At 63.6% G+C, this 57,671-nt stretch carries 50 protein-coding genes, 1 tRNA gene and 3 pseudogenes (2 of these 54 running past the window's edge); 31 read left to right on the top strand and 23 right to left on the bottom strand.

The genetic code is table 11. From position 1 onward, the window contains the following. The 3 genes from DLM46_RS03575 to DLM46_RS03565 form a co-directional block, all read left to right on the top strand. A protein-coding gene (locus tag DLM46_RS03575) for an MBL fold metallo-hydrolase (RefSeq protein ID WP_115099405.1) crosses the window boundary here: on the top strand, positions 1–429 show its 3' portion. 216 nt of this gene lie to the left of the window's left edge; 429 of the gene's 645 nt are visible here — the last part of the coding sequence; its start codon lies off the left edge, out of view; its stop codon occupies positions 427–429. Then, positions 426–1,052 carry a 3'-5' exonuclease family protein gene (locus tag DLM46_RS03570; RefSeq protein WP_115099404.1) on the top strand — a complete coding sequence of 209 codons (627 nt, stop codon included), beginning with the start codon at positions 426–428 and terminating at the stop codon, positions 1,050–1,052. Before DLM46_RS03575 ends, DLM46_RS03570 begins: the two co-directional genes overlap by 4 nt. A gap of 90 nt (positions 1,053–1,142) precedes the next feature. Continuing rightward, positions 1,143–1,601 (top strand): Lrp/AsnC family transcriptional regulator, encoded by a 459-nt coding sequence (locus DLM46_RS03565; protein WP_012431468.1) that lies wholly within the window; start codon positions 1,143–1,145, stop codon positions 1,599–1,601. Positions 1,602–1,670: 69 nt separating this feature from the next. On the opposite strand, the gene DLM46_RS03560 is transcribed toward DLM46_RS03565, so the two are convergent. The 3 genes from DLM46_RS03560 to DLM46_RS03550 all read right to left on the bottom strand — a co-directional run bounded on the left by DLM46_RS03560 (position 1,671) and on the right by DLM46_RS03550 (position 4,532). Beyond that, a complete protein-coding gene (locus DLM46_RS03560) occupies positions 1,671–2,915 on the bottom strand; it encodes a cation diffusion facilitator family transporter (protein ID WP_115099629.1) in 1,245 nt (414 codons plus the stop codon). Positions 2,916–3,174: 259 nt separating this feature from the next. Continuing rightward, entirely contained in the window at positions 3,175–3,477 is a 303-nt protein-coding gene (locus tag DLM46_RS03555; protein WP_115099403.1) for an H-NS histone family protein, read from the bottom strand. Between the two features lie 392 nt (positions 3,478–3,869). Further along, positions 3,870–4,532 carry a HugZ family pyridoxamine 5'-phosphate oxidase gene (locus DLM46_RS03550; protein ID WP_115099402.1) on the bottom strand — a complete coding sequence of 221 codons (663 nt, stop codon included), beginning with the start codon at positions 4,530–4,532 and terminating at the stop codon, positions 3,870–3,872. A gap of 197 nt (positions 4,533–4,729) precedes the next feature. Here DLM46_RS03550 and DLM46_RS03545 point away from each other — a divergent pair, with 197 nt between their 5' ends. The 3 genes and pseudogenes from DLM46_RS03545 to DLM46_RS03535 all read left to right on the top strand — a co-directional run. Beyond that, a complete protein-coding gene (locus DLM46_RS03545; RefSeq protein ID WP_115099401.1) occupies positions 4,730–5,941 on the top strand; it encodes an MFS transporter in 1,212 nt (403 codons plus the stop codon). Positions 5,942–6,200: 259 nt separating this feature from the next. After that, positions 6,201–6,395: pseudogene (locus tag DLM46_RS41420) on the top strand (hypothetical protein); the annotation flags it as partial. A gap of 114 nt (positions 6,396–6,509) precedes the next feature. After that, positions 6,510–7,850: pseudogene (locus DLM46_RS03535) on the top strand (collagen-like triple helix repeat-containing protein); the annotation flags it as partial. 166 nt (positions 7,851–8,016) lie between these two features. Here DLM46_RS03535 and DLM46_RS03530 read toward each other — a convergent pair. The 3 genes and pseudogenes from DLM46_RS03530 to DLM46_RS03520 form a co-directional block, all read right to left on the bottom strand. After that, on the bottom strand, positions 8,017–9,063 hold the full coding sequence (locus tag DLM46_RS03530; RefSeq protein ID WP_115099400.1) for a cupin-like domain-containing protein: 1,047 nt from the start codon (positions 9,061–9,063) through the stop codon (positions 8,017–8,019). A gap of 120 nt (positions 9,064–9,183) precedes the next feature. Continuing rightward, positions 9,184–10,329, bottom strand: a complete 1,146-nt coding sequence (locus tag DLM46_RS03525; RefSeq protein ID WP_115099399.1) for a branched-chain amino acid ABC transporter substrate-binding protein — start codon at positions 10,327–10,329, stop codon at positions 9,184–9,186. Positions 10,330–10,786: 457 nt separating this feature from the next. Next, a pseudogene (locus DLM46_RS03520) lies at positions 10,787–11,512 on the bottom strand (NAD(P)H-dependent flavin oxidoreductase); the annotation flags it as partial. A 211-nt stretch (positions 11,513–11,723) separates the two neighbouring features. Here DLM46_RS03520 and DLM46_RS03515 point away from each other — a divergent pair. Together DLM46_RS03515 and DLM46_RS03510 are read left to right on the top strand one after the other, a co-directional pair. Then, positions 11,724–12,422 (top strand): dienelactone hydrolase family protein, encoded by a 699-nt coding sequence (locus DLM46_RS03515; RefSeq protein WP_115099398.1) that lies wholly within the window; start codon positions 11,724–11,726, stop codon positions 12,420–12,422. Positions 12,423–12,565: 143 nt separating this feature from the next. Next, positions 12,566–14,095: an amidase gene (locus DLM46_RS03510; RefSeq protein ID WP_115099397.1), complete on the top strand. Its 1,530-nt coding sequence runs from the start codon at positions 12,566–12,568 to the stop codon at positions 14,093–14,095. A gap of 24 nt (positions 14,096–14,119) precedes the next feature. Here DLM46_RS03510 and DLM46_RS03505 read toward each other — a convergent pair whose 3' ends face one another. From DLM46_RS03505 to DLM46_RS03495, 3 genes are all read right to left on the bottom strand, one after another. After that, on the bottom strand, positions 14,120–15,412 hold the full coding sequence (locus DLM46_RS03505) for an MFS transporter (protein ID WP_115099396.1): 1,293 nt from the start codon (positions 15,410–15,412) through the stop codon (positions 14,120–14,122). Between the two features lie 250 nt (positions 15,413–15,662). Continuing rightward, a complete protein-coding gene (locus tag DLM46_RS03500) occupies positions 15,663–15,974 on the bottom strand; it encodes a high-potential iron-sulfur protein (protein ID WP_115099395.1) in 312 nt (103 codons plus the stop codon). 291 nt (positions 15,975–16,265) lie between these two features. Beyond that, positions 16,266–17,372 carry an NAD(P)/FAD-dependent oxidoreductase gene (locus tag DLM46_RS03495; RefSeq protein ID WP_115099394.1) on the bottom strand — a complete coding sequence of 369 codons (1,107 nt, stop codon included), beginning with the start codon at positions 17,370–17,372 and terminating at the stop codon, positions 16,266–16,268. A 259-nt stretch (positions 17,373–17,631) separates the two neighbouring features. Between DLM46_RS03495 and DLM46_RS39270 the strand changes: the two genes are divergently transcribed. After that, positions 17,632–17,796, top strand: coding sequence for a hypothetical protein (locus DLM46_RS39270; RefSeq protein ID WP_165847904.1), 165 nt, complete (start codon positions 17,632–17,634; stop codon positions 17,794–17,796). A gap of 70 nt (positions 17,797–17,866) precedes the next feature. Here DLM46_RS39270 and DLM46_RS03490 read toward each other — a convergent pair whose 3' ends face one another. Further along, complete coding sequence (locus DLM46_RS03490; protein ID WP_115099393.1) at positions 17,867–18,844, bottom strand: AAA family ATPase; 978 nt, start codon at positions 18,842–18,844, stop codon at positions 17,867–17,869. 307 nt (positions 18,845–19,151) lie between these two features. Here DLM46_RS03490 and DLM46_RS03485 point away from each other — a divergent pair, with 307 nt between their 5' ends. The 13 genes from DLM46_RS03485 (at position 19,152) to DLM46_RS03420 (ending at position 33,558) form a co-directional block, all read left to right on the top strand. After that, positions 19,152–19,646, top strand: coding sequence for a hypothetical protein (locus DLM46_RS03485; RefSeq protein ID WP_115099392.1), 495 nt, complete (start codon positions 19,152–19,154; stop codon positions 19,644–19,646). 58 nt (positions 19,647–19,704) lie between these two features. Next, positions 19,705–20,505 (top strand): endonuclease/exonuclease/phosphatase family protein, encoded by an 801-nt coding sequence (locus DLM46_RS03480; protein ID WP_115099391.1) that lies wholly within the window; start codon positions 19,705–19,707, stop codon positions 20,503–20,505. A 631-nt stretch (positions 20,506–21,136) separates the two neighbouring features. Continuing rightward, a complete protein-coding gene (locus tag DLM46_RS03470) occupies positions 21,137–21,907 on the top strand; it encodes a ferredoxin--NADP reductase (RefSeq protein ID WP_115099390.1) in 771 nt (256 codons plus the stop codon). Positions 21,908–22,522: 615 nt separating this feature from the next. Beyond that, entirely contained in the window at positions 22,523–23,476 is a 954-nt protein-coding gene (locus DLM46_RS03465; RefSeq protein ID WP_115099389.1) for a sensor histidine kinase, read from the top strand. A gap of 10 nt (positions 23,477–23,486) precedes the next feature. After that, positions 23,487–24,143, top strand: a complete 657-nt coding sequence (gene rqpR, locus DLM46_RS03460) for a response regulator transcription factor RqpR (protein WP_115099388.1) — start codon at positions 23,487–23,489, stop codon at positions 24,141–24,143. Between the two features lie 136 nt (positions 24,144–24,279). Continuing rightward, a complete protein-coding gene (gene bcaP / locus DLM46_RS03455; RefSeq protein WP_115099387.1) occupies positions 24,280–25,677 on the top strand; it encodes a branched-chain amino acid transporter BcaP in 1,398 nt (465 codons plus the stop codon). 218 nt (positions 25,678–25,895) lie between these two features. Beyond that, on the top strand, positions 25,896–26,414 hold the full coding sequence (locus DLM46_RS03450; RefSeq protein WP_115099386.1) for a (2Fe-2S)-binding protein: 519 nt from the start codon (positions 25,896–25,898) through the stop codon (positions 26,412–26,414). Positions 26,415–26,424: 10 nt separating this feature from the next. After that, positions 26,425–28,809: a xanthine dehydrogenase family protein molybdopterin-binding subunit gene (locus DLM46_RS03445; RefSeq protein ID WP_115099385.1), complete on the top strand. Its 2,385-nt coding sequence runs from the start codon at positions 26,425–26,427 to the stop codon at positions 28,807–28,809. Between the two features lie 23 nt (positions 28,810–28,832). Continuing rightward, positions 28,833–29,630 (top strand): FAD binding domain-containing protein, encoded by a 798-nt coding sequence (locus DLM46_RS03440; RefSeq protein ID WP_115099384.1) that lies wholly within the window; start codon positions 28,833–28,835, stop codon positions 29,628–29,630. A 118-nt stretch (positions 29,631–29,748) separates the two neighbouring features. Next, positions 29,749–30,636, top strand: coding sequence for an AAA family ATPase (locus DLM46_RS03435; RefSeq protein WP_115099383.1), 888 nt, complete (start codon positions 29,749–29,751; stop codon positions 30,634–30,636). A gap of 5 nt (positions 30,637–30,641) precedes the next feature. Next, a complete protein-coding gene (locus DLM46_RS03430) occupies positions 30,642–31,970 on the top strand; it encodes a vWA domain-containing protein (RefSeq protein ID WP_244305809.1) in 1,329 nt (442 codons plus the stop codon). Then, positions 31,961–32,563, top strand: coding sequence for an SRPBCC family protein (locus DLM46_RS03425; protein WP_115099382.1), 603 nt, complete (start codon positions 31,961–31,963; stop codon positions 32,561–32,563). Before DLM46_RS03430 ends, DLM46_RS03425 begins: the two co-directional genes overlap by 10 nt. Next, positions 32,536–33,558 (top strand): XdhC family protein, encoded by a 1,023-nt coding sequence (locus DLM46_RS03420; RefSeq protein ID WP_115099381.1) that lies wholly within the window; start codon positions 32,536–32,538, stop codon positions 33,556–33,558. The genes DLM46_RS03425 and DLM46_RS03420 overlap by 28 nt, the downstream gene beginning before the upstream one ends. An 85-nt stretch (positions 33,559–33,643) precedes the next feature. Here DLM46_RS03420 and DLM46_RS03415 read toward each other — a convergent pair whose 3' ends face one another. Further along, positions 33,644–34,387: a PepSY-associated TM helix domain-containing protein gene (locus DLM46_RS03415; protein WP_115099380.1), complete on the bottom strand. Its 744-nt coding sequence runs from the start codon at positions 34,385–34,387 to the stop codon at positions 33,644–33,646. Positions 34,388–34,716: 329 nt separating this feature from the next. On the opposite strand from DLM46_RS03415, the gene DLM46_RS03410 reads away from it, so the two are divergent. Next, positions 34,717–36,642: a DUF3857 domain-containing transglutaminase family protein gene (locus DLM46_RS03410; RefSeq protein WP_115099379.1), complete on the top strand. Its 1,926-nt coding sequence runs from the start codon at positions 34,717–34,719 to the stop codon at positions 36,640–36,642. A 12-nt stretch (positions 36,643–36,654) separates the two neighbouring features. Here DLM46_RS03410 and DLM46_RS03405 read toward each other — a convergent pair whose 3' ends face one another. Next, a complete protein-coding gene (locus DLM46_RS03405) occupies positions 36,655–37,680 on the bottom strand; it encodes a serine/threonine protein kinase (RefSeq protein WP_115099378.1) in 1,026 nt (341 codons plus the stop codon). 100 nt (positions 37,681–37,780) lie between these two features. Then, positions 37,781–37,993 (bottom strand): hypothetical protein, encoded by a 213-nt coding sequence (locus DLM46_RS03400; RefSeq protein ID WP_006050502.1) that lies wholly within the window; start codon positions 37,991–37,993, stop codon positions 37,781–37,783. Positions 37,994–38,640: 647 nt separating this feature from the next. Between DLM46_RS03400 and DLM46_RS03395 the strand changes: the two genes are divergently transcribed. Continuing rightward, a complete protein-coding gene (locus tag DLM46_RS03395) occupies positions 38,641–38,826 on the top strand; it encodes a hypothetical protein (protein ID WP_007179669.1) in 186 nt (61 codons plus the stop codon). Positions 38,827–38,982: 156 nt separating this feature from the next. Here DLM46_RS03395 and mgrA read toward each other — a convergent pair whose 3' ends face one another. After that, on the bottom strand, positions 38,983–40,026 hold the full coding sequence (gene mgrA, locus DLM46_RS03390; RefSeq protein WP_115099377.1) for an L-glyceraldehyde 3-phosphate reductase: 1,044 nt from the start codon (positions 40,024–40,026) through the stop codon (positions 38,983–38,985). A gap of 206 nt (positions 40,027–40,232) precedes the next feature. Between mgrA and DLM46_RS03385 the strand changes: the two genes are divergently transcribed. Next, positions 40,233–40,439: a DUF3185 family protein gene (locus tag DLM46_RS03385; protein ID WP_115099627.1), complete on the top strand. Its 207-nt coding sequence runs from the start codon at positions 40,233–40,235 to the stop codon at positions 40,437–40,439. Between the two features lie 137 nt (positions 40,440–40,576). On the opposite strand, the gene DLM46_RS03380 is transcribed toward DLM46_RS03385, so the two are convergent. Then, positions 40,577–41,338, bottom strand: a complete 762-nt coding sequence (locus DLM46_RS03380) for a phytanoyl-CoA dioxygenase family protein (RefSeq protein ID WP_115099376.1) — start codon at positions 41,336–41,338, stop codon at positions 40,577–40,579. A gap of 461 nt (positions 41,339–41,799) precedes the next feature. Here DLM46_RS03380 and DLM46_RS03375 point away from each other — a divergent pair, with 461 nt between their 5' ends. After that, the gene (locus DLM46_RS03375) at positions 41,800–42,171 is read left to right on the top strand and encodes a hypothetical protein (RefSeq protein ID WP_115099626.1); all 372 of its coding nucleotides are present in this window, start codon (positions 41,800–41,802) and stop codon (positions 42,169–42,171) included. Positions 42,172–42,337: 166 nt separating this feature from the next. Here the strand turns inward: DLM46_RS03375 and DLM46_RS03370 are convergent. The 8 genes from DLM46_RS03370 to metK all read right to left on the bottom strand — a co-directional run bounded on the left by DLM46_RS03370 (position 42,338) and on the right by metK (position 53,086). Next, positions 42,338–42,430: transfer RNA gene (locus DLM46_RS03370), tRNA-Sec, on the bottom strand. 21 nt (positions 42,431–42,451) lie between these two features. Further along, positions 42,452–44,374 carry a selenocysteine-specific translation elongation factor gene (gene selB / locus DLM46_RS03365; RefSeq protein WP_115099375.1) on the bottom strand — a complete coding sequence of 641 codons (1,923 nt, stop codon included), beginning with the start codon at positions 44,372–44,374 and terminating at the stop codon, positions 42,452–42,454. After that, on the bottom strand, positions 44,371–45,810 hold the full coding sequence (gene selA, locus DLM46_RS03360) for an L-seryl-tRNA(Sec) selenium transferase (protein ID WP_115099374.1): 1,440 nt from the start codon (positions 45,808–45,810) through the stop codon (positions 44,371–44,373). Before selA ends, selB begins: the two co-directional genes overlap by 4 nt. Positions 45,811–45,826: 16 nt before the next feature. Continuing rightward, a complete protein-coding gene (gene fdhE / locus DLM46_RS03355) occupies positions 45,827–46,753 on the bottom strand; it encodes a formate dehydrogenase accessory protein FdhE (RefSeq protein WP_115099373.1) in 927 nt (308 codons plus the stop codon). A gap of 151 nt (positions 46,754–46,904) precedes the next feature. Beyond that, entirely contained in the window at positions 46,905–47,531 is a 627-nt protein-coding gene (locus DLM46_RS03350) for a formate dehydrogenase subunit gamma (protein WP_115099372.1), read from the bottom strand. Then, complete coding sequence (gene fdxH, locus DLM46_RS03345; protein WP_115099371.1) at positions 47,528–48,454, bottom strand: formate dehydrogenase subunit beta; 927 nt, start codon at positions 48,452–48,454, stop codon at positions 47,528–47,530. Before fdxH ends, DLM46_RS03350 begins: the two co-directional genes overlap by 4 nt. Before the next feature lie 10 nt (positions 48,455–48,464). Beyond that, positions 48,465–51,536, bottom strand: a complete 3,072-nt coding sequence (fdnG, locus tag DLM46_RS03340; protein WP_165847903.1) for a formate dehydrogenase-N subunit alpha — start codon at positions 51,534–51,536, stop codon at positions 48,465–48,467. A 359-nt stretch (positions 51,537–51,895) separates the two neighbouring features. Then, on the bottom strand, positions 51,896–53,086 hold the full coding sequence (gene metK, locus DLM46_RS03330) for a methionine adenosyltransferase (protein WP_115099368.1): 1,191 nt from the start codon (positions 53,084–53,086) through the stop codon (positions 51,896–51,898). A 279-nt stretch (positions 53,087–53,365) separates the two neighbouring features. Between metK and DLM46_RS03325 the strand changes: the two genes are divergently transcribed. The 5 genes from DLM46_RS03325 to DLM46_RS03305 all read left to right on the top strand — a co-directional run. Further along, positions 53,366–54,250, top strand: coding sequence for a lipid A biosynthesis lauroyl acyltransferase (locus DLM46_RS03325; RefSeq protein WP_115099367.1), 885 nt, complete (start codon positions 53,366–53,368; stop codon positions 54,248–54,250). A gap of 83 nt (positions 54,251–54,333) precedes the next feature. After that, a complete protein-coding gene (gene dapF, locus DLM46_RS03320; RefSeq protein ID WP_115099366.1) occupies positions 54,334–55,197 on the top strand; it encodes a diaminopimelate epimerase in 864 nt (287 codons plus the stop codon). A gap of 100 nt (positions 55,198–55,297) precedes the next feature. Next, positions 55,298–56,023, top strand: a complete 726-nt coding sequence (locus DLM46_RS03315; protein ID WP_115099365.1) for a DUF484 family protein — start codon at positions 55,298–55,300, stop codon at positions 56,021–56,023. A 54-nt stretch (positions 56,024–56,077) separates the two neighbouring features. After that, complete coding sequence (xerC, locus tag DLM46_RS03310; RefSeq protein WP_115099364.1) at positions 56,078–57,001, top strand: tyrosine recombinase XerC; 924 nt, start codon at positions 56,078–56,080, stop codon at positions 56,999–57,001. Positions 57,002–57,093: 92 nt separating this feature from the next. Then, on the top strand, positions 57,094–57,671 hold the 5' portion of the coding sequence (locus DLM46_RS03305) for a class I SAM-dependent rRNA methyltransferase (protein WP_115099363.1). 625 nt of this gene lie beyond the right edge of the window; only the first 578 of its 1,203 coding nucleotides appear in the window; it begins with the start codon at positions 57,094–57,096; its stop codon lies beyond the right edge, outside the window.

Below are 57,671 nucleotides of genomic sequence, written 5' to 3'. Positions count from 1 at the left end.
GGCGTGCCGATCGAAGGTCCGCATCCCGACGAGCGCTTCTGGCTCGACAAGCTGCCGGATCAAAGTACGCGCTTCGGCTTTCCGGCCGCAGAGGCGTTCGAGCCGGACCGTTGGCTGCAAGATGGCGACACCGTGCAATTCGGCGACGAAACCCTCGAGGTCTATCACTGCCCGGGCCACACGCCGGGACACGTGGTGTTCTTCAGCCGCAAGCATCGGCTCGCGCTGGTGGGCGACGTGCTGTTCGCCGGGTCGATCGGCCGCACGGATTTTCCGCGCGGCAATCACGCCGATCTGGTGCGCTCGATCCGCGAGAAACTCTGGCCGCTCGGCGACGACGTCACCTTCGTGCCGGGTCATGGCCCCACCTCGACGTTTGGCGCCGAGCGCCGCTCCAATCCATACGTCGCGGACGGAGTAGAAGCATGAGCAGCGAAATCTATGTGAGCACCGACGTCGAAGCGGACGGCCCGATTCCCGGCCCGCATTCGATGCTCAGTTTCGCCTCCGCGGCCTATACCGAAGACAAGCGGCTGATCGCCACTTTCTCGGCGAATCTCGAATTGCTCGAAGGGGCCGCGCCGCATCCGGTGCAAGCCGCATGGTGGAAGACCCAGCCCGACGCGTGGGAAGCCTGCCGCAAGGACTTGCAGCAGCCGCAAGCCGCACTGAACGCCTACGTCGAATGGGTTGAAGCGTTGCCGGGCAAGCCGGTGTTCGTCGCGATGCCGGCGGGTTTCGACTTCACCTATATGTTCTGGTACATGATGCGCTTTGCCGGCCGTTGCCCGTTTTCCTGGTCGGCGCTCGACATCAAGACGCTAGCTTTCGCGATGACCGGCTTGCCGTATCGCAAGAGCATCAAACCGCGCTTTCCAAAACACTGGTTCGACGATCACCCGCACACGCACGTCGCGCTCGACGACGCGATCGAACAGGGCGCACTCTTCTGCAACATGCTCAAGGAGTTGCGAGCCACTCAGGCGAGTGTCGCAGCCGGTAAAGATGGGGACGGCTCAGGGCAAAACGCCGCTGAGGAACCGGCAAATTAGGTAATCTCCCTCGCCGAAGCCGTTTTACATTGCGTTTCGTTTTCGAGCCCTCTACCATGCGTTGATACGGCGACGCAAACGGAGGCGCAGTTGACACTCGATACGTTCTCTCAAAAAATCCTGCGCCTGCTGCAGCTCGACGCACGCCGCTCCGTGCAAGAGATTTCCGACCAGGTCGGCCTGTCGAGCACGCCATGCTGGCGGCGTATCAAGGACATGGAGCAATCGGGAGTGATCCAGCGTTACACGGCGCTGCTCGATCGCGAAAAGCTCGGGCTGCACGTCTGCGCGCTCGCACATATTCATCTGACGCGGCACACCGAAGGCGGCGTCGAACAGTTCGAGCGGGAAATCGCCACCTGCCCGGAAGTCACCGAGTGCTACAGCACGACCGGCGAATCCGATTACATCCTCAAGATCGTGGCGCCGGACATCAAGGCGTACGACAGCTTTCTGCACGAGCGCATTTTCAAGATTCCGGCTGTTGCGCAGGTGCGTACGAGCGTCGTGCTTCGTGAGATCAAATTCGATACGCAATTGCCGCTGTGACACCGCGCTGTGACACCGTGAAGCCGAGGCTGGCGCGAGCTTGTCGCGCCCCACAGCATGGCAGCGCGCTCAGATGGAGTGGTGCGGCTCGGTGAGCCCGGCGCGAACATTCGCCTCGCCTGCCCCGGCTTCCTTCGCGGAGCCCGTTTCAGCCGGCGCCGTATCCAATGCCCGCACCACATCGAGCTTGCGTGCGCCCAGGCGGCGCTTGAGCGCAGCCAGGTCGACGCGCGCGAGGTTCAGCGCGTCGCTCTCGAGCGCGCGCGCACCGACGGCCGGCAAGGTCACTTCCACATCCAGCCCGGTACTCAGATAGTGGATATTGACCGTCGCAGCCTTGATGCCGCCCTCGGCCAGCGCCGCATCGACTTCGGCGACGACCCGCTCACGCGCCGGCAGGTTGACCGGAGGCCGCGCGAGCGCATCGTTTTCGGGGTCGACATGGATCAGCGCGTCGAGCACGCGGTTGTCGGTCAACACGCGCAAGCGCGCCGACTCCGCGATGTAATGCCCTTCCGAAACCGAAATCAGCGGATCGACCAGAATGTGCGCGTCGACGAGCGCAAAATCGCCCATCTTGCGCGTACGCAGTTCATGCACGTCGCGCACGCCGGGGGTGGATAGCAACAGCTTGCGCATGTCGGCGGCCGCGGTTTCGTCGAGCGCGCGGTCCGATAGATCCTGCAGCGCGTCCCAGCCGAACGTCCACCCCATGCGCGCCACCATGAAACCGACAATCGCCGCGGCGATCGGATCGAGCAGGCGCACACCCGCGAGGCTACCAATAACACCGATCGTCACCACCAGCGACGACGCCGCATCCGAGCGCGCATGCCACGCGTTCGCAATCAGCATCGCCGAACGTACGCGCTGCGCTTCGCGCAGCATGTAGCGAAACAGACTTTCTTTGGAAATCAACACGAGAACGGCGACCGCGAGCGCGCTCATATGCACGGCGGGAATGCTCTGCAAATCGGCGAGACGCGTACCGGCGCGCCATAACATGCCGACGCCTACCGCAATCAGCAATCCGCCCAGAAATAATGAAGCGACGGTTTCATAGCGGCTGTGTCCGTAATTGTGATCGGCATCCGGCTTCGCGCCGCTGTGCCGATTGGCTACCAGTACGACAAAATCGGAAATCAGATCGGCAAGCGAATGGACGCCGTCGGCGACCAGCGCCTGAGAATGCGCAAAGACGCCGATGACGATTTGCAGCGTCATCAACACCGTATTCAGCGCAATACTGACAAAGGTGCTTTTGCGCGCAACGCGATGTTTTTCGGCGGACTGGCCGGAGGTGGTGGAAGGCATCTGAAGCAGCGAGAAAAGGTTCAATGCCTGCATTCTACCCGGAGCATCTCGAAATCGCTCCATCCCGGCATTAGAATTTCCTTTTAAATCAGATGCTTATCTAAACGAAAAGCATTCGCGTTCCCACCACGGGGAATACGTGTGACAAATACACGTCAATTCGCCGGCGCAGTAAAAAAACGAAAAAAAACCGCGCCCTGGGCGGTGCGCGGTTTTCTTGTCAGCAGCGGCGCGGCAAAGGCGCTACTGGTGCACTGCATTACTTCTGGATCAAAAACTTCTCACGATCGAGGCCGGCGATCCAGCGCGGCGGCTTGCCACGGCCAGACCACGTGCTGCCGCTGTCCGGGTCGCGATATTTCGGCGCGACGCCCGCACGCGGACGGCCGGCTTTAGCGCCCTTGGCAGCACGGCCGCCGCCGAGCTCGCTCAGCGTAATGCCGTAGTCGGCCATTTTCTGCTTGATCTCATTCAACACTTCCGCGTATTCACGCGACTTAGCTTCTTCGATCTGCTTTTCGAGTTTCTCGCGCTGGGCGAGTAGTTCCTTGTAGGACGACATAGGTTCCCTTGTAGTATGGATAAATGACTGCCAGTCTTAAGCCAGCTTGCCCTTTGAAGGTGATCACGCCTCGGAATTTGATCGCGAGATTAACACAAAATAGAAAGACTGCAAAAGTCGCCGCGTAAAATTAATCCTGTTTCGTTTCAAAAAATTTCCGTCGAACGCTGCGTGACCCACAATCTTTCAAATGGCTAATTTCCCGTTTTGCTGAGAACCCGTAGTGAGGCGCCAGTAATTATGAGATTAATTAGCAAAAGATGGAAATTAAGATGAATATTTCGTATCAACATTTCACGCCATGAAAGCTTTAACATGAAGTCGCGTCACATATTGCGCTAGATGTCTCCGCCGTTATTGCGCTATACGTGTTTTCCCCAAAGCAATCAGGCTTAATTCGCGTGGCGCTGGATGCAAACTTCGAGCGCGGCGTGCAAGGCTTCGGTATCGCCTATGGCGTCGTCGAAAATAAAACGCGTGCGCTCGCCGTCGCGCTTCAGATCGACGCCGTATCGATCGACGCCAAGCAACTGGAGTTTGGCGGTGGCCGCCGAGTGCTGGGCGAAATACTCGATCAACGCGCGCTCTTCATCGAAGTCGAGCGGCGCCAGCGGATCGAGATCGGCGCCGTCGAGCCATCCCATCGAGCCAAAGCCGCCGATATAGCGCAGCCGCTCGATCTTCATCGCCCAGAACGTGAAGTCGCCGAGAACCAGGTAGCGTTCGGCGTCCGGGTGATAGCGCAGATAGCGGTCCACAACCTCAGGCGTCGGGTCGACCGGTTCGAAGATGCCGAGCAAGGTAACGCGCTGGCTGCTCAGCACGTCGCCATTGGGCGCGTCGACGGCCAGAAAACCGGCGCGCGGGTCGGCGAGCAGGTTGTGCGTATGCTCGGCGAGCCGGCTCACGAGAATCGTCGGACGGTGCCGCGAATCCGGCGCGAATGGCAGCACCGTCGGGTAGGGAAAGCCTTGCGGCTGGCGCGCATGGGTCGCAAGCGTGCCGACAGCGGCGGTATGCAGCAGATGCAGCGGAGCGTGAGCGGGAATGTTCAAGTGCGCGTCTCTCAATGGATGACCGGCAAAAAAACCGGCACACGGATTGGGGCGCACGTCTGTCATTTCACGTCGCCCCGAATAATCGTAAATACTAGATCACCACGCTCCGAGCAGGAGACGGCACGCTTCGATAGAATCGGAAATTCGCTTTCAACGCGCTTTCTTCCGGCGTTCTCTCCCTCGACGAGATTTCAGTGTCCGACCGCACTTCCGAATTCGCCACCCTCCCCGCCGCTCACCGTGACCTTTCCGGCACCGCGCGGCAGCGCGCCCGTTTTGCCACCATGGCGGTGTTTTTCATTGCCGGGATGATGTACGCATCGTGGGGGGTGCATGTGCCCACCGTGCGCGACCGCTTCCATCTGAACGCGGCACTGCTGTCGTTCGCGCTGCTGGCTGTCGCGGGCGGCTCGATCGGCGCGATGGCGGCGAACGCGTCGTGGATCGCGCGTGTCGGCACGCGCCGCGCCTGTCTCACGGGCGGCCTCGTCATGACGGTGTGCGCGGCGCTGATTCTGGTCGTGCCCGCTTACTGGCTGTTGCTGATCGTGCTGGCCATCTTCGGCGCGGGCATGGCCACACTCGACGTCGCGATGAATGCGGAGGCCAGCGCCGTCGAGAAGGCGCTCGGCAAGCCGATCATGTCGTCGCTGCACGGCATGTTCAGCATCGGCGGGATGTTTGGCGCGGCGGTCGGCGGCGCGTTGCTGTCACGCGGCATGGAGCCGGCGATGCACCTTGCGCTGGCCGCGGCGGTCAGCGCGCTGGTGCTGATCGCAGCTTGTCCTTCCGTGCTGCCGCATGTGCCGCACGCCGATCATCCGGATGCCGCCACGCCGCGCGCCAACCGCTGGCGCTCTCCCGCGCTGTGGGCGCTCGGCGCGATGGCGCTGGTAGCGTTGATCGCCGAAGGCGCCATGTACGACTGGGCGACCGTCTACATGCGCGACGTCGTGCTGGCGACGCCGGCGCTCGCCAGCGCGGCCTACGCGGCGTTCTCGGGCGGCATGGCGGCGGCGCGTTTCGCCGGGGACGCGGTGCGCGCCCGCTTCGGCGCACCGCAACTGGTGATGGCGAGCGCGTCGCTCGCGTTCGCCGGGATGATCGGCGCGCTGCTGCTGCCGAACACGGCTGCCGCGCTGATCGGCTTCACGCTGATGGGCCTCGGGCTCGCCAACATGATGCCGGTGTTGTTCGCGGCGGCCGCAAGCGTCAAGGGAATTCACGCCGCCGAAGGACTCGCCCACGTTGCGGGGCTGGCGTACTTCGGCCTGCTGCTCGGCCCGGTGATTATCGGTGCGGTGACGCAGGCGACCAGTTTGCCGATCGGGTTGTCGGTGGTCGCGGTGTGCTCGGCGCTGATCGCGGTTGCAGGTCCGAAAGTGCTGCGTCGTTTGAAAGTCTGATGCGGGAGCGCGCTGTCGCCGCATCGGCGGACGTGACGGCATACGAAAATCCATTGACTTACGTTACGTTACACGCGGCATGCACCCGTCGGTGTTCCGGGCCACATGAGCCTCTCCAGCGCTTTCATGCACCGGCACCGTCGCTCACAACCCATTGATCCATATGAGTTTATCCGTCTTGCCAGACGCGCGGATTTGAATGGCATAGGTTTTGCAGTTAGCTCCCTCAGCAGTTGTCCAAATTACGGGGGAGCAGACCATGAATCACCATTTCAAACTCTCGGCGATCGCCATGTGCGTGACGTCGATGATTGTGCTGACGGGATGCGGGAGCACGCTGCACGCGCCGAGTGTGCCCAGCAGCGTAGGAAGCAGCTCAGGTAGCGGTTCGGGTAACGGCTCAGGTAGCGGTTCGGGTTCAGGCTCGGGTTCAGGCAGTGGCTCTGGAAGCGGCACGCCGACTCCGACTCCGACTCCGACTCCGACTCCGACTCCGACGCCGACGCCGACTCCGACGCCGACGCCAACCCCGACGCCAACCCCGACGCCTACTCCCACGCCTACTCCCACGCCAACTCCAACGCCAACTCCAACGCCAACTCCAACGCCTACGCCTACGCCTACGCCGACGCCCACGCCAACCCCAACGCCCTCCAGCGCCAACCCGATCGGCGTCGTTGCTCAAAACACCGGCAACGCCATTACGGCGACCGGGCAAACCGTCGCCGCGGTCGGCAGCCAGATCGCCCTTACGCCGGTCCCGGGCGCGAACCCGGCGACCACCAGCGCGCTCGGCGGCGTCGTATCGAATCTAGGCAACGCCGTCACCGCACTCGGCGGGGGGACCACCAACGGCGTCGGCCAGCTCGGCAATTCCACCACTCCGCTCGACACGACCCTAGGGAGCAGCGGCAACCTCGTTTATGACGCGGGCCAGGCCGTCAACAGCGCGGGCCAACTCGTGACCAGCCTGGGCAGCGGCCCCACCGCGCCGCTCAGTCCGCTGACCACGCCGCTCGGCAGCACCGTCTCGACGGTCGGCACAGCGGTCAGCAGCCTCGGCACCCAATTCGGTTCGCAACTGACGGGCGGTTCGATCCAGCAAGTCTTGCAGACCGGGAGCACGGCGATCACACCGATCACGGCCACACTCGCGCAAACGACCCAAACCGTCGGCGATACAACCGGCGTCGGTTCACCGCTGAACGGCCTGCTGTCGACTATCGGCCAAGGACTGAATAGCGCGGGCGGCCAGATCGGCAGCGCCACCAACGATCCGATCGGCCAGAACCTCGGCAACGTCGTGAGCCAGCTCGGCAACACCGTCGCATCCGCCGGCGGCCTGTTGACAGCGGGAGCTTCAAACAGCGGCAACCCGTTGGGCGGCATCACCGGCATCCTCGATCCGGGCGGCAGCGGCGGCACTGCGGGTAATCCGCTGGCGCCGTTGACCAGCATCCTCACCGCGCTGCCCGGCACCTTGAGCGGCGGCCTGAGCGGCGGCAGCGGCTCCGGCAGTCCTCTGGCGCCGTTGACCAATGCATTGACCACCTTGACCAGCAGCCTCGGCGGCGTCTCCGGCGGCTCGGGCAGTCCGCTTGCGCCGCTGACCGGCGTAGTGAGTTCGGTCACCGGCGCGTTGAGCAACGCGACGGGCGGCTCGGGCAATCCTCTGGCGCCGGTGACCTCGGCGGTGTCCTCGCTGACCGGCGCGCTCGGCTCGGCTACGGGCTCAGGCTCGGGCGGCACCGGCGGGACCAGCAATCCGCTCGCGCCGATCACCGGCCTGCTCACTACCGTGACCGGCACGTTGACCGGCGCAGCGGCATCGACGGGGGGGACATCCGGCAGTACATCGGGTGGCGGATTGCTCGGCGGCCTCGTCGGCGGACTGGCGCCGAAGAAATGACGAATACGAATCACGACAGCGCGAGTCACAACAGCGAATAACGACAGCAAATAACGACAGCAAATAACGACGCGTCACAAGCGTCGAAGGGGGGCGGCGAACCGGGCAACCGGCTCGCCGTTTTTTTATCGCCTCGACAAAGCCGCTGACGCGCCGCGCGAATCCCTCACAGGTCGTGATACGTGTCGTAATTGCGCGAGAAATCGTTACGCTGCAGAAAGTTGGTGAAAGTCATCGTCACCGATGCGTCGAGTCCTTCGACGTAATGCCACCAGCCGATCGGCAAAAACAACAATTCGCCCGGCGCCAGCGTGCATTCGATCAGCTGCGCATCGCGCATCGACGGGAAACGCGCGTAGTCGATCGCACTGCCGTCCACCTGCGAATAACAGTGCAGATAATTGGCCATATGCGGCGTATCGGACAGCGGAACGAGTTTGATATGTTTGCGCCCGATCACCTGCGCCATGAAGTTATTGGTCAAATCATGGTGAAACGGCGTCTTCGTGCCCGCCGGTCCAAACCAGAAGAATCCGGTATCGGGCGACCCGGCATCAAGATACTCGCGAATGGTCGACACATCTGACCATAACGCGGCCAGCGCTGCGCGATTGTGCGACGTGTTATTGGCCGTCATATAGAAATCGTTGGTCGAGCCGCTGCGCTCGACGAGCTCGACATAATCGGCAAAGCGCATCATCCGCTTGAGCTTCGGCTGATTGATTTCATAGTTCGCATCGGACTCGCGGCCGAACTGCACTTCGACTTCGCAATCGCCGCAACGCGAGCGAAAGTAATCGAAATTCCATTGCGTGCGAGCCGGCCAGAAATCGAAGGCGCCGGTGATGATCACGGGCCGGTTCTGAAAGTAGTACTGCTCAAAGAATTCGTCGCGCGATAAACGCTCGCGCCGTTCGACCGTATCGCTGTGAGCGCGCAAACGACTCAGCGTGCCGTACACGGACAACATCCAGTCGCGCTTGCGCAAACGATTGCGCAAGCGCGTGGCACCCTGCAAATAGGGACTCGCGAGTGCGGCCTCGATTTCGCGCGCGGCTTCGGCTGCGTCGAAACCATGCTCGATCAGCACGCCATGGAGCGCCGGCGGCGGCGCATCGAGCAGCAGATTCTCGGCAATCCAGCGGCGCCAGCCGTCATCGATCGAGCGGATCACAGAACTCACGTTATTCTCCCAGGCGGCATGCAGCGGCATTCGTCAGGCCGTCAGCGTCTCATGCGTCCGGCCAAAAGAAAAGGCACGCGAGCCATGCGGCGCGCGTGCCTTCGAACCACTCGAGCGGCGACACGCAAAGCTGTCGCCGAACCCGCAGTTTTACATCTTCACAACGTCGAGCAGGGTCTTCTTGCCCGACTTGTAGTTGTACAGCGAGATCACGCCGTGCTGAAGGTCGCCCTTCGAGTCGAACGTTGTTTCACCGATCACACCCTTGTAGTCCGTGGTCGGCATCTCTGCCAGAATCTTCGCCGGATCGGTCGAGTTCGAACGCTTCATAGCGTCGACGATGATGTACACAGCGTCATACGTGAACGGAGCGTAGATCTGGATCGGCTGACCGAAACGCTTCTGATACTTGGCGAGGAACGCTGCGCCACCGGCCATCTTTTCGAGCGCCATACCGGCTTCCGAGCAGACGATGTTGTCGGTTGCGTCACCGGCCAGATCCGACAGCTTGTCGGTACAGACGCCGTCGCCTGCCAGCACCTTCGCACGCAGGCCGAGCTGCTTGGCTTGCTTGGCGAACGGGCCGCCGGTGGCGTCCATGCCGCCGTACATGATCGCGTCCGGGTTTTCGCCCTTGATCTTCGTCAGAATTGCGCGGAAGTCGACAGCCTTGTCGTTGGTCGCGTCATGCGACATCACGTTCAGGCCCAGCGACTTTGCGGTCTTTTCGAATTCGTTGGCGAGACCCTGACCATAAGCGGTCGAGTCGTCGACGATCGCGACGCTCTTCACCTTCATGGTCTTGGAGGCGTAGTTCGCAAGTGCCGGACCTTGTTGGGCATCGGTCGCCACCACACGGTACGTCGTCTTGAAGCCCTGTTGCGTGTACGCCGGGTTCGTTGCCGACGGCGAGATCTGCACGACGCCTGCGTCGCTATAGATCTTCGAAGCCGGAATCGACGTGCCCGAGTTCAAGTGACCGACCACTGCGACGACCTTATCGTCGACCAGTTTCTGGGCGACTTGAGTTGCCGTACGCGGGTCAGCTGCATCGTCTTGTGCGTCGAGTTGCAGCGTGACTTTCTGGCCACCGATCGTCAGGCCCTTGGCGTTGATTTCCTCAACCGCCAGGCGCGCGCCGTTTTCGTTGTCTTTCCCCAGGTGAGCGATACCACCAGTCAGCGGTGCCACGTGACCGATCTTGACGACCGTGTCTGCCGCGGCCGTTGTTGCCAACGTTGCGAACAGCATCGCCGCAGCGCTGATCGGCAACAGCTTTTGAATCTTGATGTTCATGTAAGTCTCCAGTTTCGGTCCCAAAAACAACGTAATCGCCCTGTGCCCCCGCGTCCCTACACGTGTCGCTCAGTCCCGTGGACGACCACGCCGGTTGCATCGTTCATGCACTTGGCCAGCACGTCCGCCAACCTGTTTGTGGCAGGCGGCAAACCGTACTTGCGCGCAAGTGTAGGCTATCAAATTAATTTGTGGGACTTTTTTGAGAAAGTGGGATGAACACTAATAGCGTTTATCCAACAGGCACCCGTCGCGACGCGGCAGACCGGCTGGAAAGCGCCAACCCATGCGGGTTTCCGCTATGTGAGGGGTTCGTCTGACGGCACCGCCTAAAGGTTTTAGCGTGTTAAACCGTTAATGTTTCGAATAGTCATTGTGCGTAAAAAGCAGGCGCATTGCGGGCACGCGCGAGAGACACTTACGAAGCATGGACGAGGCGCACCTGCACCGCGCTGTATCAACGCTCGAGCGAAGCGATCCGCGCCACCGCCGCACGCCATTCCTGATCGAGTTGCGCAACCAGTTCCGCGGCGCCGAGACCCTCGCGGCGCTTGCGGCCTAGATGCGCACCCTGGCCCGACCAGAGAGATAGATAGTCGCCGTTTCCCGCACGGCTCGCGGTTTGACGCAATTCCTGAGTCAAGGCGTTTTGCACCGGATAAGGCGCGATCTTTTGCGCTGCTTCGGACAAGCGCAGCATCAGCGGATTGCGTATGCCGCGTGCATGACGGCCGGTGATGGCGCGCGTAACGCTAGTCGCGGTGTCGGGCATCGAGCGCAACCGGTCCTTCCATGCAGGCGAGATCGCACTCTCCGCACAGGTGATGAACGCGCTGCCCATCATCGCCGCCCGAGCGCCCAGTGCCAGCGCGGCGGCCACGCCGCGTCCGTCCATGATGCCGCCCGCCGCCAGCACCGGCAGGCCGGTCGCATCGGCGAGTTGCGGCACGAGCGCCATGGTGCCGATCAGCGCTTCATCGAATGCGCCGATGAAGGTGCCGCGATGCCCGCCGGCTTCCGCGCCTTGCGCGACGATCGCGTCGGCCCCTGCGTCGCGCCATGCCAGCCCTTCGGCGACATGCGTCGCGGTACCTATTACATATAGACCCGCTGCGTGCAAACGCGCGACGTCGTCGTTGGAGAGCAGCCCGAACGTGAAGCTAACCACCGGCACGCGCAATTCGCGCTGCAACGGAACAATGAATTATCGAGAACGTTTCAATCGTCTTACGAGATTGCCACGCTGCGTGGCTCGCTGTCAGGCTCGCTGGAGCCTCGCTGCACGGCGTTTCTTTTGATGGCAAACTGAGCGCCCGCTTCAGGCACTCGGGCCTTGGGCATTCAATCAGACCGGCCTCGCACAGCGAGCGGTGCGCAGGTCAATGGAGAGCAACATGAGCACGACTTCCCGATGGATCGATATCCCCGCCGGCAACGACAGCTTCGGCGGCTATCTGGCGCTGCCCAAGGGCGGCAAGGGACCGGCCGTCATCATCATCCAGGAGATCTTCGGCGTGAACAGCCACATCCGCTCGGTCGCGGATCAGTATGCCCAAGACGGCTACATCGCACTCGCCCCGGACATCTTCTGGCGCACGCAGCCGCGCGTCGAACTGACTTATGAGGGCGCCGACCGCAACAAGGGCATCGAGTTGATGCAGAAGACCAACGTCGACCTGGCGGTCGCGGATATCGGCGTGGCCGCCGCGGCGCTGCGCGCGATGCCGGACGTAACCGGCAAGATCGCCGCGATCGGTTTCTGCTTCGGCGGCCAGCTCGCCTATCTGGCGGCAGCGCAAGGCTCGCTCGACGGTGCGGTCGCCTATTACGGCGGCGGCATCCAGAACAAGCTCGAGCACGCCGCGAAGATCAAAGTGCCGATGCAATTCCACTACGGCGAACTCGACGCGCATATTCCGCTGTCGGCGGTGGGCGAGATCCAGGAGCGCTTCGCGGGCCGCACGGATGCGGAATTCAACATCTATCCGAACGCCGATCACGGCTTCAACTGTACGGACCGCGCGTCGTACAACCAGCATGCGGCAGCGCTGGCGCACGGCCGCACGCTGACCTTCCTCGGCGAACGTCTGTAACTCGAAAGAAGGCGGGCATCCGGCGCGCCGTCTTCTCCGATGCCTGTGTATGAACCGGGCCACGGGACGTCCAGCGCAGCTGGTTTATCACGCCTCCCTGCAACCGGCAGGTTCCGACACTCGATAGCGAGGGCTCATCCGCCGTGCATTCAGACTATCTCGCCTATGACGCCATCGGCCTCGCCGAACTGGTTCGCACCGGCGAAGCAAGCGCGCGTGAATTGCTGGATATCGCGATCTCACGCACCGAGGCCGTCAATCCCGCGATCAATGCGATTGTCCTGAAGGACTACGACGCGGCGCGTCAACGTGCATCGCGCGACGACGCGAACAGGGCGAATGGCGCGCATAGCGCGGATAGCAGGGCCGACGGAGTCGGGCACGGCGCGCTGGCAGGCGTGCCGTTTCTGATCAAGGATCTGGGCGCACCGGTCGCCGGGCTGCGCATGGCGATGGGCAGCCGTCACTATCGCCACTTCATTCCCGCCGAGGACGCGCCGGTCGTCGCGCTTGCCAAGGCGGCCGGTCTCAACATCTTCGCCAAGACCAGCACGTCCGAACTCGGTCAGATGCCTTATACGGAGCCCGAACTGTTCGGCGCGTGCCGCAATCCGTGGAATCTCGACCACACGCCGGGCGGCTCCAGCGGCGGCGCGGCAGCGGCGGTCGCCGCGGGCATCGTGCCGCTCGCGCATGCGTCCGACGGCGGCGGTTCGATCCGGATTCCCGCTTCGTGCTGCGGACTGTTCGGCCTCAAACCCTCGCGCGGACGTGTGCCGGGTGCGAGCCCGAGTGCCGCCGCCGGCGAGCTCGGCATCGACCATGCGGTATCGCGCAGCGTGCGCGACAGCGCATTGCTGCTCGATTTGCTCGGCGGCAACGCGGATCGGCCGGCCGGCGCGCCGGGCACCTTCCTGAGCGCCGCGCGCGAGCCATGCAAGCCGCTGAACATCGCGTACGTCACCGAACCGATGCTCGCGCCATCGTTATCCGCCGACGCGCGCGCCGCACTCGCGGACGCTGCGCAACTCGCGAGCTCGCTGGGTCATAACATCGAGCCGGTCTCGCTCGGCATCGATTTCGCAGCAGTCCGGCATGCGTTCCTGACGATCTGGTCGGTCACCGCCGAAGACATGGTGCTCAATGCCGATCGCATCACCGGCCGTAAACCGCTGCGCACGGAATTCGAAATTTCGACGTGGGCGATGGCGCACGTCGGCCGCAAGCTAGGTGAACGCGGTCTGCCCGCCGCGCTAGAAGAACAGCGCCGCATCACCGAGCGGCTCACCGGTCTGCTGAGCCGCTACGACGTGATTCTGTGCGCGACGCTCGCCGCCGCGCCGATCAAGATCGGCGAAATGCAGCCCACCGCCGTGGAACGCATGCAGATGCGCGCCATCACCGCGATGCCGCTCGAACCGTTGATGAAGAAGATGCTTACCGAAGCGTCGAACAAAGCATTCGCGTGGGCCGGCTGCACGGAAGTGTTCAATCTCAGCGGCCAGCCGGCGATGTCGATGCCGCTTTACTGGAATGCGCGCGGACTGCCGGTCGGCGTGCAGTTCGCCGCGCGCGACGGCGGCGAAGCAACCCTGCTGCGCCTTGCCGCGCAACTCGAAGCGGCACGGCCGTGGTTCGACAGGCGGCCGCCGTTGCTGCAGGCGCGCAGCTAGGAAAGCCGCTGCTTAAAGATCCGTTCAGGCAGGCTTGCGACGCGCGTCGAGATCTGCGTGGCGCTTGCCGGGGATGCAGGCCACTGCGACGATCGAGAGCGCCAGGCCGCCCATCACGTAGTAAGTCGGTGCGAGCGGCGAACCGGTTGTGTTGATGAGCCACGTCACAATGAAAGGCCCAAAGCCGCCGAACAGCATCACCGCGATGTTGTACGCGAGCGATAAGCCAATCGAGCGTACGTTCGCCGGAAACAGTTCGGCGATCAACGCGCCGAACGGACCGTAATAGCCGGACAGCGTGATCGACAGAAGCGCCTGCACGAGAATCAGTTTCGACAAGGTCGGCTCCGCCGCGAGCCACGCGAACAGCGGGTAGATGATCACGAGCGTCAGCACCAGCGACCACAGCGAAAGCCCCTTGCGCCCGATCCTGTCGGACCATGCGCCGGTGAGCGGCGAAAGCACGGTCAACAGCAGGTTGCCGACGATCACCGCGTAAAAAGACTGCGCGTAAGGCAGCTTCAGTTGCTTGACCGCGAAAGTTGGCAGGTAGCTGATCAGCACGTAGATCGTCACGGTGAGCGCGATCACCGCGCCGAGTCCGCACAGAATCTCGCGGCTATGACTGCTGAACGCTTCGCGCAGCGTCGCGCGGCGCGCGGTTTTTTGCGCATGCAGAAATGCTTCCGAATCGGCGAGATTCCGGCGGATGTAGAAACCGATCGGCCCGATGATCAAGCCGAGAATGAACGGTACGCGCCAGCCCCAGGATTTCAGCGTATCCGGCGGCAAGCCGCGTGTAATCAAAGCGCCCACCACCGCGCCGAGCAGCAGCGCCGCCGCCTGGCTCGCCATCTGCCAGCTGCCGTAGAAGCCGCGTTTCGAGAACGGCGCGGCTTCGATCAGCAACGCCGTCGAACTGCCGAATTCGCCGCCGGCGGAAAAGCCTTGCAGCAGACGTCCAAGCACGATCATCAAAGGCGCGCCGATGCCGATGGCCGAATACGGCGGCGCGATCGCCAGCAGCAGAATGCCGAGCGTCATCAGCGCGATGACGAGCGACAACGCCGCTTTGCGTCCCGCGCGATCCGCATAGAGTCCAAGTACGATGCCGCCGACCGGCCGCATGAAGAACGCGACGCCGAAGGTCGCCGTGGTGAGCAGCAGCGATGAATATTCGTTACCCACCGGGAAGAACAGCTGAGCGATCACCACCGTCATGAAACCGAACACGGTGAAGTCGTACCACTCGAGCGCATTGCCGATCACGGCCGCCGCGACTGCCCGTGTATTGAGGCTCCTTGACGCTGGTGCCATTCGGATCTCCAGCCTGCGAAAAGTGTCCCGTGGTGCCTCGCGGGTGCGTACGAGAGGAAAATTCTGCTCGCCCACACAATCGCATTGGAGTGTAAAGAGCGCGCAAGCTGTTTTCAAGCAAGAAAAAGGCGCCTGTCGCGGGTTGCGACAGACGCCTCGATGATCGAACTTCAATCCGAACTTCAATCATGCGCCTGCGTGTTGCGGCGCACTTACCGCGACGCTTAACGTGCACGCGCCCCGGACGCTATCAGGCCTTCTTGTTATATGCGCTGCACCAACCCTTGGCCGCGACCTGCTTGCCGGCGAACATCGGGCAACCGGCGTAGGCGTCGGTGGGCTTGCCTTGATAGAAGCTGCAGTTGCCGCATTCCTGGCCCGGCGCGTACTTCGCGAACTTGGCCTTGTCGACTTTGCTGGCATCTGCCTTGTAGCCGAGCGCCTGTGCGGTCGGATCGGATTCAGCGACCTTCGGCGCGTCAGCGAAAGCCTGGCGCGACAGTGCGAAGCTGGATGCAACACCAATGCTGGTGATCAAAAACGTACGACGGGACGGTTTCATGGGGACTCACTCCATTTATATTCAACTGATCGCCGTTCTGATGACAGCGGTCCCCAAGGATAACAATGAAGCCGCCGCGCGTGACGGCTCAAATGATGGAGATAACCGAATTAGTACTGCGCGCGCCCGGTTATCGAGCGCCGCGTGCCGGTTCGGCATGCGGGATGCAAATGCCTGATGAAAACCCGAAGGGCCGGCTCGGGCGGCAAGCTCGGGTGGACGACTTCCGCGCCAAGCTCGGGCGGCAAGCCCGAGTGACCGGCTTCCGCGCCAAACTCGGCTGGCCAGCTATCACGCGCGGCCGCTCAGTTCGCAGACGCGCTGCGCAATCGCCAGCGACGCCGTCAACCCTGGCGACTCAATGCCGAACAGGTTGACGAGCCCGCGTACGCCATGCGCGGCCGGCCCCTGGATCACGAAGTCCGCGGCCGGCTCACCAGGGCCGGACAGCTTCGGACGGATTCCCGCATAAGCCGGTTGCAACGCGCCGTCCGGCAGCGCGGGCCAGTATGCGCGGATCGCCGCGTAGAACGACTCCGCGCGGTGCGGATCGACATCGTAATTGATCGCATCGACCCATTCGACGTCGGGACCGAAACGCGCCTGCCCGCCGAGGTCGATCGTCAGATGCACGCCCAGGCCGGCTTCGTTCGGCATGGGGTAGATCAGACGGCTGAACGGTGCGCGCCCCGAGATGCTGAAGTAATTACCGCGTGCGAGATAGAGCGGCGGCACATGGCGCGCATCGAGTCCGCGAATCTTGCGGGCCAGCGCGTTCGCGTGCAAACCGGCGCTGTTGATGACGCAGGCGGCACTGATGGTGGTCGGCGCAGCGCCGCCCACCTTGACGACGAAGCGGCCGTTGCTCGCCTCGATCGCTTCGACCGGCGCGTGGAACACGCACACGGCGCCGTTGCGTTGCGCGTCGCCCTGAATCGCCAGCATCAGCTGATGACTATCCACAATGCCGGTCTGCGGCGAAAACACCGCCTCGACACACTCGAGCGCCGGCTCGAGCGCCTGCGCCTGGTCGCCGGTGATTCGCATCAGGTCGAGCACACCATTCTCGCGGCCCTTCGCCATGATGCTTTCAAGCTGCGGAATCTGATTGCGCGAGGTCGCGACCAGCAGCTTGCCGCAGCGGGAATGCGGCACGTTGTGCTCGGCGCAATAGTCGTACAGCATCTCGCGGCCGCGCACGCACAACGCCGCTTTCAGCGAGCCACGCGGGTAGTAGATCCCCGCGTGAATCACTTCGCTATTGCGCGAGCTGGTGCCCACGCCGATCGCTTCGGCCGCTTCCAGCACGATCACTTCGCGCCCGCGCGCCGCCAGGGCACGCGCCACGGCGAGGCCGATCACGCCCGCGCCGATCACCACACATTCGATTTGATCCATATCCCTTGACGCGGCCGACTCCACCGCGCGCTGCCTCGTTCACCCGATAAAGATGAAGACGGGATGCGGCTACCGAGTGCCGCACACCGCTCGCTGTCGAATGCACCTGCCTACACCTCAAATTTGCACGACGCTGCACAGACACAAATGCCCGCAGGCGAAAACGGCTGCGGGCATTCGGTCTTGAGCGGGTCTTGTTGTATAGGTGGGCCGGACAGAATCAGTGTACGCCGTCCGCGGTCGCCGCGCTCGATTCTTCATGCTCGCGATGGGCGCGCCGCACCGCTCGCGCCCGGCTCCGCGGGTCGGCGCGTTGACGCGACGCGTCCGCCACGTCGGCCAGCCGCTTGCGCGCATCGGCATCATCGCGCAATTAGAAACAATTGCCGCGACATTCACCCTGGTTCAGGTATGGATGCCGTGAATGGAGGCAATAAAAGGCCGCCCGAAGGCAGCCTGGATGCCTGAAATAGGTCAAAAAACCTCAAAAAACATCAAAAACCAATCGGTTTTCGGCGATTTCCGTGGTCCAGTCGAATGTCGCGGGCTTCAATCCGGTCGCGTCCGCCGATGCGCGCCGCGCCAAAGCCATTGAGAATCGCGCGCCGCATTTCACGCGGTGATGCCCGCTTCAGCGCATCGAGCGCGGCGTCGCCCAGCTCGGCGGGAAAACGCAAGCCCCAGGCGTGCGTCGAGCGAATTTCGTCGTAGATCGACTGCGCGATGCGGCGCGCCCCGTCCTGGTCGGGCGGCGGAATCTCGTACACGTTCATCCGGTTCAGGATCGGCTCGGGAATCGAACGCTCGTCATTCGCCGTCGCGATCCAGATCACGTGGCCCGCATTGATCGGAATCTCGGCGAATTCGTCGATGAAGGCTTGCGCCGTGTCGTGCTCGAGCAGCGCATAGAGCGCGCCGAGCGGATCATATTGCGAATCTCCCGTAGCCTTGTCGATTTCGTCGACGGCAATCACGGGGTTCGCGTAGCTGCCGTTCACCAGCGCCTCGAACACCTTGCCCGGCTTCGCGTTCTTCCACTGCGACGAGGCGCCCGACAGAATCCACCCCGCCGTCAACGAGCTCATCGCGACGTATTGATAGGCGGTGCCGAGCAGGCGCGCCAACTGCTTCGCAAAATGCGTCTTGCCGATGCCCGGGTCGCCCAGCAGCAGGATCGGCATCAGTTCGAGCCGGTCTTCGGTCTCGAGGCACAAGGCGACCTGCTTGCGGATATCGTCGAGCGGCTCGGAGAAGTTGGGCAGCGCGTCGATCAGATCGTCGATCGAGGGCATCCGGTTCGGCTTGACGCAAAAGCGCAGGTTGCCGGTCTTCAGCATCTTTTCGTACGTCGCGCGCAGCGCCTCGTTCGCGCCTTCGCCGAGATCGTTCAGCGCGGCTTCGACCCGATCGAGGTCGTACACCTGACTGAAAGACGCCACGGCGATTTCCTGTTTGACCACTGCTGTTGTCATAGCTCACCCCGTCTGGCTGGTCCTGCTGCAGCGGCACCCTGTCGGGCGCCCTTTTCAGGTCCAGTGTAACGAGGCCATATTCACGTGCAAGCCAGCAGTCGTGCGGCTCTGCTGCTAACAACGGGCTGTTTTCCACGACGCCGCGCAAGCCCCCTTTGGGGGATTCGCAGCCCCATGTGAAATTCATTGTTGCTGAACCCGGTCCCCCTTGAAGTGTCAGAAAAGCGTTCCGTCCATCAGGCGTAAGATGGCCGTCTGACTACTCGAGCGGTCGCCGTCCCGGACGCAGTGCCCCGGAGAATTTTCTATGTGGAAAACCAGTATCGTGGCCGTGCTGCTCGGCACTTCGTTGCTTGCACATGCGCAACAACGGCCGGCGCAGCAGGTCGTCCAATGGCAGTTGCAGGTAATGCGCGACGGCCAGCAGATCGACGCATTCGAGGGCACCACGACCGTCGGCCAGGCGCGCACCGACACCCATCACAAGATCGTGCAGCACAATGTCGGTTGCAAGGATCGGCCCGCCGGCAACATCGATCTGGCGCGCACGCTGACGGTTTCGCCGCTGCAAGCGGATGCGAACGAGGTCACGCTGTCGATCGAAGCACAGGAAACCTTCGAGGAAGACACCTCGCAACAAACCGACACCGGCTGCAAGCTGCCGCCGCAACCGCGTCAGGTGAGCGCGAGCCATCCGGGCCTGAAGGTGCCGGCCGGCCAATGGACCAGTTGGACGATCGTCGAGAAGAACCCGAATCTGATCTATCGCGTGCGTGCGAGCCTCGCGAACAGCGCAACTTGAAGCGGATAACTGAAGCTAACAACTGAAGCCCTCAAACAGAACACGTGGATAACGCGGCATGCGAAACCCCAAAGAATTGATCCGCGAGAGCGTAGCGCCCAAGGATTTCATTGCGGTGAGCTGGAACCTGCATAAAGGCCGCACGCCGCTTGGTTTTCAAGCCTGGCAGGCGATGCAGCGCTGGGTTCAGTCGACCCATGCGGACGCGTACTTTCTACAGGAAGCGATGGCGCGGCGCATGCCGTCGCCGGTGCTCTCATCCGGATTCGGTGCACCGCTCACCGTCGATCCTTTGGACGACGTCTGGCACTGCCAGGCCACCGAGATTGCACGCGCGCTGGAACTGGAAATCGCGCTCGGGCCGAATGTCTTCAAGCCGTCGTGGCGGCATGGCAATGCGATCCTGTCGCCGCATCCGCTCGATCTCGGCGGACGCTGGGATATCTCCGCGCATCGCTTCGAGAAACGCGGTTTGCTGGTGGCGCGGGCCACCTTCGGCGGCCATTCGGTCACGCTGCTGTGCGCGCACCTGGCGCTCACGCGCTCGGCGCGTTTGCGGCAGATGAACTGGATCGCCCACTGGATCGCGAAGGAAGCGCCGGAGGGTCCATTGGTGCTCGCCGGCGACTTCAACGACTGGCGCAACGACTCGGTGCCGCTCTTCGGCGAGCATGGCTTGCACGAAGTCGCGACGTTGCTCGGCGAATCGGGCCGGACGTTCCCGGCTTTCTCGCCGGCGCTCGCGCTCGACAAGATGTTCGTGCGCGGCATGCAGCCGATCGAATGGATCCAACCGACCCAGGAAACGGCGTGGTTATCGGATCACTTGCCGTATATGGCGCGCTTGCGGGTCGAATGAGTGGCGAGGGCGGTAGCCTCGGCGTAATCAAATTGCGAACCGCTACAACCCGCATGCAGCCGCGGATTTCAGCGATTCGAAGAGCCGCCGCCCTATCTTTGTGTACCAAAACGGCACCACTGCGCAGCGCAAACAGAACCCGCCGTGCTAGCGCTGCGCATCTTGCCTTTCCATGCCGATTTCCGAGCTTTCCGCCGGTTTCACACGGGTTTGCCAGTTTCGTCAGCAGGGTCAATGCTGCGCCGCACGGCGGGTTTCGGTATCATCGCGATAATGTTGCCCGCGCGGCGCGCCTATCCGGCGCATGCCGGACAGCCGATGGCAGCCGCCCTGCGCGGCTTTCGCCCATCGCCGTACCCCGACTGAAGCGCGGCTGCATCCACGCCAACGTACTTCGCGGCGCCCGGTTGTACCGACAGTACCGACAGCCGGCGCCAACGCTTCAAGGTCCGGTAACCCGCTTGACCACAGTTATCGCGCTCAACCGCCGCGCCGCAGCCCTCAGGCAGCGGTCGCGGTAAAATAGCGGATTACGCGTGATTCCCGACCACGGGTTAGCGCAGCATTGCCCTTGCCGTGCCGGCCGGCTAAAACGACTGGCCGCCTTTGTTTTCGCACTATCCAAGAAGCCATGAGCAACCTGAATCCACAAACCGTCCTGAGCGTCCATCACTGGACCGATACGCTTTTCAGCTTCACCTGCACGCGCGATCCGTCGTTCCGGTTCGAAAATGGCCAGTTCACGATGGTAGGCCTCGAAGTCGACGGCAAGCCGCTGCTCCGCGCCTACAGCCTCGCGAGCGCGAACTATGAAGAGCACCTCGAATTCCTGAGCATCAAGGTGCAGGACGGCCCGCTCACGTCGCGTTTGCAGCATCTGAAGGTCGGCGACGAAGTCCTGATCGGCAAGAAGCCGGTCGGCACGCTGATGGCCGACAACCTGCTGCCGGGCAAGACGCTGTGGCTGTTGTCCACCGGCACGGGTCTCGCGCCGTTCATGTCGATCATCAAGGATCCGGACATTTACGACCGCTACGAGCGCGTGATCCTGACGCACACCTGCCGTTTCGTCGACGAGCTGGCGTACAAGGAATACATCACGGATCACCTGCCGGCTCACGAACATCTGGGCGAACTGGTACAGGAAAAGCTGCTGTACTACCCCACCGTCACGCGCGAAGCGTTCCAGAACCGCGGCCGCATCACTGAACTGATCGAAACCGAAAAGCTGTTCGCCGACCTCGGCGTACCGGGCTTCTCGCTCGAAAACGACCGCGTGATGCTGTGCGGCAGCCCGCACATGCTGCGCGACACGCGCGAACTGCTGGACAAGCTGGGCTTCCAGGAAGGCAGCAACAACTCGCCGGGCCACTACGTGGTCGAAAAGGCATTTGTGGGCTGAGCGGACGTTCCGATCCGCGGCCGCCGCCGCGTACTCAGCGAAAAGGAGCCTTCGGGCTCCTTTTTTATTGCGTCAGACGTCGGATTGGCCAACAAGCGCACACGGGCGAAACGCTTGTGAACCCTCGCCGACGCCGAAGGCCTCGCCATCTCCGTCGTCCTGAAGGCGTGGCGCACCGATGTGCCGACTCTGCGCGACGCGTGGCGGCTACGCCGCGCGCCCACCGAATGGCGACCTGCGCCACAGACGTTCTTCCGTTACAAATACCGTTTGATGGTTTGACATTTGTCGTCGGTGTTATTCCTACAAGCACGACGTCGCCGGACATCAACCGTTGCGTGAAATATTGGCGCTAACCCTTGGTGCACCTGCATTTTTTTCTTTTTTTGAGATATCATCGCGGCGCATGATCGGTCGCTTTGACATGCCTGTCGTCGTACGATCCATTTGTTACCGAATGTAACTTTCGTTACGCCGCGCTGTAGCAATTTACCCGTCGTGCCATTGGCATCGCGGGCATATCTGGAGGCCAGAGACTCGCATGCGTTCTTTCGTCTTCGCGCCGCCGACGCACGCCCGCTTCGTCGTCCGCACCGCTTCCTGAGAGGGAAAGTCATGGATACGTCGACTGTCGTCCCGTTCAGTGCGCCCATTCCGCCCTCTCTGGGCCGTGATGGGGTCGTTGCGGCCGCGGCGGGCTCTTGCGCGGCCGACGTCACGGCCCGGCACGCCGCTTCGGCCTCAGTTTCGACCTCCGCATCGCTGCGCCGCCGCGCCGCGCGGCAATCCGCACCGTCATCCGCCGCCGAGCGCGAACTGGCGCGGCTGCACGCTCGCGTGCGCGAACTCTCGGCCGAACTCGTGCAGGCGCAGGAAGCGGCCTGCCGCCACGTGGCGCGCGAGCTGCATGACGGCGTGGGCGCCGAGTTGACCGCCACTCGCTTTGCGCTCGCCAGCGTCGAAACCTGGCTGCCCGCCGACGCGCCGCCGCAATGCGCCGCCGCGCTCGAAGTCGCAAACCGTTCGCTCGACGCTGTCTGCATCGCGAGCCGCCAGGCCGTGGCGGAGTTGCATGCACCGTCGCTGGATGCCGGCATCGTCAGCGCGCTGGCGCAATGGACCGGCGACTTCGCCACGCGCACCCAATTGCGCACGAGTTTTGTCTGCGCCGCAGACGTGCGGCTCACACGTCTGCCCGCCGACGCGACGCTCGCCGTGTTCCGGGTCGCCCAGGAAGCATTGAACAATATCGCCAGGCACGCGCGCGCCGAAGCCGCCGACGTGCGGCTCGAAACCAGCCGCCGTCATCTGACGCTGATCGTCAGCGACGACGGCATCGGCTTGACGCGTAACGCCCGCACCCGCCTCGGCCATTTCGGCCTGAGCGGCATGCGCGCGCGCTGCGCCGCCTTCGACGGCACGCTGCGCATCGGCAGCGTCCGGCGCAGTGGCGGCCGCCGCGGCGAGAGCGGCAACGACATGCGCGGCACCACCGTGTATGCGCGCTTTGCGTGGGACGCGGTGCTGGCGAGCGCGCCGGACGCCGACCGCCAAGCACTTCAATCGTGAGTACGCCGTCATGAGCCTGCGCATCCTGCTCGCCGACGACCACGCGGTGGTCCGCCAAGGCGTCCGCCAGTTGCTGCTCGACCGCGGCGTGGCGCGCGAAGTCACCGAGGCGAAAAGCGGCGCCGAAGCGCTCGACGAAGTCGCCAAACGCAGCTATGACGTGGTGCTGCTCGACATTTCGCTGCCCGACATGAACGGCGTCGAAGTGCTCAAGCGTCTGAAGCGCAAGACGCCGCGCGTGGCCGTACTGATGTTCTCGATGTACCGCGAAGACCAGTACGCCGTGCGCGCCTTGAAGGCGGGCGCCGCCGGCTACCTGTCGAAAACGGTCGACGCCGCGCAGATGATCGGAGCGATCCAGCAGGTCGCGGCGGGCCGCAAATACGTCAGCCCGGCGATGGCCGAAGCGCTGGCCGATTACGTCTCATTCGACGGCGAGCAATTGCCACACGAAAAGCTCTCCGATCGCGAATATCAGACGCTGTGCATGCTGGCGTCAGGCAAACGGCTGACCGACATCGCCACGGCGCTATCGTTGTCGGTGAAGACGGTCAGCGTCTACCGGACCCGGCTGCTCGAAAAGATGAAGCTGCGCAACAACGCGGAGCTGACCTTCTATGTGATGAGCAACCGTCTCGTCGACCTGAATCCGGCGATGACGGGCTGAGACCGGCCGCCTTCCTCCCACCGCACGGCGCCAGAAAGCACTGTCCCCAAGCGGGGCAACGGCGCGCATCCGTTAAAATCGCGGGTTTCCCGACATTCGGCGCGCAAGATGCGTGCACTACCGGAGACCCCCGCTAATGTCCCTGTTTCGCAAGAAGAGCGTGGAGCACATGCTCGCGGCGAGCGCTCAGAGCGCCGGCCTCAAAAAAGCCCTCGGCGCACTCGATCTGACCTTCCTCGGGGTGGGCGCCATCATCGGCACCGGCATTTTCGTGCTGACCGGCACAGGCGCGGTCCAGGCCGGCCCGGCGCTGATGATCTCGTTCCTGATCGCGGCGCTCGCGTGCGGCTTTGCCGCGCTCGCCTACGCCGAATTCGCGTCGACGATTCCGGTCGCGGGCTCCATCTACACGTACTCGTACGCTACGCTCGGCGAGCTGGCCGCGTGGATCATCGGCTGGGACTTGATGCTCGAGTATGGGCTGGCGACTTCGGCTGTGTCGGTCGGCTGGTCGGGCTACCTGCAATCGTTGCTGGCGGGCTTTGGGCTCACGCTGCCGGTGGCGCTGTCGGCGGCGCCGGGCGCTTTGCCCGGCCACGAGACGCTCTTCAATCTGCCCGCGTTCCTCGTGATGATGGCAATTACTGCGCTGTTGTCAGTCGGCGTGCGCGAATCCGCGCGGATCAACAACATCATGGTGGCGATCAAGGTTGTCGTGGTGTTGCTGGTGATTGCAGTCGGCGTATTTCACGTGAGCCCGGCGAATTGGCATCCGTTCATGCCGAACGGCTGGAATGGTGTATTCGGCGCCGCGGCGGTGATGTTCTTCGCGTTCATCGGTTTCGATTCGGTTTCTTCCGCCGCGGAGGAAGTAAAGAATCCCAGGCGCGATCTGCCGATCGGGATCATTGCGTCGCTGGGCGTGTGCGCCGTGTTGTATGTGGCCGTGGCGGGCGTGGTCACGGGGATCGTGCCGTCGACGCAGTTCGCCAATATTTCTCACCCGGTGTCCTATGCGTTACAGGTTGCGGGTCAGAAGTGGGTGGCCGGTTTTATCGACCTTGGCGCCGTGCTGGGCATGCTGACGGTGATTCTGGTGATGGCTTATGGCCAGACGCGGGTGATCTTCGCGATGTCGCGGGACGGGTTGTTGCCAGCGCGGCTTTCGCGCGTGCATCCGAAGTTCGCTACGCCGTTCCTGACTACGTGGCTGGTGGGGATTGTCTTTGGCCTGATTGGCGCGCTGGTGCCGTTGAACGTGTTGGCTGAGCTGATCAACATCGGCACGCTGGCCGCGTTTTCGATGGTGTCGATCGCGGTTCTCGTCTTGCGCAAGACGCATCCCGAGTTGCCGCGCGCGTTCCGCTGCCCCGGCGTGCCGGTCGTGCCGATGCTGGCCGTGGCTTTCTGTCTGTTTCTGATGGCCAATCTTCAGGCGGTGACCTGGGTGGCGTTCGTGGTTTGGCTTCTCATTGGCATGGTCATTTATTTTGGCTATTCACGCCGGAATTCGAAGTTAGCGCCTACGCGCTGAGGTTCTGGTTTTCTTCCCTGGCGGCCGCACTGGTCTATGTGCCTGCGGCGCGCGCAGAAGAACCCAACACACTTCCCCTCATAGCGCCACCGCCCGATTTGTGCTTTACTTTTCGGCAGACCCATAAAAAAGAGAAAAACCCCGCATCGGACCCCGCGAAGTGGCAGCCGAAGGCAAGAAACAAAAAGGTCCGATCTCACCCCATCAGGAGACACTCCATGGCGATCAGCATCAGTCTGACGGTGAACGGCGCGCCCATCAGCGCATCAATCGAAGCTAACACCCTGCTTGTCCAGTTCCTTCGCGATCAACTCCGCCTGACGGGCACGCACATCGGTTGCGATACGGCTCAGTGCGGCGCGTGCACGGTCCACCTGAACGGCCGGGCGATCAAATCCTGCAACATCCTCGCGGTCCAGGCCGAGGGCGCAGAAGTCACCACCATCGAAGGGCTCGCGAAAGACGGCGCCCTGCATCCGATGCAAGCGGCTTTCAAACACTGTCATGGCTTGCAGTGCGGCTTCTGCACGCCGGGGATGGTGATGAGCGCCATCGCGCTCGTGCAACGCCACCCCGAGCTCACCGGCGACGACGTGCGCGCCGAGCTCGACGGCAATCTGTGCCGCTGTACGGGATATCACAACATCGTCAAAGCCGTGCTCGAAGGTGCGGCCGGTATGAAGTCCTCCGGCACCGCCCACGCCGGCGCGTCGGCCACCGCCCAAGCAACCGCCTGAGGAGCCGACGATGAACGCCCCCGAAACACACAGCCTGATCGGCGCATCCGTAGAACGTAAGGAAGACTATCGCTTCCTGACCGGCAACGGCCAATACACCGACGACGTTGTCCTGCCCCAGCAAACCTACGCCGTGTTCCTGCGCTCGCCGCACGCACACGCGAAAATCAACCGCATCGACACCGCCGCGGCCAAACAGTCGCCCGGCGTGATCGCGATCTTCACCGGCGCGGACATGGCCGCCGACAAGGTCGGCGGCCTGCCGTGCGGCTGGCTCATCCACAGCACCGACGGCAAGCCGATGAACGAGCCGCCCCATCCGGTGATCGCGCATACGAAAGTGCGCCACGTCGGCGACCAGGTCGCGCTCGTGATCGCCGATTCGATCAAGGCCGCGAAAGACGCCGCCGAGCTGATCGAAGTCGACTATGACGTGCTGCCCGCCGTCGTCGACACGGCGCATGCGGCGGACCCCGGCCAACCGGCGGTCCACGACGAAGTCCCCGGCAACGTCTGCTACAACTGGGGCCACGGCGACAAAGCCGCAACCGACGCAGCGTTCGCCAAAGCCGCGCACGTCACCACGCTCGACATCGTCAACAACCGCCTGATCCCGAACGCGATCGAACCGCGCGCGGTCAACGCGAGCTATTCGCCGCAAGACGACAGCTACACGGTCTACGTCGCGAATCAGAATCCGCACGTGGAGCGTTTGCTGATGGCCGCGTTCGTGCTGTCGCTGCCGGAATCGAAACTGCGCATCATCGCGCCGGACGTCGGCGGCGGCTTTGGGTCGAAGATCTTCCTGTACGCCGAAGACGTCGCGCTGACGTGGGCCTCGAAGAAGATTCGCCGGCCTGTCAAATGGACCGCCGAGCGTTCGGAAGCGTTCGTCTCGGATGCGCACGGCCGCGATCACGTGACCAAAGCCGAGCTGGCCCTGGATGCCGACGGCAAGTTCCTCGCCATGCGCATCCATACGATCGCCAACATGGGCGCGTATCTGTCGACGTTCGCCTCGAGCGTGCCGACCATCCTGTACGCAACGCTGCTCGCCGGACAGTACGCGACGCCCGCCATCTATGCCGAGGTGAAAGCGGTCTTCACCAACACCGTTCCCGTCGACGCGTATCGCGGCGCGGGTCGTCCCGAAGCGACGTATGTCGTCGAGCGTCTGGTTGAAACCGCGGCGCGCGAGATGAAGCTCGATCCTGCCGAAATCCGCCGCCGCAATTTCATCCGCACCTTTCCGTATGCGACGCCGGTCGGCCTCACCTACGATACCGGCGACTACGACACGATCCTCGCACGCTCGCTCGAACTCGCGGACGTAAAGGGCTTCGAAGCCCGCAGGCAGGAATCCGAAAGGAACGGCAAGCGCCGCGGCCTCGGCTACTCGTGCTACATCGAAGCCTGCGGACTGGCGCCGTCGAACATCGCGGGTGCCTTGGGCGCACGCGCGGGGCTGTTCGAAGTCGGCCAGATTCGTGTGCATCCGACCGGCACGGTCACCGTGTTCACCGGCTCGCACAGTCATGGCCAGGGCCACGAGACGACCTTCGCGCAAGTGGTGGCGGACCGGCTCGGCATTGCGCTGGAAAGCGTCGAGATCGTGCACGGCGACACCGGCCGCATTCCGTTCGGCATGGGCACGTATGGTTCGCGCTCGATCGCGGTCGGCGGCTCCGCGATCATGAAGGCGCTCGACAAGGTCGAAGCCAAGGCGAAGAAAATCGCCGCGCATCTGCTCGAAGCCGCGGTGGAAGACATCGAGTTCAAGGACGGCGTGTTCCGCGTCGCGGGCACCGATCGCACCAAGGCGTTCGCCGATATCTCGCTGGCCGCCTATGTGCCGCACAACTATCCGCTCGACGTGCTCGAACCGGGCCTCGAGGAAAGCGCGTTCTACGATCCAAGCAACTTCACCTATCCGGCGGGCGCGTATATCTGCGAGATCGAGGTCGATCCTGAGACGGGCGTCAGCCAGATCCAGCGGTTCACCGCGGTCGACGATTTCGGCAACGTGATCAACCCGATGATCGTCGAAGGCCAGGTGCATGGCGGACTGGCACAGGGCATCGGTCAGGCGATGCTGGAGCGCTGCGTGTACGACAACGAGAGCGGCCAGCTGCTGTCCGGCTCGTACATGGATTACGCGATGCCGCATGCGTCCGATCTGCCGGATTTCACCGTCGAAACCGCGAAGGGCACGCCGTGCACGCACAACCCGCTCGGCGTGAAAGGTTGCGGCGAGGCGGGTGCGATCGGCTCGCCGCCGGCGGTGATCAACGCGATCATCGACGCGCTCGCGCCGCTCGGCGTGACCGACCTGCAAATGCCGGCGACGCCGCATCGCGTGTGGTCCGCGATTCGCGCCGCGAGCCAACCCAACTGAGATTCTGAGCGGGAGCATTCGACATGTATGCATTCGAGTATCAACGCGCGACGGATCCCAAAGGGGCCGCCGCGGCCATCGCAGCCGACAGCGAAGCGAAGTTCATCGCCGGCGGACAAAGTCTGTTGCCGACCATGCGCCTGCGTCTCGCGCAACCCTCGCAACTGATCGACGTGACGCGGATCCCGGCGCTCAAGGCGATCACCGTCGACGCAAAAACGGTGACGATCGGCGCCGCCGTCTGTCATGCGGACGTGGCGGAGCACGCCGGGCTTCGGCGCGTGTTGCCCGCGCTCGCGAATCTCGCCGCGCACATCGGCGATCGCCAGGTGCGCGCGCTCGGCACGATCGGCGGCTCGCTCGCGAACAACGATCCCGCGGCATGCTATCCGGCGGCGGCGATGGGTCTGGACGCCACCATCGTCACGGACCGGCGGCGGATTGCGTCGGGCGATTTCTTCGTCGGCATGTACGAGACCGCGTTGGCGCCCGACGAGCTGATCACCGCCGTCGAGTTTCCTGTGCCCGAACGGGCGGCCTACGAGAAATTCGACAACCCGGCTTCGCACTTCGCGCTGGTCGGCGTGTTCGTCGCCAAGTTTGCAAGCGGCGTGCGCGTCGCGGTGACGGGCGCGGCGGCTTCGGTATTTCGCGTGCCGGAGCTGGAAAGCGCGCTGACGGCGAATTTCACGCCCGAGGCCGCGCGCGCGGTCACCGTGCCGGCAACCGACCTGAACACTGACATGCACGCGAGCGCCGACTATCGCGCGCATCTGATACCGGTGCTGGCAGCGCGAGCGGTGGTGAAGGCGAACGGCTAGCCGTTCGCGCCGTCGGCGGCTGACGCGGCGTGCCTCGCACGACGCGTCGGCCGCATTCGCTCGCTCACGCGATACGGCCGGGCAGTTTTGCTCCTCACCGTGCGAATTCAGGAACACCATGCAGCCTGCTTCAATCGACGACACCCTCGCGCAACTCGCCGCCCAGAACTACTTCGCCAGCCGCGAGCTGGCCACCGCGTTGTATCTCGCGTTGCGCATGGAGCGGCCCCTGTTCGTCGAAGGCGAGCCGGGCGTCGGCAAGACCGAGCTCGCGAAGGCCGCGGCAGGCATGCTCGGCACCTCGATGCTGCGGCTGCAATGCTATGAAGGGCTCGACACCGCCAGCGCGCTCTACGAGTGGGACTATCCGCGGCAGATCATGGCGCTGCGTCTGGCCGAAGCCGCCGGCGAGCGGCCGGGCAACGACACGCTGTATCGCGGCGAATTCCTGCTGAAGCGTCCGCTGTTGCAGGCGCTGCTGCCCGACGAACGTCATCCGGACGCGCGGCGCGTATTGCTGATCGACGAAATCGACCGCGCCGACGAGCCGTTCGAAGCGTTCCTGCTCGAACTGCTGTCGGACTTCCAGGTATCGATTCCCGAGTACGGCACGGTGCGCGCGACGCAGCCGCCGCTCGTCGTGATGACGTCGAACCGGACGCGCGAAGTGCACGACGCGTTGAAGCGCCGCTGTCTGTATCAATGGATCGGCTATCCGGAGCGCGATCGCGAACTGGAGATCGTCGCCGCGCGAGCGCCGCAAACGTCCGCGGAATTGCAACGGCGCGCCGTCGATTTCGTGCATCGGCTGCGCGGCATGGATCTGTTCAAGGCGCCCGGCATCGCCGAAACGATCGACTGGTGCCGCGCGCTGGAAGCGCTGTCGGTCACCGAACTCGATCCGCAGTCGGTGCAGAACACCTTGGGCGTGCTGCTCAAGTATCAGGACGATCTGGCGCGCCTCGATGCCGCGCAGATCGCGCAATGTCTCGCGATGCCGGAGTAGCGGCGATGATTCAGTCAATCACGCAGGCGGTGACCCAGGCGAAGGACGCGGGCCGCGGCGCTTCGGCAGCCGGCACGCAGCGAGCCGAAAAAAACAGCGAAAAAACCAACGAAAAGGCCGGCGCTCCCATCCTCGCTCGCAACGTCGTGCATTTTGTGCGCGTGCTGCGCGGCGCGGGCCTGCCGATGTCGCCCGCACAAGCCGCCGATGCGCTCGCCGCGTTGCACTGGATCGACCTCGGGCGGCGCGACGATGTGCGCGCCGCCCTCGCCGCCTTGTTGGTCTGCGCACCGGATCAGCGCGACCTGTTCAACGCCGCCTTCGAGTTGTTCTGGCGCGACCCGGACTGGGAAGGCAAGCTGCGGGCGCTGCTGTTGCCGAAGGTCCGCGACGGCTTGCCTCCGCCCAGGCGCAACAACCGTCTCGCCGACGCGCTCGCGGTACGCGCGCCGCCGTCGCTGCACGGCAAGCCGCCGGAAACCGAGCAGCATGAACTCCACGCGCACCTCACCTTCAGTGCGGAAGAGCGGCTGCGCCATCGCGATTTCGACACCCTTTCCGCCGACGAATGGCGCACGCTGCGCCATCTGATCCGCGGCCAGCGCCTGCCGCTCGCCACTGAGCCGACGCGTCGTCTGAAGGCCGCCTCGCGCGGCACGCATGCGGACTTGCGCGCGAGCGCCCGGCACGCGGTGCGGGCGGGCGGCGACTGGACGGTGTGGAAATATCGCGCGGTGGTCGAACGCAAACCGCCGCTGGTGCTGCTGCTCGACATCTCCGGCTCGATGAGCAACTATTCGCGCGCGGTGCTGTACTTTTGCCACGCGCTTTTGCAATCGCGCGAGCGCTTGCAGGTGTTCCTGTTCGGTACGCGTCTCACCAATGCGACGCGCGCGCTGCGCGAGCGCGATCCCGACGTCGCGATCGCCGCGCTCACCGATCAGGTGGTCGACTGGTCGGGCGGCACACGGATCGGCGCCGCGCTCGCCGAATTCAATCGCCGCTGGGCACGCCGCGTGCTGAGCGGCCGGGCCACCGTTCTGCTCGTGACCGATGGCCTCGATCACGAAGCGATCGACGTGCTCGACAACGAAATGGCGCGCCTGCGCCGCTTCGCGCATCGCATTATCTGGCTCAATCCGCTGCTGCGTTTTAGCGGCTTTTCACCGAAAGCGCGCGGCGTGCAGGCGATCCTGCCGTATGTCGATGCGCATCGTCCGGCTCATAATCTAGACAGTCTGGCGGCGTTTGGCCGCGACCTCGCGCAACTCACGCGCGCGCCTCGTCTCGCCGTACCCGCCACGACCATTGCAGGAGCAATGCCATGGAACTGACCGAAACCTATACGCTACCGATTTCGCAGCAGCGCACATGGGAGGCGCTGAACGACACCGGAATCCTGCACGCCTCGATTCCCGGTTGCGAGAGCATCGAGGCGGATGGCGAGAATGCGTACGCGGTGGTGTTGAGCGCGTCGGTGGGTCCCGTGAAGGCGCGCTTCAAAGGGCGTATGCTGCTGACCGATATCGACGCGCCGAACGCCTACACCATCGTCTTCGAAGGGCAGGGCGGCGCGGCGGGCTTCGGTAAGGGCAATGCGCGCGTCACGCTCGAACCCGAAGGCGAAGCCGCGACGAAGCTGATGTACGCGGCGAGCGCCCAGGTCGGCGGCAAGCTGGCGCAGATCGGCTCGCGGCTCGTCGACGGCGCCGCGCGCAAGATTGCCGGCGAATTTTTCAAGCGCTTCAGCGCGCAGGTAGGCGGCGAAGGCGACGGCGCAACGGCCGCGACCGCGGACGACGGGCAAACTGCAGCGGCGCAAACCGCGCCGCCGAATACGGAATCGACTGAGGCTGCCGACTCCGGGTCCGACGGCAAGGAAACGAAAAGGAAGAAATCATGGACAGCGTGGATCTCGAGGTCCTGAAGTCCAGCGCGCGCTGGCTCGAAGAGGGACATCGCGCACTACTGGTGACGGTGGTGAAGACGTGGGGCTCGTCGCCGCGTCCCGAGGGCGCGATGCTCGCGGTGCGCGACGATGGTCTGGTGGTCGGGTCGGTATCGGGCGGCTGCATTGAAGACGACCTGATCGACCGCGTGCGGCAAAGTGGTATCGAGCAGACGCATCCGGAGGCGGTGAAGTACGGCATCTCCGCGGAAGAAGCCCATCGCTTTGGCTTGCCTTGCGGCGGGACGATCCAGCTGGTGCTGGAGCCGCTGACGCCGCAAAGCGGCATCGCGACGCTATGCCGCGCGGTGGAGGACGGCCGGCTGGTGGCGCGCGAAGTCGACATGGCGACGGGCGCAGTAAGGCTCGAGGCGGCGCAGGCGACTGACGGCGTGCATTTCGACGGCGAGCGCCTGCTGACGATTCACGGCCCGCGCTACCGGATGCTGGTGATCGGCGCGGGACAGTTGTCGCGTTATCTGTGCCACATTGCGGTGGGGCTCGACTATCAGGTGACCGTGTGCGATCCGCGCGAGGAATACACCGAGGAGTGGGATATTCCCGGCACGAAGATTGTCCGCACGATGCCGGACGATACCGTGATCGAGATGAAGCTCGACGAGCGGTGCGCAGTGATTGCGCTAACGCATGACCCGAAGCTGGATGATCTCGCGTTGATGGAAGCGTTGAAGACGCCGGCTTTTTATGTGGGTGCGCTGGGCTCGCGGCGCAATAATGCGGCGCGGCGCGAGCGGCTGAAGGAGTTCGATCTGAACGAGACTGAATTGGCCCGGCTGCATGGGCCGGTTGGGATTTATATCGGCAGCCGCACGCCGCCGGAAATCGCTGTTTCCATTCTCGCCGAGGTGACGGCGGCTAAAAACGGGGTTTCGTTGCCGACCTTGCTTCAGGTGGAAGGCGCCAAGGCCGCGCGGGAGATTGCCGCTTCCGGAGGTGCGGCTTGTAGCGTTTAATTTTGCGGGGCCAGTTCATTCAGGCGGCGGCATTTTTCGATTCGCCCGTGGCGCAGAGAAAAATGCCGCGCCGGCAAAAAACCAATCACATCAATCCACAGACAACAGCGGCCACCACCGAGCCGCCAATCAGGACCACGCCAATCAAGCGTCGCTTATTGAGCTCCGTCCACAACAAAACGCCGGTCAACGAAAGCAGAATCATTCCACCCGCGATCGTATCGATCAGCAAAACCCACCCAACGCTCAATCCGACACCGCGGTGCAGGTTATTCATCGTAGTGAGAAACGAGTTCTGCGTGCGTTTCACCGCTACAAACCCATTCCCAACCCAATACTCGGCCTGCACACTCTCAGCGGGCCCATTGATCCCAACTTGCCAAAACTCCGGCTGCATCGTACTGCGATCGCCCCAGGCGACAGGATGCGCGGGCTCGCGCTTCACTCTCCCCAGCTTGCCGTCAGATTTCAACTCGCCTTTGAGCCACTTCGCCATCTCCATTGGCGAGGCCAACTTCTTCTGCGGCAATGGAATCTGCAACTCCTCGACCTGAGGTTCCCCCGACGACACCTTCAACGGGCCGCCCCGGTGGTTCAGCAAAAACCCCGTCGCGCCGAACATCAAGCCAAGCACCGCGCCCCACAACCCAACCCAGCCATGCACCTTGCGCAGCCACTTGATGAAGTTCGCCCGCCGGGAACGCTGGCGCCGCGCGGCCTGCTCGGCATCGTCCATCAGATGACGGCCGCGCTCCGGCGCATGCGCGGCGTAATGCATGCCGCCAGCAGCCGCAGCAGGTTTCAGATCGGTCGATTCAGGCGCGTTCAAATCAAGGCTTCAGGTGCAGCGGTTTAAACCATCGCAGGCGCGCAACGGCCAAGCGCACGCTCACACCAGCGGTCATTGAAGTATCGAAGGAGGGGGCCGGCCAACCCGGCTTGCGGTCCAGGCTGCCCGGCTGAGAGGCTGGCTGGCAGTCACAGAGGAGGAGAAATGTGACAGAAGCTGGCGATGCCTTTCAAATGAGAATGGCTATCATTACATAATTGACGCATTTCCTCAATCGCAACGCATGACATCCGCTTGACATCCGGGCGGTGCAAACCGACTCTAGTCAACGATCTCGTCAACGTTGCCGTTCCGGACAACTGCCCGCCATGCGCCTCTTACCGCTCGTCTGCCTCGGCACTTTCAGCTGGCTAGTCGGCATCCATGCCGCGACCGCCGGCGTCCCGGACAAGCCGGACGACCCGTATACGAACGAAGGCGAGACGCAAACCTTCACCGTCAACGCCGACGGCTCGTATTCGAAGCTCGACTCGATGACGCTGCGCGTGAACAACGAAGCAGGCGTCGCGCGCGTGGCGCAGCAATATGTCTGGTTCAACGGCAACATGGCGGATGTGCAGATCATCGAGGCCTATACGACGAGCGCCGACGGCGTACGTCACGATGTGCAGCCGGAGCAGATTCGCGACGTGCAGGAAGTCCGCTCGTTCGACGCGCCGATGTTCCAGGACATCCAGGAAAAGGTGATCGTATTCCCCGCAGTCGAGCCGGGCGCGCGCGTGCATCTCACCTATCGCAAAACGCAAAAGCAGCCTATCGTGCCGGGCGAGTTCAGCGACTTCACGCCGCCCGATCTCGCGCCGACTCACAACTTCCGCCTGATCTACGATCTGCCCGCCGACAAGCCGCTCCATGCCGACGCGCGCGGCTTCACTGTCATGCAGCCGGTGACGCGCGACGGCCGCACACGCTATGAATATCGCTACGACAAGGCGCATTTCAGCCGGCTCGAACGCGGCTCGATTGCGTACGTGTCGTATGGCGACCGGCTGATGGTCTCGACCTTCCCCGACTACGCCGCGTTCGCCGCCACCTACAAAGCGTCCGCGGCCGACCCGAGCGCGCGCGATGCCACCATCACCCGTCTCGCGCAAAACCTCACTGCGCGTGACCACACGCCACGCGCCAAAGCCAAGACACTGTACGACTGGGTGCGCCGCAACATCCGCTACGTGGCGATCAACGTCGGGCGCGGCGCGGTCGTGCCGCATAGCGCGAGCGCCATCCTCGCGAACCGCTACGGCGACTGCAAGGATCACGTCGCGTTGTACGGCGCGTTGCTCGACGCCGCCGGCATTCGCAACGAGCCGGCGCTGATCAGCAGCGGCACGATCTACACGCTGCCCAGCGTGCCCGGTTACGGCGTGATCAATCACGTCATCACGTGGCTGCCGGACTTGCAGCAATACGCCGACTCGACCGCGTCGAATGTCGAATTCGGCTTTCTGCCGTCGTCCGACATGAACCGGCCGACCGTGCTGGTCGACCAGGGCGTGCTCGCACGCACGCCGGCCACCGTCTTGATGATGCGCAACACCGACCTGTCGATCCAGGTCGAACCGGATGGCTCAGCGAGCTTCACGTACCGGCTGGATGCATCCGGCGCGTCCGCCGAACAGGCGCGCGCGATGTTGCGCATGCAGACACCCGCGCAACGCGAGGAGTCGATCCAGGCGGAGTTGCGCGGCGCGAACCTGCGCGGCACAGCCACACTCGCCACCAGCGACCTGATGGCCGCCGACGGTCCGTTGACGATCACGATGAAAGGCACGCTGGAAAATCTCGTGGTGCCGGGCGCGGCGGCATCCATTCCGGCGCTGACGAGTCTGGCCGGCGGCTTCGAAGCCGACACGCGCTACTGGCTCGGCGAACGCCGGCGCACGCAGCCGTTCGTCTGTCACAACCTGGCGTTGCACGAGCGCGCGCGCATCGCGTTGCCGGCCAACTTCCGCGTGCTCGACATGCCGGAGGCGAAGCGAACGCAAGACCGCTTCGTCGATTTCCAGTCGCAGTACACGTTCGATCCGCCAGGCAACGTCGTGACGATGACGCGCGACGGCACTACTCATTTCGACAGCGACGTCTGCACGCCCGACGACTTCGCGCAGATGCGTCCCGCGATCGAAGCGATCGGGCGCGACGTGCGCGCCCAGGTGATCGTCAAATCGACCTTGGTGGAATCGTCGAACGTGGCGTCACAGGCGCCGTCAAGTAACGCGGAAGCGGCGCCGTAGCGCAGCAAACGCTCAAACCGGCCAGAGCGGCCCTTCCTGCATCGCGCCAAGCTGCTCGCGCAGTTCGAGGATGCGCTCTTCCCAATAGCGTTGCGTGTTGAACCACGGAAACGCCGCCGGAAACGCCGGATCGTCCCAGCGGCGCGCAAGCCACGCCTGATAGTGAATCAGCCGCAGTGTGCGCAACGCCTCGACCAGATACAGTTCGCGCGGCTCGAAGTCGCAGAAGTCTTCGTAGCCGGCGAGCAGATCGGTCAGCGCACGCGATGCTTCCGCACGCTCGCCCGGCAGCAGCAGCCACAAATCCTGTATCGCCGGCCCCATCCGGCTATCGTCGAAGTCGACGAAATGCGGGCCCGCGTCGGTCCACAACACATTGCTCGGATGACAATCGCCGTGCATTCGCAGCATGCGAATCTCGCCGGCCCGTTCGAATGCGCGTTCGACGCCTTCGAGCGCGAGGTTCACCACGGTTTCCCACGCGGTGCGCACATCGTCTGGGATGAAGCGCTGCGCGAGCAGGAAGTCGCGCGGCTCGTAGCCGAACGTGTGGATGTCGAGCGTCGGGCGCTCGGTGTAGTTTTGCGTCTGCCCAACTGCGTGGATGCGGCCGATAAAGCGGCCCAGCCATTCGAGCGTGTCGCGCCGGTCCAGATCCGGCGCGCGGCCGCCGCGGCGCTCGAAGATCGAGAAGCGAAAACCGTCGAACGCATGCAGCGTACGGCCTTCGAAAACGCGCGCGGGCACCGCCGGAATCTCGCGCGCGGCGAGATCGGCGACAAAGTCGTGCTCTTCGAGAATGGCTTCGTCGCTCCAGCGCTCGGGACGATAGAACTTCGCGACCACCGGCGGGCCGTCTTCGACGCCCACCTGATACACGCGGTTCTCGTAACTGTTGAGCGGCAACATGCGCCCGTCGGTGCGCACGCCGACCGTGCGGAGCACGCTGTCGAGCGCGTCGAGCACAATTTCCGGCCTGAGCCGGGCGAAAGGAACGGCGCCGTTGGCGCCGTCCTGTGAGTCGAGAATGTCGTTCATGCCCGCATTGTGCGCCGCGCCGCCGTCAAAGACGAGGGCGGCGGCCCCGCTTGCCGGTTACCGCCACCTGCAACCACCACGAATCATGCTCAAACTGCCTTCAATGCATCTGCGCGCTCGACGGGCGCACAAGCTCGCCCGTATCGATCAGGTCTTCGAGAAAAAAGGGTTCAGTGTTCAGTTGCGGCGAAGCGCCGGGCTCGCCGGCATACCACGCCACCATGGCCATGTCGCCGAGAATGCGCATGACGATCCCGCGCGCGCCTTGCGGCACGGCGATATGCACCGATCGGACAATGGAACCGATTTGCATGATGTTTCCCCGTTTCTCCCATAGCCGGCTTTATGGATTCCCTGCCGGTCAAGGTGATGATAAAAGCGCCGCTTCGCCTATGACGTTGCGTACGCACCCAATCTGCTTCGCGTGATGCGATGAGAGGTTCGTGTCATTGTTCCCGTTTTGCGGGGCCATGGAAAGCGCGAACAAAAGGCAGTTCACCAATCGGTTCGCCCTATTCCGTTACGGCGCGCCAAACCGATGATCCGGGCCCGACCCGTCGTAACGGGACCATCATAAACCCTGAGGCGGCGGGGTATCAAAATCGCGCACTCGTCTCGCCAACGCGTTATGGCGCAGCAAGTACAGGCTTCTTGGCGGCGATTCGATTGCGCGACTGTGAACGCGTCGTGGCATAGCCGGCAATCTGCCGCGCATTGAAAAGGCCTGAAAGTAAGGCCTGCGTAAGCAAACGCTTCACAGATCGAGGCCCGTTTACTGCGTCGCAATAATCGCTGCGAGCCTTGCCGGACTGGCTTCAGCGGTCTGCGAATAGGCGTTGCAGCGCCGCAAAGCGCCGTTATGTCCAGCTAGCGGTCGCCTATACTCGAATCGCGCGTTGGCAGCGCATGACTCCAGAAATAGAGCCGCTGCCGCCGCTGATACTACACAAGGAGACGGGTATGACGACCTACTTCACGATCGGCGATTTCATCCTGGTCATTCCGATGGCGCTGGCTGGCGCTTTGTTTGTCGGTGCGCTCCCCTGCAAGACGGAATTCCGGCACAACGCGCTACGCGTGCTTGGCGCGCTGATCGGCGTCGTGTTCGCGGTCGTGCTGGTCGAAGGGTTGCCTGCGCTGGTGTAGCGGGGTCCAGCGAAGACGCTCTGATTGCCATCCCCGATGGTTCGGTGCACTGAACGCAGTGGCTACTGTCACTGCGTTGACCTTGCGCACCTATGAGAAAAGCCGCCACACGGCGGCTTTTCTATTTCCATTCCTGCAGCAAGCAAGCCGTCAGATTCAGATCGCCTGATCGGTCGACGGCTTTTCCCACAGGTTGATGCCGCCTTCGGTCGCATAGCGGTCGATTTCCGCCAGTTCATCCTTCGAGAATGCGAGGTTTTTCAGCGCACCGACGTTTTCGCGCACCTGCTCGGCCCGGCTCGCGCCAATCAGCACCGACGTGACACGCTGATCGCGCAATGCCCAGGCCAGCGCCATCTGCGCGAGACTTTGTCCGCGACGCTGTGCGATGTCATTGAGCTTGCGCACGTGTTCGATGTTCTGCGGGCTCAGGTGCTCCTGCTTCAGCGAACCGCCGCCGGGCTTGTTGACACGCGCGTCTTCCGGCACGCCGTTGAGATACTTGCTGGTGAGCAAGCCCTGCGCGAGCGGCGTGAACGCAATGCTGCCCGCTCCCACCTGGTCGAGCGTATCCAGCAGTTCTTGTTCGATCCAGCGGTTGAGCATGTTGTACGCCGGCTGATGGATCAGCAGCGGCACCTTGTACTCGGCGAGCAGCTTCGCCATTTCGAGCGTCTTGGTTGCCGAGTACGACGAAATACCGATGTAGAGCGCCTTGCCCTGTTGGACGGCACTTGCCAATGCGCCCGCGGTTTCTTCGAGCGGCGTGTCGGCGTCGAAACGATGCGAATAGAAGATGTCGACGTAGTCGAGACCCATGCGTTGCAGACTCTGATCGAGGCTCGCGAGAATGTACTTACGCGAGCCGCCGCCCTGACCGTATGGCCCCGGCCACATGTCCCAGCCGGCCTTCGACGAGATCAGCAGTTCGTCGCGATACGGTTTGAAATCGTCCTTGAAAAGCCGGCCGAAATTCGTTTCGGCGCTGCCGTACGGGGGGCCGTAGTTGTTCGCGAGGTCGAAGTGCGTGATGCCCAGATCGAAGGCGGTGCGCAGAATGTCGCGCTGCGTGGAGATCGGCGTCGTGTCGCCGAAGTTGTGCCACAGGCCCAGCGACAACGCCGGCAGTTTGAGACCCGACTTCCCGCAAACGCGGTATTGCATGTCTGAATAGCGTGCTGAAGCTGCTTCGTAAGCCATTGCTAGAGTCCTTGATGGTGAGCCGCCCGAAAGATGCAGGCGCTGGGAGATTGCGTGCCGCGAGGCGACGCTTTGATTCGATGTTCGAGGGAAGCAGTTTTGTTATGGTAGCCAATCGGCGCTTTACATGCAGAAGCCCAGTATGCGGGATGGACGGTTGCTCGCGGTTCCCCTACACTGGGCCGCTCGGATTTATCGGAGGGATCATGACGAAGGCGATTTCAATCGCGTTGATTGTCGGCGGGATTGTGTTGTTGTATTTCGGCGGACAGGCGTTCAATTCTGTTAGCAGCGATGTTTCGCGCGTATTGACTGGGTCTCCGACCAATAAGGCGATCATGCTGATCGTGAGCGGCGTTATCGCCACTGTTGCCGGATTGACTGGGGTGGCTGTTTCGGGACGGAAGAAGTAGCGTCGTTTTGTCGCACGGCGCTGTATGTCTGTGCGCCCACGGCGTTGCCTCTTCTTGTTTTCTCATTGTGTTCTTGAGGCAACGCGGCGGGCGCACAAACAAATGCCGCCGCCAAAGGCAAGAAACCTGCAAGAAACCTAAAAAGCAATTTCAGGTTTGGCAGCCGACCTCGACCCCGGCAACGGGACATTGCTCAACCCGTGATAGGTGAACACCAGCGAAAACTTAACCTGATCGCTAAGATTCTTCCCGGCCGAATGCAGTGTATTGCAATGGAAAAACACCACATCCCCGGCCTTGAGTTCCGGCGAAACTGCGGTCCGGATCAGCGCCTGATTCTCCTCCAGATCGGAGCGAAAAAACTTGGCTTCATCGAACCGGTCAGAAGTGAAAGCAGCACTATGTGACTTCGGCACAAACCACAACGCGCCGTTATCGATAGTTTCGTCCCCCACAGCGAGCCACACGGAAACCAGATCGTCGCGCTCGAACGACCAATACCTGACGTCGCGATGCCAGCCCGTCAGGCTGCCATAGGCAGGATGCTTGGTCATCATGCAGTTGTGATGCGCCCGCGATAGCCGCGGCTCCTCACCGAAATACAACTCCATCCAGCCGCGAATTTCCGGCGCCGTCGCCCATTGCGCAAAACTCGGATGACGCCCATACGCATCGAGCAGCCGACGCACCGTATGGCCGCCCGGTGCATGTTTCGACTCCGGCGCACCCGGATAGCGCAGATCCGCTTCGAACTCGATCGGCGCTGCCGCTTCCTCCAATTGCCGCTCCGCAATCTGCTTCAGTTCGCCGCAGCGCTCGGGCGACACTAGTCCCGGCGCAACGACAAAGCCCTGCTCCCGCAACGTTTGAATCTGTTCTTTCTTCGAGTGAACTGACATGGGTGTTCCGTTACTTTCGACTGGCTGATGCTGGATTGTAAAACGGGCGCGATCGGACTGCGCGCGGTTTCGCCCGCCAACAAGCCGCAGCCTTACGCCCGACTTCCATGCGCAACAGAATTGCGTCGCACTTTGTAAGGGCAACCGCGCACGATAGACGGGCGCAAAGGGCACGACCCCACAGGCATGCAAGCTATTCCAACTCCGTACAAACCCGTATTCGCAGGGTAAGAACGGACTTTCTGACGTCACGAATCGCGTGTAGCCTGCACGCATGTCGATCGCTACTCCCGCACTTCGGCGGCGTGCACAGGCCGCTCTGGCCGATTCCGCCGTTCTCCGTACCCGTTCCAGTCGATTCCCGGGCTTACGCGCCGTCCATCGCGACACCGCCGTTGGCACATTTGGTGCTCCTTTTGCTGCACCTTCCGTCGCGCGACACGTTGCCCACTTGTGAAGCCATGCATACTCTCCTAAGCACCCGCCTTACCCGCGCCGCATTGAAAGCGGCGCGCCCCGCGCGCCGCCATGTGGTACGCGCGCTGCGTCACCACTCCGCCCGCACTCGCGCGCTCGGTGAACAATGGCGCGACGCCAAAGCGGTCGACGGCATTCGCACCTGGTTCCACACCTTCTTTGCCGCGCTGCGCGTACAAGGCGCCGCGCGCCGCTTTTCGCTGCGCACGCTGCTGCGCAAGCCGACGCCAACGCGTGCGTTGACTGCCACACGCCGTGCACCGGTCGCCGCGCTTCAGAGCACGAGCCGACGTCCGCGCCGGATGTCGACGAGCGGCAGCACAGGCTGGTTTGCGTTCGCGTTCGCTAGCCGCTAGCAACCGGTTGACGGTTTGGTGTCAGGCTGAAGCCGTCACCCAATGCGCCTTGAACTTCAGTTCCGCGCGGGCGGGTGCCTTCTACTTTCGGCAACGTCGTCAGAGCCTCGAGAAGACTGCCGAGCATCGCATGATTCTGTAGCGGTAAGCGAACGCGATTCCAAGGCGGAAAGCAGCAGGAGTCGAACCTGCCCGGGAGCGGCTGGCGCCCCCAACTGGGTTTGAAGCCCAGCCGCACCACCGGATGCGAATGCCTTCCTTCGAGAGGACAACCAAACGTTCAAAGCGCCTCCAGGAGGGGGCCGTCGCCACGCAGCACATGAACCTCGTGGAGAAACCGAGTATATCCAACGCGATCGAAGAACTCTAAGAGTTGAATCGCGCGTTTGCGTCCCAAGCCTGTCGCGTCACGAAACGAGGCAGCGGCGAGCCCCTCGCCGCGCTCGCCCGCCAATTGCGCGATCAGCCGCGCCAGCTCGCGCACGGTGTCGCGCCGATAAAACAGATCGCGCACGACCTGATAGACCTCGCCCTTGCGGGCCAGCTTGCGCAGCAGCTGCCGGACCTGCTCCTCGGGAACCTCGACGGCCGACGCCAGATCGCGGACCCAGGGCGGGTCGTAGCGCCCCGCGGCCACGAGCGGCAGCAATTGCGCCGCGAGGCGCTCTTCGCTCGCATCGAAGCTGACCGAGTGGCTCGGCAAGTGCAGCCACGGCCCGCTTCGCGTGATCTCGCCGTCCGCGACCATTACCTCGACGAGCTCGCGCCACAATGCATCGGACAAGAGCGGCGCGGCGATGCGGCGCGCCCGCGCCGTGTCTGGTCCTTGCTCGTCAGGCGAGCGCTCATGAAACGTCCGCAGCGCATCGACGACGTTCGCGCGCATGCATGCCCAATGCGCTCGCAGCACGATGCAGGCTTCGCCCTCATGCGAGCCCCGCAGCGGCACGACAAGCGCTTCGGCCGGCAACGTGGAGTCGTCCAGCGCCCTCCCCGTCAACCGCTCGAGCGTCGAGCGAAGCATCCCACGCGGCGACTGCTCCAGAAGCGGCTCGATACGCCCCGTTTCGAGCCATGCCGTCAACGCGTCGAGCCATGCGTGCCGTTCCGGCGTGCGGCGTTTCCTCGCCGGCCCGAACGGATCGAGCACGCGCCCGCCGCCCACGGTACGCGTCGCCTGGGCGTTGCGCACGATGAAGCGGTCGCCCGGCAACGCGCAGACCGGCGCGTCGAATACGAGTTGAACGCGCGCAGCCTGCCCGGCGGCGAGCGTCTCGCCTTCGAGCAGCGTGCCGTGCGCAACGCGATGCATCGTGGCGAGGTGCACGTGCAGCGGCTTCCAGTGCTGCAACGTCATTTCCGCATCGGGCAGCATCGTCAATTCGACGTCGAGCCGCTCCGACGCCGCCACGAGCCGCCGGTCGACGATCCAGTCGCCGCGTGCGATCCGCTCCTTCGGAATGCCCGCAAGATTGAGCGCGCAACGCTCTCCGGCCCGCCCGGTCTGCGCCGGCCGGTTCTGCACATGGACGCTGCGCACGCGAACCGGCTCTGCACGCGGCGTGAGCCACACCGTGTCGCCCACGCTGACTCGCCCCGCGAACGCCGTGCCCGTCACGATCGTCCCGGCGCCCGCGAGCGTGAACACACGATCGACAGCGAGCCGAAACAAGCCGTCGTCGCGGCGCGCGCGCCAGGCGAGCGCGGCCTCGCGCAAGTGCGCATCGAGCGCGGCCACACCGGCGTCGCCGGCCTGTAGCGCTTGCGTCTCGAAGACGGGCGCATCGGCCAGCATGGTCGGCGCGAGCCACGTGCGAATTTCGTCGCGCGCTTGCCCGACACGCGCGCGTTCCACGCGATCGATCTTGGTCAGCGCGATCGCGCCGCGCGTAATGCCGAGCAATTGGAGGATCGCAAGATGCTCGCGCGTTTGCGGCATCACGCCGTCGTCTGCGGCGATCGCGATCAGCGCGAAGTCGATTCCGCAAGCGCCCGCAACCATCGTGTGCACGAGCTGCTCGTGTCCAGGCACGTCGATGAAACCGAGCACGTCTCCGTTGTCGAGCGGCCGGTACGCGTAGCCGAGCTCGATCGAGATGCCGCGCGCCTTCTCTTCTTTCAGGCGGTCGGTGTCGACGCCCGTCAGAGCATGAACGAGCGTGGTCTTGCCGTGGTCGATATGCCCGGCTGTGCCAATAATCATTCGTGCGCCTCTGCGCATTGCGCGACGAAGGCGGCCTCCTGCGGGCCCTCGAGGCACCGCAGGTCGAGCCGGAGCGCGTCGTCCGAGATCCGGCCCAGCACCGGACGCGGCCATTCGCGCAACCGCTTCTCAAGCTTCGCGAGCGAGCCGCCATTGCGCTTTGCGCTTGCGTTGCGCGCGACCAGCCCGTAGCTCGGCAATTGATCGACGGGCAGCGCCCCGCTGCCGATCTGGCTGTACATCGGCTCGATGCTGACGACATAAGCAGCGCCGAGCGCCTGGGCAAACACCGGCTGGACGCGTTCGGCACACGCGCGGATCTCCGCAGCCGGGCGAGCCAGCAGGCGCAGCGTCGTCAACCGCTCGCCCAGGAATTCGGGCGCGCGATAAAGCCGAAGCACCGGTTCCAATGCGGCAAGCGTCAGCTTGCCGACGCGCAGCGCCCGCTTGAGCGGGTGTTTCTTGATCTTCGCGACGAGGTCGGCACGTCCGACGATCAGCCCTGCTTGCGGGCCGCCGAGCAGCTTGTCGCCGCTGAACGTGACGAGATCGGCGCCGGCTTCGACCGATTCGCGCACGGTCGTCTCGCGCGGCAGACCCCATTGCGCCAGGTCGACGAGCGTGCCGCTGCCGAGGTCGATCGCCACCGGCAAGCCGCGCGCATGAGCAAGCCGTGCGAGTTCGCCGATGGCAACCGACTCCGTGAAGCCGCGGATCGCGTAGTTGCTGCAATGGACTTTCATCAGCAGCGCAGTTCGCATGCCAATCGCCTCTTCGTAGTCCGCGAGGTGCGTGCGGTTGGTCGTGCCGACCTCGTGCAATTTCGCGCCGGCGCGGCCCATGATGTCGGGAATGCGGAACGCTCCGCCGATCTCGACGAGCTCGCCGCGCGACACAACCACTTCTTTTCTCGAGGCGAGCGCCGACAGTGTGAGCAGCACCGCCGCCGCGTTGTTATTGACCACCGTTGCCGCTTCGGCGCCCGTCAGCTCGCACAGCAGATCGGCAACGAGATCGTCGCGATCGCCGCGCCCGCCGCTCGCGAGATCGAACTCGAGGTTCACCGGCTGCGTGAGCGCGGAGACGACGGCGTGCACCGCTTCGTCGGGCAGGAGCGCGCGCCCGAGGTTGGTATGAAGCACAGTGCCGGTCAGATTGAACACGGGACGCAGACGCGTCCGTGCATCGGCAGCGAGCGTGCGGGCGGCGTCGGCCGCGATGCACGCCTCGTCAGGCGGCTCGGCGTCCCGCTCGGGCAGCGCGCTTAGCCGGACCCCACGCCGCCATGCATCGAGCGTCGCGCGGATGGCGGCGAGGACCTGCGTGCGGCCATGCTCGGCGACGAGCGGCGCGACGGGCACCGACGACATGAGACGCTCCACCGACGGCAAGCGCGCGAACAGCGTGTTCAAGTCGTTACGGGAGGTCTCTTTCATGGCGCCCTCCGCCGGGCTACGCGTCGCTCGACTGCGGCCAGAGCAGCGGGTTCGGCGACGCGCGTTGGAAGCCCGCCTCGCTCATCAGCAGATCGAGCGTGAGGCTCGCAAGATCGTCGGCGAGCGGCTCGAACGCGTAGTCCTTCTCCTGGTAGCCGATCTTGCGATACGTATGGCATTCGTCGCACGATTCGGCCTTGAGGGCATCGCCGCCTACGATGCCGTGATAGGCGATGCCCTTGGTCGAATCGCAATGCGAGCACTTGACGCGGACCATATGCCACTCGCACGCGCAAAGGCTGCACTGCAGAAAGCGATAACCCTGATATTGCCCGCCGATCCGCACAATGCTCGCGACAGGGGGCGAGCCGCAGACGGGACAGAGGCCGGGCGTGTCGAGATAGGGAATGTCGCGCGTGTCGAGCCGGGTCGCGATATCGGTCCAGACAACCTGCAGCGCGGCCATCAGAAACGGCGCCGTGGCCGGGTCGACTTCCGTAAAGCTCAGCGCTAGCACGGCGTCGGCGGCGGCGGCGAGTTCGGCGTCGCTCATGGCGCGCAGGCCGTCGAGGAGCTTGCCGAGCGCGGGCGTCACAGGGCCTGCCGCATCGACGCCGTCGAGGACGCGCCGCAGCACGCCGCGCCAGGCGGGGTCGCGCTCGGAGGCCAGGGCGCTCGCGAGCGGCATCGAATGCGCTTGAGCGAGTTTTAGCGAGTTGGGCGCGAGCGGCCTGGCGGAGAACGTTGCGAGAATCTGGTGCTGTGCGTCGACGACCGTAGCCATGAGGCGGAGGTAGCCGGCGATCGGATTGTGGTCGGCGAGCTTGCGAAGGCGCGCGGCGCGCTCGGCAAAGACAGTGGCGCGATCCGGCAGACGAATGCGCGGGATAGCGGTTTGGTCGAGCGCTTCGATCTCTCCGGGCTGCAGGATTCGCTGAATCACTTGCTCACCTCACTGTGCAAGCTGAACACGCCGACGAGAACTGCGGACGTTCCTATCTTACGTCTACGGTCTCATAGGTGTCGACGCGCTTGTGCCCCATCTTGCGAAGGTGCCTCGATTCGAATTTCGCATGCCTGAGCGATCCCGGCGATTACTTGACGCTCTCCCGAAACCATTTCGCATGATGCTTTCTGGCCCATCCTGGCGAAACGGTGCCTCGTGTCATGGCCCGCACGGACCCTTTGACCCAGATCGCAGCATAGATATGGACGATGATGCCGACGATCAGCACGAACGCCGCGAATGCATGCACGACCGATGCAAACCGAATGACGCCGAGCGAGAACATCCCGCCGAAGTACACGCGCCATATCACGACGCCGCTCGCAAGCAGCACGATCAGGCACGCGACCATGACGAAGAACAGCACCTTCTGCCCGGCGTTATAGCGCCCGACCTCGGGCAGCTCGTCCTCGCGCTTCGCGAGTACGTCGCCGATGTGCTTGAGCCACTGGACGTCGTCGCGATCGAGATAGTTATGCCGCCAGAAACGCACCGCGAGCAGGAGGAACGACACGAACATCACCACGCCGATGTACGGATGCAGGATGCGCGTCCACTGCCCGCCGCCGAAGAGTCCGGTAAGCCAGAACATCGACGGATGAAAGAGTGCGAGCCCCGAAAGTGCGAGCAGCACGAACGTGATTGCCGTGATCCAGTGGTTCGTGCGCTCGTTCGGCGTATACCGCACGATCTGGTTCGGATCGTCGGGCTTCATGATTGCGCTCCTGACCGTTTTTCCTTGATCTTGCGGGCCTCTTCACGGGCGGCTGTCTCGTCTTCGTCCGACACCTCGTTCGGTCCGACCCGCGTGTAATGGAAGAATCCAGCCAGCGCGGTGAGCGCCATGATTCCCAGTGCGAATGGTTTCGTCACACCCTTCCAGAGCGACACCATCGAGCTGATTTGCGGATCGTCGGGCAGGCCGTGATAGAGCGAGGGCTGGTCGGCGTGATGCAGGACGTACATCACGTGCGTGCCGCCGACCCCGGCGGGGTCGTACAGCCCAGCGTGCTCGAAGCCGCGCTCCTTCAAGTCCTCGATGCGCTCGGCCGCGTGCTGCTTCATGTCCTCCTTCGTGCCGAACATGATCGCGCCCGTCGGGCAAGTCTTCACGCAAGCCGGCTCCTGCCCCACAGCGACGCGATCGGAGCAGAGCGTGCACTTGTACGCGCGGTGGTCCTTCTTCGAAATCCGCGGAATGTCGAACGGGCACGCCGTCACGCAATAGCCGCAGCCGATGCAATTCTCCTCATGAAAATCGACGATGCCGTTCGTGTACTGCACGATCGCGCCCGGCGCCGGGCATGCCTTCAGGCAGGCGGGGTCCTCGCAATGCATGCAGCCGTCCTTGCGGATCAGCCATTCGAGATCGCCGTGCGGATTCTCGTATTCAGAGAAACGCATCACCGTCCATGAGTTTTCGGTGAGGTCGCGCGGATTGTCGTAGACGCCGGTGTTCGTGCCGACCTCGTCGCGCAGGTCGTTCCACTCCATGCATGCCGTCTGACACGCCTTGCAGCCGATGCACCTCGACACGTCGATGAGCTTCGCCACCGTGCCCGTCGACGGTTCACGCTGGGAAGGCGGCGTGACCGTGGTGGCCGAGCGGCGCTTGATGTCCAATGATTGCAGTGCCATCGCTGCCCCCTTACGCCTTCTCGACCTTCACGAGGAACGACTTGAATTCCGGCGTCTGCGCATTCGCGTCGCCGACTACCGGAGTCAGCGTGTTCGTGAGATACCCGGGCTTCGCCAGACCCATGAAGCCCCAGTGCAACGGAATGCCGACGGTCTGGATCTTCTTGCCGTCGACCATGAGCGGCTTGATCCGCTTCGTCACGACTGCCACCGCGACGATGTGCCCACGGTTCGACGACACCTTCACGCGCTCGCCGCTCGCGACGCCCACTTCCTTCGCGAGATCCTCGCCGATCTCGACGAACTGCTCGGGTTGGAGGATCGCGTTGAGGCGCACGTGCTTGGTCCAGTAATGGAAGTGCTCGGTCAATCGATACGTCGTCGCCACGATCGGGAACTCCGCCGCCTTGCCGAACGCCGCGCGGTCGCCCGGGAACACGCGGGCGGCCGGGTTGTTCGTCGCGAGCGGATTGTTTGGACTGAGGGGGTTGTAGCCGAGCGGCGTTTCAAACGGCTCGTAGTGCTCGGGGAACGGTCCTTCCACCATCGCGTCGCGCGCGAAGAACCGCGCGACACCCTCCGGCAGCATGATGAACGGGCCCATGCCGTTCTCGGGCGGCTCGTCCGCCTTGAAGTCCGCGATGTCAGGTCCGCTCCAGGCGCTGCCGTTCCAGGCGATCAGCTTGCGCGCCGGATCGAACGGCTTGCCCTTCATATCGCACGATGCGCGGTTGTACTGCACGCGGCGGTTCGCCGGCCACGCCCAGGCCCAGTTGAGCGTCTGGCCGATGCCGGTCGGGTCCGCGTTGTCGCGCCGCGCCATCTGGTTGCCCGCCTGCGTCCACGCTCCGCAGAACAGCCAGCAGCCGCACGACGTCGTCCCGTCGTCCTTCAGAAGCGCGAAGCCCGAGAGCTGCTCGCCCTTCTTGACGAGCACCTTCGTCGGATCTTTCGGGTCTGCAAGATCGGCGAGCGCCCGGCCGTTGTACTCCTTCGCGAGCTCTTCCGGCGTTGGATTCTCGGGGTTCGAGTACGGCCAGCTCAGGTTCACGATCGGGTCGGGGTACTTGCCGCCATGCTGCTGGTAGAGCTTGCGCATGCGCACGAACAGGCCCCCCATGATCGCGAGGTCGCTCCTCGCCTCGCCCGGCGGCGTTCCACCCTGCCAGTGCCATTGCAGCACGCGGCTCGAGCTGACGAGCGAGCCGTTTTCCTCGGCGAAGCACGTCGTCGGCAAACGGAACACCTCAGTCTGGATCTTCGATGGGTCGACGTCGTTGAACTCGCCATGGTTCTTCCAGAACTCGGACGTTTCGGTCGCAAGAGGGTCCATCACGACGAGCCACTTGAGCTTGGCCAGCGCAGCCAGGTTCTTCGCCTTGTTCGGCGCGGCCGCGAGCGGGTTGAAGCCCTGCGCGAGGTAGCCGTTCATCTTGCCGTGGTACATCAGCTCGAGCCCCTGCATCAGGTCGTAGGACTTGTCGAGCTTCGGCAGATAGTCGTAGCCCCAGTTGTTCTCGGCCGTGGCGGCGTCGCCCCACCATGCCTTCATGAGGCTCACAAAGAACGCGCGATAGTTCTTCCAGTAGCTGAGCTGGTTCGGCCGCAGCGGCAGGAGCACGCGTTTCTTCAGGTAGGCCTCGAAGTCCTGCTCGGCTTGCAAAGGCAGCGTCATGTAGCCTGTCAGCAGGTTCGACAGCAGTCCGAGGTCCGTGAGACCCTGGATGTTCGAGTGGCCCCGCAACGCGTTCATGCCGCCGCCGGCAATGCCGATATTGCCGAGCAGCAGTTGAACCATCGCGCCCGTGCGGATCATCTGCGCACCGACCGAGTGATGCGTCCAGCCGAGCGCGTACAGGATGGTCGCAGCACGGTCCGGCGCCGCCGTCGACGCGAGCATCTCGCAGACCTTCAGGAACTTGTCCTTCGGCGTGCCGCAGATTTTTTCGACCATCTCGGGCGTGTAACGCGCGAAGTGCGTATTCATCAGGTTGTAGACGCAGTGCGGATCCTGCAGCGTCATGTCGACCTTCACGAAGCCGTCATCGCCACGCACATAGTCCCAGCTCGATTTGTCGGGATAGGCGTGCTTGCTCGCGTCGTATCCTGAGTAGATGCCGTCGTCGAACGCGAAGTCGTCGCGCACGATGAACGCGAGGTCCGTGTAGTTGAGCACGTACTCGCGCTGGATCTTGTCGTTCGTCAGCAGGTAGTGGACCACGCCGCCGAGGAACGCGATGTCGGTGCCCGTGCGGATCGGCACGTAAAGGTCGGCCACCGAGGCCGTGCGCGTAAAGCGCGGATCGACGACGATCAGGCGTGCCTTGCGGTTCGCCTTCGCCTCAGTCACCCATTTGAAACCGCACGGATGCGCCTCCGCGGCATTGCCGCCCATCACCAGGATCACGTCCGCGTTCTTGATGTCGACCCAATGGTTCGTCATGGCTCCACGGCCAAACGTCGGGGCAAGACCTGCCACCGTCGGGCCGTGTCAGACACGCGCCTGGTTGTCGAACGCGAGCATCCCCCAGCTGCGGGCCGCCTTGTGCGTCAGATAGCCGACTTCGTTGCTGCTCGCCGACGCCGCCAGCATCCCGGTCGTCAGCCAGCGGTTGACCTTCAGGCCGTCGTCCGTCGTCTCGACGAAATTCGCGTCGCGATCCTCCTTCATCAGCTTCGCGATGCGATCGAGCGCGTCGTCCCACGAGATGCGCTGCCATGCATCGCTGCCCGGCGCACGATATTCGGGGTACCGCAGACGGCTCTCGCTATGGATGAAGTCGATCAGGCTCGCACCCTTCGGACACAGCGTGCCGCGATTGACAGGGTGATCGGGATCGCCTTCGATGTGGATGATGCTCGGCTTGGCGTTCTTCGCGTTGTCGCCGAGACCGTACATGAGGATGCCGCAACCGACTGAACAATACGGGCAGGTGTTGCGAGTTTCGGTGGTGCGCGCCAGCTTGTACTGTCGGACCTCGGCGAGTGCGTCTGCCGGCGAATAGCCCATGAGCGCGAGGCTCGAACCGGCCAGGGTGGTCGCGGTGACCTTCAGGAATTGGCGCCGGGACAATTGCAGCATGATGTCATCCTCGGCTTTATGGTTACGCAGTCCTTACAGTGTAGAACTTACACGGCGATGCGGGACACTTACCTATGCTGCGATGCAGCGCCCTGCCGGCAGGCCGTTTGTCGTTGTCATTCCTCTACACAGCAACCGGTTGCCCGAAAAACTAGCAACCAGTTGTAAGTCAACCGCCAAGCGCACCGTCGACCCGCAGCCTGTTTGCGGCGAGCACATACAGCACGGCCCGTAGCCGCGCTTGCTGTGCGGCGTCAGGACCGTCCGCCCTACGGCAAGCCCAGAGTCGGCAAAGCCAATAAAAAAACCCCGCCTGGCTCACGCCGGCGGGGTTTTTCGTTAGAGCGAACTGCGTGCGCTTATTCTGCGAGCGCGGCGACCGGTTCCGTGCCGGCGGCTTCGGCGAGCGCCAGAGCCTTGTCCGTGGCTTCCCACGTGAATTCCGGCTCTTCACGGCCGAAATGGCCGTAGGCCGCGCTCTTCTCATAGACCGGGCGCAGCAGGTCGAGCATCTGGATAATGCCCTTCGGACGCAGATCGAAATGCTCCTGCACGAGCTTCGTGATCGTCGCATCCGACACGCGGCCCGTGCCGAACGTATTGACCATCACCGAAGTCGGCTGTGCCACGCCGATCGCGTACGACACCTGAATCAGACAGCGCGACGCCAAACCAGCGGCAACGATGTTCTTCGCCACGTAACGGCCGGCATACGCCGCCGAACGGTCGACCTTCGACGGATCCTTGCCCGAGAACGCACCGCCGCCGTGGGGCGCCGCACCGCCGTACGTATCGACGATGATCTTGCGGCCGGTCAAACCGCAATCGCCTTGCGGACCGCCGATCACGAACCGGCCGGTCGGGTTCACCAGGAACTTGATGTCGCCTTTGATGAGCTCGGCCGGCAGCGTCGGCTTGATGACTTCTTCGATCACGGCTTCGCGCAGCGTAGCCAGATCGATGTCCGGCGAATGTTGCGTGGACAGCACGACGGTGTCGATCGAATGCGGCTTGCCGTCGACGTAACGCACAGTGACTTGCGACTTCGCATCCGGACGCAGCCAGGGCAGACGGCCGTCGCGGCGCAGATTCGCCTGACGCTCGACCAGACGGTGCGACAGGTGAATCGGCAGCGGCATTAGTTCCGGCGTCTCTTCGCACGCGTAGCCGAACATCAGGCCCTGGTCGCCGGCGCCTTGATCGAGGTTGTTGTCGTGCGCGCGGTCCACGCCTTGGGCGATGTCCGGCGACTGCTTGTCGTATGCGACGAGCACCGCACAACCGCGGTAGTCGATGCCGTATTCGGTGTTGTCATAGCCGATGCGCTTGATCGTGTTGCGCGCGACCTGGATGTAATCGACGTTCGCGGTGGTGGTGATTTCACCGGCCAGCACGACCAGACCCGTGTTGCACAGCGTTTCGGCCGCGACACGCGAATACTTGTCTTGCGTCAGGATTGCGTCGAGGATTGCGTCCGAAATCTGATCCGCGACTTTGTCGGGATGGCCTTCGGACACGGATTCGGAAGTAAAGAGATAATCGTTTGCCACGTTGCAGACTCCTGTTGTGTGGTTACGGTTGAGTTTCACGTAGCCAGCTTCGGGAGCCTTGAAGCGGCGACGCTTTAGCGGATTACATGACCGTCAGACGCGCCCCACATGGATCGCGCGCCTGGCAGCTTCGCCCCGCAAGTTGTCTATTAACTCGGCGAAGCCTTTATTATAGCGACTTCCTTTGATTGTCACAGAGTGTCCACTCGTGCCGTATTTCAACCCGTTTCCAGGTTTCTTGAGCAAAGCGTCGCTCGACGCCCCACGCGGAGGGCCGGCATGCTGAGTCGTATTGGTGCCCACCTGGCCATTGGGCTGCTGAAATTTTTAGCGCTGCTGCCGTACGGCCTCGTTGCAAGAATGGGCGATGGGCTTGGCTGGCTGCTCTATCAGATCCCCAGCAAGCGTAAGCGCATCGTTCATATCAACCTGAGCTTGTGTTTCCCGGAATGGAGCGAGGAGCACCGCGCAGAGATCGCGCAGAAACACTTCCGCCATGCGATTCGCAGTTATGTGGAGCGCAGCGTGCAATGGTTCGGCTCTGCGAAGAAGCTCGAAAAGCTCGTGCAGGTGGATAGCGAGATCGACCTGCTCGATCCCGACATGCCGCCCACCCTATTGCTTGGCGCGCATTTCGTCGGTATCGAGGCAGGCTCTGTGTTCATTAATCACGCACTGCGCCGGCAGTGCGGCGCGCTCTATCAGCCGATGTCCAACAAAGTGCTCGACGACGTGGCGATAGCCGCGCGCGGCCGCTTTGGCGCGGATATGGCAAGCCGTGCTGACAGCGCGCGCATCGTGCTGCGCTGGCTGCGCGACCGCAAGCCCGTCATGCTCGGCGCCGACATGGACTACGGCATGCGCAACTCGACGTTCGTGCCGTTCTTTGGCGTACAGGCATGCACGCTGACGGCCGTCGGACGGCTCGCCGAAGTCGGACACGCGCAGGTGGTGCCGTTCATCGGCGAAGTGCTGCCGAACTACAAGGGCTACCTTCTGAAGGTGTTCAAGCCGTGGGATAACTACCCCACCGGCGACGAGGATGCCGATGCGCGCCGCATGAACGCCTTTCTCGAAGAACATATTCCCCACATCCCCGAGCAGTATTACTGGGTTCACAAGCGCTTCAAGACCCGACCGCCGGGTCAGCCGAGCGTGTACTGAGCACATCGCGTCGAAACGGCGCCGAAACGCTGAAATAGCGCGGAGTTCGGCGCACCTGCCGGCGCGTCACTTACAATAGCGTGATGAAACTGAAATTCACCAAAATGCACGGCGCGGGCAATGACTTCGTCGTGCTCGACGGCTACACCCAACCGGTCAACCTGACACCGGAACGGGTGCGCGCGCTCGCGGACCGGCATTTCGGCGTCGGCGCCGACCAGTTGCTGCTGGTCGAAAAGCCCACGCTCGAAGGCGTCGATTTCCGCTATCGCATCTTCAATTGCGACGGCGGCGAGGTCGAGCATTGCGGCAATGGCGCGCGCTGCTTCGTCAAGTTCGTGCGCGATACCGGCTTGACCGACAAGCGCAGCGTGCGCGTGCAGGTTCAGAACGGCACCATCACGCTGACCATGCAGGAGAACGGCGAGGTGCTGGTCGACATGGGCACGCCGGTGTTCGACCCGGAGCGCGTGCCGTTCGCCACCAAGGGTCTCGAAGGCCGAGGCGAAGGCGCCGACACGCTTTGGCCGCTCGAGGTGAACGGCGCGACACGCTGGATCTCGGCGGTGTCGATGGGCAATCCGCACGCCGTGCAGGTGGTGGACGACGTCGAAGATTTCCCGGTGCTTACCGACGGCCCGGTGATCGAGCGGCATGCACGTTTCCCGCAGCGAGTGAATGCGGGCTTCATGCAGATCGTCGGCCGCAGCGAAATCAAACTGCGCGTCTACGAGCGCGGCGCCGGCGAAACGCTGGCGTGCGGCACGGGCGCTTGCGCGGCGGTGGCCGCCGGCATCCGCCGCGGGCTGCTCGATGCGCCGGTCCTCGTGCACACGCACGGCGGCAAGCTGACGATTTCGTGGGACATTACGCAGGACGGCGCGCCGCTGCTGATGGCCGGCCCGGCGGCAACCGTTTTCGAAGGCGAAATCGAATTGGCCGATTAGCCGACCAACCGACTAACCGGCCAACCAGCTCGCCTCCCACTCAACCCATTGACCGATGCGCCGCCCGAGGGCGTCGTCCCGTAGTCCTTTAGCCGAAACCATGAACGATCGCGAAGTCGCCGAATATCTGCTCGCCAATCCCGAATTCTTCGCCGAACACGCGGAAATGCTCGCGGCCATCCGGCTTGCGAACCCGCACGGCAAAGCCGCGGTGTCGCTGCAGGAACGGCAGATGGAAATGCTGCGCGACAAGAACAAACTGCTCGAACGGCGCCTCGCCGAGCTGCTGCGCTATGGCCACGAGAACGACAGCATCGCGTCGAAATTCAATCGCTGGACCATCCGCGTGATGGCCGAGCGCGATCCTTACGCGCTGCCGCGCACGATCGCCTACGGCTTGCGCGAGATTTTCGATGTGCCGCAAGCCGCGCTGCGTGTGTGGGACATCGCCGAACCGTACACCCAGGCCGACTTCGCGCGCCACGTCGGCGAGGAAGTGCGGATCTTCGCGAACAGTCTCACCACGCCGTATTGCGGCGCGAACACCGGCTTCGAAGCGGCACAGTGGCTGGCGCCGGCAGTGTCGGCGGTCGCGGACGACGCGGCGCCGGCGGCCGATAACGCCAGCGGATCCGCGCACGTCACCGAGTCGATCGCGCTGCTCGCGCTGCGCGACCCCGAAGGCAAGGAAGAAACGCCCACCTTCGGCTTGCTGGTGATGGGCTCAGCCGATCCGCGCCGCTTCCATGAAGGCATGGCCACCGATTTCCTGACGCAGATCGCCGCGTTGGCAAGCGCGGCGCTGAGCCGTCTGCTGCCGCGCTGATCGCGCGCCGATTCCACACCGATTCCACGCCGATCCGCCCAACCACCGCCCATCGTGACCGAAGCCGACCCGATCGCCGCCTATCTGTCGAACCTCGAACACGAGCGGCGGCTGTCGGTACATACGCTGCGCGGCTACACCCACGAACTCGCGGAACTGAAGCTGCTGGCCAAGGGCCGGCCGCTCGAAAGCCTCACTGCCGTCGATATTCGCGGCGCCGTCTCGCGCGCGCATGCGGGTGGGCTGACGGCGCGCTCGATCAGCCATCGGCTCTCGGTGTGGCGCGCATTTTATCGCTGGTTCGCGGGCCGCGTCGCCTTGCCGGCCAACCCGGTCGCCACCGTACGCGCGCCGAAACAGGCGAGGACCTTGCCCAAAGCGCTTTCCGTCGACGACGCCATGCGTCTGATGGAAAGCCCGCCCGCCGCCACGCTCGAGGGTTTGCGCGATCACGCGATGCTGGAGCTGTTCTACTCGTCGGGCCTGCGCCTGTCCGAACTGGTTGGCCTCGACGCCCGTTTCGCCGATGCCGACGGCTACCGCTCCGCAGGCTGGCTCAAGCCCGATTCCGCCGAAGTCGAAGTGCTCGGCAAGGGCAACCGGCGCCGCATCGTGCCGGTCGGCAGCAAGGCGCTCGAGGCCTTGCGCGCATGGCTCGAAGTGCGCGACCAGATGGTGAAGCACGATCCGCATCCGCTGTTCCTGTCGGCGCGCGGCAATCGTCTGTCGCCGAACGTGGTGCGTGACCGGGTGAAGCGCACGGCGCTGGTCGCCGGCATTCCCGCCAACGTGCATCCGCACGTGTTGCGGCATTCGTTCGCCACGCATGTGCTGCAATCGAGCGGCGACCTGCGCGCGGTGCAGGAACTGCTCGGCCACGCCAGCATCACCGCCACTCAGGTCTACACCGCGCTCGATTTCCAGCATCTCGCGCACGTCTACGATCAGGCGCATCCGCGCGCCAAAAAACGCGACTGATTCCGCTTTTAGCGGTTGCTGTCTTCACCTTCGCTTCATCGCCGTGTGCGCCATGCACGCGGCCTATTGCTTATTGCTCTGCTGACACCCTGATGAATACCGTTACGCTCAAACCGTCGAAAGAAAAGTCGCTGCTGCGCCGCCATCCGTGGGTTTATGCCAATGCGATCGATCGTGTCGACGGCAATCCCGCTGCCGGCGCCACCGTGCTGGTGCGCGCGCACGACGGCCGTTTCCTCGCACGCGCCGCCTATAGCCCGCATTCGCAGATCCGCGCCCGCGTGTGGAGCTTCGACGAAACCGAGCCGATCGATCACGCTTTCTTCAAGCGCCGCGTGCAACGCGCGCTCGCGCATCGTCAGACGATGGTGCACGACACCGGCGCCGTGCGGTTGATTTTCGGCGAAGCCGACGGCCTCCCCGGCCTGATCGTCGACCACTACGTCGCCGAGGACGAAGGCCAGCGCAGCCAGCTCGTCTGCCAGTTCATGGCGGCGGGCGTCGAGGCGTGGAAGGAGGCGATCGTCGCGGCGCTGACCGGCGCGACCGGCTGCCCGAACGTCTACGAACGCTCGGACGTGTCGATCCGCCAGAAAGAAGGGCTCGAACAGATCACCGGCGTGCTGGCGGGTGAAGCGCCGTCGGAGAAGCTGATTTCGAGCGAAAACGG

Origin of the sequence: Paraburkholderia lacunae, from assembly GCF_003353175.1 — a bacterium.
Lineage (GTDB): Bacteria > Pseudomonadota > Gammaproteobacteria > Burkholderiales > Burkholderiaceae > Paraburkholderia > Paraburkholderia lacunae.
Note: the sequence above shows the minus strand (reverse complement) of the source record. Positions and strands in the feature narration are given on the sequence as shown.

Excerpts from the sequence above, each read along its gene's own strand:
- DLM46_RS03570 (WP_115099404.1), top strand. The coding sequence starts at position 426 with ATGAGCAGCGAAATCTATGTGAGCACCGACGTCGAAGCGGACGGCCCG.
- DLM46_RS03560 (WP_115099629.1), bottom strand. The coding sequence starts at position 2,915 with ATGCCTTCCACCACCTCCGGCCAGTCCGCCGAAAAACATCGCGTTGCG.
- DLM46_RS03555 (WP_115099403.1), bottom strand. The coding sequence starts at position 3,477 with ATGTCGTCCTACAAGGAACTACTCGCCCAGCGCGAGAAACTCGAAAAG.
- DLM46_RS03530 (WP_115099400.1), bottom strand. The coding sequence starts at position 9,063 with ATGCCGCTGCATGCCGCCTGGGAGAATAACGTGAGTTCTGTGATCCGC.
- DLM46_RS03525 (WP_115099399.1), bottom strand. The coding sequence starts at position 10,329 with ATGAACATCAAGATTCAAAAGCTGTTGCCGATCAGCGCTGCGGCGATG.
- DLM46_RS03515 (WP_115099398.1), top strand. The coding sequence starts at position 11,724 with ATGAGCACGACTTCCCGATGGATCGATATCCCCGCCGGCAACGACAGC.
- DLM46_RS03505 (WP_115099396.1), bottom strand. The coding sequence starts at position 15,412 with ATGGCACCAGCGTCAAGGAGCCTCAATACACGGGCAGTCGCGGCGGCC.
- DLM46_RS03500 (WP_115099395.1), bottom strand. The coding sequence starts at position 15,974 with ATGAAACCGTCCCGTCGTACGTTTTTGATCACCAGCATTGGTGTTGCA.
- DLM46_RS03495 (WP_115099394.1), bottom strand. The coding sequence starts at position 17,372 with ATGGATCAAATCGAATGTGTGGTGATCGGCGCGGGCGTGATCGGCCTC.
- DLM46_RS39270 (WP_165847904.1), top strand. The coding sequence starts at position 17,632 with ATGCTCGCGATGGGCGCGCCGCACCGCTCGCGCCCGGCTCCGCGGGTC.
- DLM46_RS03490 (WP_115099393.1), bottom strand. The coding sequence starts at position 18,844 with ATGACAACAGCAGTGGTCAAACAGGAAATCGCCGTGGCGTCTTTCAGT.
- DLM46_RS03485 (WP_115099392.1), top strand. The coding sequence starts at position 19,152 with ATGTGGAAAACCAGTATCGTGGCCGTGCTGCTCGGCACTTCGTTGCTT.
- DLM46_RS03480 (WP_115099391.1), top strand. The coding sequence starts at position 19,705 with ATGCGAAACCCCAAAGAATTGATCCGCGAGAGCGTAGCGCCCAAGGAT.
- DLM46_RS03470 (WP_115099390.1), top strand. The coding sequence starts at position 21,137 with ATGAGCAACCTGAATCCACAAACCGTCCTGAGCGTCCATCACTGGACC.
- DLM46_RS03465 (WP_115099389.1), top strand. The coding sequence starts at position 22,523 with ATGGATACGTCGACTGTCGTCCCGTTCAGTGCGCCCATTCCGCCCTCT.
- rqpR (WP_115099388.1), top strand. The coding sequence starts at position 23,487 with ATGAGCCTGCGCATCCTGCTCGCCGACGACCACGCGGTGGTCCGCCAA.
- bcaP (WP_115099387.1), top strand. The coding sequence starts at position 24,280 with ATGTCCCTGTTTCGCAAGAAGAGCGTGGAGCACATGCTCGCGGCGAGC.
- DLM46_RS03450 (WP_115099386.1), top strand. The coding sequence starts at position 25,896 with ATGGCGATCAGCATCAGTCTGACGGTGAACGGCGCGCCCATCAGCGCA.
- DLM46_RS03445 (WP_115099385.1), top strand. The coding sequence starts at position 26,425 with ATGAACGCCCCCGAAACACACAGCCTGATCGGCGCATCCGTAGAACGT.
- DLM46_RS03440 (WP_115099384.1), top strand. The coding sequence starts at position 28,833 with ATGTATGCATTCGAGTATCAACGCGCGACGGATCCCAAAGGGGCCGCC.
- DLM46_RS03435 (WP_115099383.1), top strand. The coding sequence starts at position 29,749 with ATGCAGCCTGCTTCAATCGACGACACCCTCGCGCAACTCGCCGCCCAG.
- DLM46_RS03430 (WP_244305809.1), top strand. The coding sequence starts at position 30,642 with ATGATTCAGTCAATCACGCAGGCGGTGACCCAGGCGAAGGACGCGGGC.
- DLM46_RS03425 (WP_115099382.1), top strand. The coding sequence starts at position 31,961 with ATGGAACTGACCGAAACCTATACGCTACCGATTTCGCAGCAGCGCACA.
- DLM46_RS03420 (WP_115099381.1), top strand. The coding sequence starts at position 32,536 with ATGGACAGCGTGGATCTCGAGGTCCTGAAGTCCAGCGCGCGCTGGCTC.
- DLM46_RS03410 (WP_115099379.1), top strand. The coding sequence starts at position 34,717 with ATGCGCCTCTTACCGCTCGTCTGCCTCGGCACTTTCAGCTGGCTAGTC.
- DLM46_RS03405 (WP_115099378.1), bottom strand. The coding sequence starts at position 37,680 with ATGAACGACATTCTCGACTCACAGGACGGCGCCAACGGCGCCGTTCCT.
- DLM46_RS03400 (WP_006050502.1), bottom strand. The coding sequence starts at position 37,993 with ATGCAAATCGGTTCCATTGTCCGATCGGTGCATATCGCCGTGCCGCAA.
- DLM46_RS03395 (WP_007179669.1), top strand. The coding sequence starts at position 38,641 with ATGACGACCTACTTCACGATCGGCGATTTCATCCTGGTCATTCCGATG.
- mgrA (WP_115099377.1), bottom strand. The coding sequence starts at position 40,026 with ATGGCTTACGAAGCAGCTTCAGCACGCTATTCAGACATGCAATACCGC.
- DLM46_RS03385 (WP_115099627.1), top strand. The coding sequence starts at position 40,233 with ATGACGAAGGCGATTTCAATCGCGTTGATTGTCGGCGGGATTGTGTTG.
- DLM46_RS03380 (WP_115099376.1), bottom strand. The coding sequence starts at position 41,338 with ATGTCAGTTCACTCGAAGAAAGAACAGATTCAAACGTTGCGGGAGCAG.
- DLM46_RS03375 (WP_115099626.1), top strand. The coding sequence starts at position 41,800 with ATGCATACTCTCCTAAGCACCCGCCTTACCCGCGCCGCATTGAAAGCG.
- selB (WP_115099375.1), bottom strand. The coding sequence starts at position 44,374 with ATGATTATTGGCACAGCCGGGCATATCGACCACGGCAAGACCACGCTC.
- selA (WP_115099374.1), bottom strand. The coding sequence starts at position 45,810 with ATGAAAGAGACCTCCCGTAACGACTTGAACACGCTGTTCGCGCGCTTG.
- DLM46_RS03350 (WP_115099372.1), bottom strand. The coding sequence starts at position 47,531 with ATGAAGCCCGACGATCCGAACCAGATCGTGCGGTATACGCCGAACGAG.
- fdxH (WP_115099371.1), bottom strand. The coding sequence starts at position 48,454 with ATGGCACTGCAATCATTGGACATCAAGCGCCGCTCGGCCACCACGGTC.
- DLM46_RS03325 (WP_115099367.1), top strand. The coding sequence starts at position 53,366 with ATGCTGAGTCGTATTGGTGCCCACCTGGCCATTGGGCTGCTGAAATTT.
- dapF (WP_115099366.1), top strand. The coding sequence starts at position 54,334 with ATGAAACTGAAATTCACCAAAATGCACGGCGCGGGCAATGACTTCGTC.
- DLM46_RS03315 (WP_115099365.1), top strand. The coding sequence starts at position 55,298 with ATGAACGATCGCGAAGTCGCCGAATATCTGCTCGCCAATCCCGAATTC.